At 71.8% G+C, this 57,239-nt stretch carries 53 protein-coding genes and 2 pseudogenes (1 of these 55 running past the window's edge); 26 read left to right on the top strand and 29 right to left on the bottom strand.

Features of this window, described 5'->3' with window-relative positions; genetic code table 11:
* Positions 1–394 carry the end of a DEAD/DEAH box helicase gene (locus ABD191_RS17930; protein ID WP_344083201.1) on the top strand. Its footprint begins 1,886 nt before the window's first position, so only the last 394 of its 2,280 coding nucleotides appear in the window; the start codon falls outside the window, past its left edge; the stop codon is at positions 392–394.
* A gap of 140 nt (positions 395–534) precedes the next feature.
* On the opposite strand, the pseudogene ABD191_RS29285 reads toward ABD191_RS17930, so the two are convergent.
* The 8 genes and pseudogenes from ABD191_RS29285 to ABD191_RS17895 form a co-directional block, all read right to left on the bottom strand.
* A pseudogene (locus ABD191_RS29285) lies at positions 535–900 on the bottom strand (Rv3654c family TadE-like protein); the annotation flags it as partial.
* Positions 897–1,388 carry a TadE family type IV pilus minor pilin gene (locus ABD191_RS17925; protein WP_344083064.1) on the bottom strand — a complete coding sequence of 164 codons (492 nt, stop codon included), beginning with the start codon at positions 1,386–1,388 and terminating at the stop codon, positions 897–899. The gene ABD191_RS17925 and the pseudogene ABD191_RS29285, both read right to left, overlap by 4 nt.
* The gene (locus tag ABD191_RS17920) at positions 1,388–1,579 is read right to left on the bottom strand and encodes a DUF4244 domain-containing protein (RefSeq protein WP_344083062.1); all 192 of its coding nucleotides are present in this window, start codon (positions 1,577–1,579) and stop codon (positions 1,388–1,390) included. Before ABD191_RS17920 ends, ABD191_RS17925 begins: the two co-directional genes overlap by 1 nt.
* A gap of 17 nt (positions 1,580–1,596) precedes the next feature.
* Positions 1,597–2,199, bottom strand: coding sequence for a type II secretion system F family protein (locus ABD191_RS17915; protein ID WP_344083060.1), 603 nt, complete (start codon positions 2,197–2,199; stop codon positions 1,597–1,599).
* Positions 2,196–3,167: a type II secretion system F family protein gene (locus ABD191_RS17910; protein ID WP_344083058.1), complete on the bottom strand. Its 972-nt coding sequence runs from the start codon at positions 3,165–3,167 to the stop codon at positions 2,196–2,198. The genes ABD191_RS17915 and ABD191_RS17910 overlap by 4 nt, the downstream gene beginning before the upstream one ends.
* Positions 3,164–4,393, bottom strand: a complete 1,230-nt coding sequence (locus tag ABD191_RS17905; protein WP_344083056.1) for a TadA family conjugal transfer-associated ATPase — start codon at positions 4,391–4,393, stop codon at positions 3,164–3,166. The genes ABD191_RS17910 and ABD191_RS17905 overlap by 4 nt, the downstream gene beginning before the upstream one ends.
* A complete protein-coding gene (gene ssd / locus ABD191_RS17900; protein ID WP_344083054.1) occupies positions 4,390–5,484 on the bottom strand; it encodes a septum site-determining protein Ssd in 1,095 nt (364 codons plus the stop codon). Before ssd ends, ABD191_RS17905 begins: the two co-directional genes overlap by 4 nt.
* Positions 5,485–5,837: 353 nt before the next feature.
* Positions 5,838–7,721: a glycoside hydrolase family 6 protein gene (locus ABD191_RS17895; RefSeq protein ID WP_344083052.1), complete on the bottom strand. Its 1,884-nt coding sequence runs from the start codon at positions 7,719–7,721 to the stop codon at positions 5,838–5,840.
* Between the two features lie 434 nt (positions 7,722–8,155).
* Between ABD191_RS17895 and ABD191_RS17890 the strand changes: the two genes are divergently transcribed.
* From ABD191_RS17890 to ABD191_RS17875, 4 genes are read left to right on the top strand one after another with little or no spacing between them, the layout of a single operon-like run.
* On the top strand, positions 8,156–9,436 hold the full coding sequence (locus ABD191_RS17890; protein WP_425560749.1) for a sensor histidine kinase: 1,281 nt from the start codon (positions 8,156–8,158) through the stop codon (positions 9,434–9,436).
* Positions 9,433–10,134, top strand: coding sequence for a response regulator (locus ABD191_RS17885; protein WP_344083050.1), 702 nt, complete (start codon positions 9,433–9,435; stop codon positions 10,132–10,134). The genes ABD191_RS17890 and ABD191_RS17885 overlap by 4 nt, the downstream gene beginning before the upstream one ends.
* Positions 10,135–10,191: 57 nt before the next feature.
* Positions 10,192–11,073, top strand: a complete 882-nt coding sequence (locus tag ABD191_RS17880; RefSeq protein WP_344083048.1) for an ABC transporter ATP-binding protein — start codon at positions 10,192–10,194, stop codon at positions 11,071–11,073.
* The gene (locus ABD191_RS17875) at positions 11,073–12,161 is read left to right on the top strand and encodes an ABC transporter permease (RefSeq protein ID WP_344083046.1); all 1,089 of its coding nucleotides are present in this window, start codon (positions 11,073–11,075) and stop codon (positions 12,159–12,161) included. Before ABD191_RS17880 ends, ABD191_RS17875 begins: the two co-directional genes overlap by 1 nt.
* A gap of 67 nt (positions 12,162–12,228) precedes the next feature.
* Here ABD191_RS17875 and ABD191_RS17870 read toward each other — a convergent pair whose 3' ends face one another.
* On the bottom strand, positions 12,229–12,693 hold the full coding sequence (locus tag ABD191_RS17870) for an Hsp20/alpha crystallin family protein (protein WP_344083044.1): 465 nt from the start codon (positions 12,691–12,693) through the stop codon (positions 12,229–12,231).
* A gap of 148 nt (positions 12,694–12,841) precedes the next feature.
* Between ABD191_RS17870 and ABD191_RS17865 the strand changes: the two genes are divergently transcribed.
* Both ABD191_RS17865 and ABD191_RS17860 read left to right on the top strand, forming a co-directional pair.
* A complete protein-coding gene (locus ABD191_RS17865) occupies positions 12,842–14,968 on the top strand; it encodes a heavy metal translocating P-type ATPase (protein ID WP_344083042.1) in 2,127 nt (708 codons plus the stop codon).
* 173 nt (positions 14,969–15,141) lie between these two features.
* Positions 15,142–16,167 carry an ROK family protein gene (locus ABD191_RS17860; protein ID WP_425560748.1) on the top strand — a complete coding sequence of 342 codons (1,026 nt, stop codon included), beginning with the start codon at positions 15,142–15,144 and terminating at the stop codon, positions 16,165–16,167.
* 298 nt (positions 16,168–16,465) lie between these two features.
* Here ABD191_RS17860 and ABD191_RS17855 read toward each other — a convergent pair whose 3' ends face one another.
* Entirely contained in the window at positions 16,466–16,936 is a 471-nt protein-coding gene (locus ABD191_RS17855; RefSeq protein ID WP_344083038.1) for a hypothetical protein, read from the bottom strand.
* 72 nt (positions 16,937–17,008) lie between these two features.
* Here ABD191_RS17855 and ABD191_RS17850 point away from each other — a divergent pair, with 72 nt between their 5' ends.
* From ABD191_RS17850 to ABD191_RS17840, 3 genes are all read left to right on the top strand, one after another.
* A complete protein-coding gene (locus ABD191_RS17850) occupies positions 17,009–19,228 on the top strand; it encodes a bifunctional polysaccharide deacetylase/glycosyltransferase family 2 protein (RefSeq protein ID WP_344083036.1) in 2,220 nt (739 codons plus the stop codon).
* 30 nt (positions 19,229–19,258) lie between these two features.
* The gene (locus tag ABD191_RS17845; protein WP_344083034.1) at positions 19,259–20,065 is read left to right on the top strand and encodes a hypothetical protein; all 807 of its coding nucleotides are present in this window, start codon (positions 19,259–19,261) and stop codon (positions 20,063–20,065) included.
* 307 nt (positions 20,066–20,372) lie between these two features.
* Entirely contained in the window at positions 20,373–21,227 is an 855-nt protein-coding gene (locus ABD191_RS17840) for a DUF6807 domain-containing protein (protein WP_344083032.1), read from the top strand.
* On the opposite strand, the gene ABD191_RS17835 is transcribed toward ABD191_RS17840, so the two are convergent.
* From ABD191_RS17835 to pseB, 5 genes are all read right to left on the bottom strand, one after another.
* Positions 21,224–22,573 carry an ABC transporter ATP-binding protein gene (locus ABD191_RS17835; RefSeq protein WP_344083030.1) on the bottom strand — a complete coding sequence of 450 codons (1,350 nt, stop codon included), beginning with the start codon at positions 22,571–22,573 and terminating at the stop codon, positions 21,224–21,226. The genes ABD191_RS17840 and ABD191_RS17835 overlap by 4 nt on opposite strands.
* A 137-nt stretch (positions 22,574–22,710) precedes the next feature.
* Entirely contained in the window at positions 22,711–23,790 is a 1,080-nt protein-coding gene (locus ABD191_RS17830) for a PseG/SpsG family protein (RefSeq protein WP_344083198.1), read from the bottom strand.
* A 2-nt stretch (positions 23,791–23,792) separates the two neighbouring features.
* Positions 23,793–24,524 carry a cytidylyltransferase domain-containing protein gene (locus ABD191_RS17825; protein ID WP_344083028.1) on the bottom strand — a complete coding sequence of 244 codons (732 nt, stop codon included), beginning with the start codon at positions 24,522–24,524 and terminating at the stop codon, positions 23,793–23,795.
* A gap of 64 nt (positions 24,525–24,588) precedes the next feature.
* Positions 24,589–25,713 carry a DegT/DnrJ/EryC1/StrS family aminotransferase gene (locus ABD191_RS17820; RefSeq protein WP_344083026.1) on the bottom strand — a complete coding sequence of 375 codons (1,125 nt, stop codon included), beginning with the start codon at positions 25,711–25,713 and terminating at the stop codon, positions 24,589–24,591.
* On the bottom strand, positions 25,713–26,699 hold the full coding sequence (gene pseB / locus ABD191_RS17815; RefSeq protein WP_344083024.1) for a UDP-N-acetylglucosamine 4,6-dehydratase (inverting): 987 nt from the start codon (positions 26,697–26,699) through the stop codon (positions 25,713–25,715). Before pseB ends, ABD191_RS17820 begins: the two co-directional genes overlap by 1 nt.
* Before the next feature lie 218 nt (positions 26,700–26,917).
* Between pseB and ABD191_RS17810 the strand changes: the two genes are divergently transcribed.
* From ABD191_RS17810 to ABD191_RS17780, 7 genes are all read left to right on the top strand, one after another.
* Positions 26,918–27,160 carry an acyl carrier protein gene (locus ABD191_RS17810; RefSeq protein WP_344083196.1) on the top strand — a complete coding sequence of 81 codons (243 nt, stop codon included), beginning with the start codon at positions 26,918–26,920 and terminating at the stop codon, positions 27,158–27,160.
* Positions 27,141–27,890 (top strand): SDR family NAD(P)-dependent oxidoreductase, encoded by a 750-nt coding sequence (locus tag ABD191_RS17805; RefSeq protein ID WP_344083022.1) that lies wholly within the window; start codon positions 27,141–27,143, stop codon positions 27,888–27,890. Before ABD191_RS17810 ends, ABD191_RS17805 begins: the two co-directional genes overlap by 20 nt.
* The gene (locus ABD191_RS17800; RefSeq protein ID WP_344083020.1) at positions 27,887–29,263 is read left to right on the top strand and encodes an AMP-binding protein; all 1,377 of its coding nucleotides are present in this window, start codon (positions 27,887–27,889) and stop codon (positions 29,261–29,263) included. The genes ABD191_RS17805 and ABD191_RS17800 overlap by 4 nt, the downstream gene beginning before the upstream one ends.
* Positions 29,260–30,306 (top strand): LuxE/PaaK family acyltransferase, encoded by a 1,047-nt coding sequence (locus tag ABD191_RS17795; protein WP_344083018.1) that lies wholly within the window; start codon positions 29,260–29,262, stop codon positions 30,304–30,306. The genes ABD191_RS17800 and ABD191_RS17795 overlap by 4 nt, the downstream gene beginning before the upstream one ends.
* Complete coding sequence (locus tag ABD191_RS17790) at positions 30,303–31,535, top strand: acyl-CoA reductase (protein WP_344083016.1); 1,233 nt, start codon at positions 30,303–30,305, stop codon at positions 31,533–31,535. Before ABD191_RS17795 ends, ABD191_RS17790 begins: the two co-directional genes overlap by 4 nt.
* 381 nt (positions 31,536–31,916) lie before the next feature.
* Entirely contained in the window at positions 31,917–32,900 is a 984-nt protein-coding gene (locus ABD191_RS17785; RefSeq protein ID WP_344083014.1) for a glycosyltransferase family 2 protein, read from the top strand.
* Positions 32,897–34,036: a damage-control phosphatase ARMT1 family protein gene (locus tag ABD191_RS17780; RefSeq protein WP_344083012.1), complete on the top strand. Its 1,140-nt coding sequence runs from the start codon at positions 32,897–32,899 to the stop codon at positions 34,034–34,036. Before ABD191_RS17785 ends, ABD191_RS17780 begins: the two co-directional genes overlap by 4 nt.
* Here ABD191_RS17780 and ABD191_RS17775 read toward each other — a convergent pair.
* From ABD191_RS17775 to ABD191_RS17745, 7 genes are all read right to left on the bottom strand, one after another.
* Complete coding sequence (locus tag ABD191_RS17775; protein ID WP_344083010.1) at positions 34,023–34,439, bottom strand: VOC family protein; 417 nt, start codon at positions 34,437–34,439, stop codon at positions 34,023–34,025. The two genes, ABD191_RS17780 and ABD191_RS17775, sit on opposite strands and share 14 nt — an antisense overlap.
* A gap of 9 nt (positions 34,440–34,448) precedes the next feature.
* Positions 34,449–34,910 carry a helix-turn-helix domain-containing protein gene (locus ABD191_RS17770; protein ID WP_344083008.1) on the bottom strand — a complete coding sequence of 154 codons (462 nt, stop codon included), beginning with the start codon at positions 34,908–34,910 and terminating at the stop codon, positions 34,449–34,451.
* Positions 34,911–34,942: 32 nt separating this feature from the next.
* Positions 34,943–35,509, bottom strand: coding sequence for a hypothetical protein (locus ABD191_RS17765; RefSeq protein ID WP_344083006.1), 567 nt, complete (start codon positions 35,507–35,509; stop codon positions 34,943–34,945).
* A 52-nt stretch (positions 35,510–35,561) separates the two neighbouring features.
* Positions 35,562–36,611 (bottom strand): pseudaminic acid synthase, encoded by a 1,050-nt coding sequence (gene pseI / locus ABD191_RS17760; protein WP_344083004.1) that lies wholly within the window; start codon positions 36,609–36,611, stop codon positions 35,562–35,564.
* Entirely contained in the window at positions 36,608–37,108 is a 501-nt protein-coding gene (locus tag ABD191_RS17755) for a GNAT family N-acetyltransferase (protein WP_344083002.1), read from the bottom strand. The genes pseI and ABD191_RS17755 overlap by 4 nt, the downstream gene beginning before the upstream one ends.
* Positions 37,109–37,234: 126 nt before the next feature.
* A complete protein-coding gene (locus ABD191_RS17750; RefSeq protein WP_344083000.1) occupies positions 37,235–37,981 on the bottom strand; it encodes an ABC transporter ATP-binding protein in 747 nt (248 codons plus the stop codon).
* Between the two features lie 5 nt (positions 37,982–37,986).
* The gene (locus tag ABD191_RS17745; RefSeq protein WP_344082998.1) at positions 37,987–38,802 is read right to left on the bottom strand and encodes an ABC transporter permease; all 816 of its coding nucleotides are present in this window, start codon (positions 38,800–38,802) and stop codon (positions 37,987–37,989) included.
* Between the two features lie 361 nt (positions 38,803–39,163).
* Between ABD191_RS17745 and ABD191_RS17740 the strand changes: the two genes are divergently transcribed.
* From ABD191_RS17740 to ABD191_RS17720, 5 genes are all read left to right on the top strand, one after another.
* Positions 39,164–39,853, top strand: coding sequence for an IspD/TarI family cytidylyltransferase (locus tag ABD191_RS17740; RefSeq protein ID WP_344082996.1), 690 nt, complete (start codon positions 39,164–39,166; stop codon positions 39,851–39,853).
* On the top strand, positions 39,846–40,553 hold the full coding sequence (locus tag ABD191_RS17735) for an SDR family NAD(P)-dependent oxidoreductase (RefSeq protein WP_344082994.1): 708 nt from the start codon (positions 39,846–39,848) through the stop codon (positions 40,551–40,553). Before ABD191_RS17740 ends, ABD191_RS17735 begins: the two co-directional genes overlap by 8 nt.
* A gap of 48 nt (positions 40,554–40,601) precedes the next feature.
* Positions 40,602–42,419: a CDP-glycerol glycerophosphotransferase family protein gene (locus tag ABD191_RS17730; protein ID WP_344082992.1), complete on the top strand. Its 1,818-nt coding sequence runs from the start codon at positions 40,602–40,604 to the stop codon at positions 42,417–42,419.
* 190 nt (positions 42,420–42,609) lie between these two features.
* The gene (locus ABD191_RS17725) at positions 42,610–44,451 is read left to right on the top strand and encodes a CDP-glycerol glycerophosphotransferase family protein (RefSeq protein ID WP_344082990.1); all 1,842 of its coding nucleotides are present in this window, start codon (positions 42,610–42,612) and stop codon (positions 44,449–44,451) included.
* A gap of 88 nt (positions 44,452–44,539) precedes the next feature.
* Positions 44,540–46,615, top strand: coding sequence for a hypothetical protein (locus ABD191_RS17720; protein WP_344082988.1), 2,076 nt, complete (start codon positions 44,540–44,542; stop codon positions 46,613–46,615).
* On the opposite strand, the gene ABD191_RS17715 is transcribed toward ABD191_RS17720, so the two are convergent.
* Entirely contained in the window at positions 46,579–47,325 is a 747-nt protein-coding gene (locus tag ABD191_RS17715; protein ID WP_344082986.1) for a DUF4230 domain-containing protein, read from the bottom strand. The two genes, ABD191_RS17720 and ABD191_RS17715, sit on opposite strands and share 37 nt — an antisense overlap.
* A 232-nt stretch (positions 47,326–47,557) precedes the next feature.
* On the opposite strand from ABD191_RS17715, the gene ABD191_RS17710 reads away from it, so the two are divergent.
* A complete protein-coding gene (locus ABD191_RS17710) occupies positions 47,558–48,322 on the top strand; it encodes a CDP-alcohol phosphatidyltransferase family protein (protein WP_344082984.1) in 765 nt (254 codons plus the stop codon).
* Positions 48,323–48,330: 8 nt separating this feature from the next.
* Here the strand turns inward: ABD191_RS17710 and ABD191_RS17705 are convergent, their stop codons facing one another.
* From ABD191_RS17705 to pdxH, 5 genes are all read right to left on the bottom strand, one after another.
* Positions 48,331–49,503, bottom strand: a complete 1,173-nt coding sequence (locus tag ABD191_RS17705) for an acyl-CoA dehydrogenase family protein (protein WP_344082982.1) — start codon at positions 49,501–49,503, stop codon at positions 48,331–48,333.
* A 10-nt stretch (positions 49,504–49,513) separates the two neighbouring features.
* Complete coding sequence (locus tag ABD191_RS17700) at positions 49,514–49,804, bottom strand: type II toxin-antitoxin system VapB family antitoxin (RefSeq protein ID WP_344082980.1); 291 nt, start codon at positions 49,802–49,804, stop codon at positions 49,514–49,516.
* A 76-nt stretch (positions 49,805–49,880) separates the two neighbouring features.
* Entirely contained in the window at positions 49,881–50,480 is a 600-nt protein-coding gene (locus ABD191_RS17695; protein ID WP_344082978.1) for a nitroreductase family protein, read from the bottom strand.
* 18 nt (positions 50,481–50,498) lie between these two features.
* Positions 50,499–51,422, bottom strand: a complete 924-nt coding sequence (locus tag ABD191_RS17690; protein WP_344082976.1) for an aldose 1-epimerase family protein — start codon at positions 51,420–51,422, stop codon at positions 50,499–50,501.
* An 89-nt stretch (positions 51,423–51,511) separates the two neighbouring features.
* Positions 51,512–52,150 carry a pyridoxamine 5'-phosphate oxidase gene (pdxH, locus tag ABD191_RS17685; RefSeq protein ID WP_344082974.1) on the bottom strand — a complete coding sequence of 213 codons (639 nt, stop codon included), beginning with the start codon at positions 52,148–52,150 and terminating at the stop codon, positions 51,512–51,514.
* A 213-nt stretch (positions 52,151–52,363) separates the two neighbouring features.
* Here pdxH and ABD191_RS17680 point away from each other — a divergent pair, with 213 nt between their 5' ends.
* From ABD191_RS17680 to sepH, 3 genes are all read left to right on the top strand, one after another.
* Entirely contained in the window at positions 52,364–53,467 is a 1,104-nt protein-coding gene (locus ABD191_RS17680) for a citrate synthase 2 (RefSeq protein WP_344082972.1), read from the top strand.
* A 96-nt stretch (positions 53,468–53,563) separates the two neighbouring features.
* Positions 53,564–54,697 (top strand): phosphoserine transaminase, encoded by a 1,134-nt coding sequence (gene serC / locus ABD191_RS17675; protein ID WP_344082970.1) that lies wholly within the window; start codon positions 53,564–53,566, stop codon positions 54,695–54,697.
* A gap of 126 nt (positions 54,698–54,823) precedes the next feature.
* Positions 54,824–55,846: a septation protein SepH gene (sepH, locus tag ABD191_RS17670; RefSeq protein WP_344082968.1), complete on the top strand. Its 1,023-nt coding sequence runs from the start codon at positions 54,824–54,826 to the stop codon at positions 55,844–55,846.
* A 391-nt stretch (positions 55,847–56,237) separates the two neighbouring features.
* On the opposite strand, the pseudogene ABD191_RS17665 reads toward sepH, so the two are convergent.
* Positions 56,238–57,164, bottom strand: a pseudogene (locus ABD191_RS17665) (IS3 family transposase); the annotation flags it as partial.
* Positions 57,165–57,239: the final 75 nt, after the last annotated feature.

The raw sequence follows: 57,239 nt of genomic DNA, 5'->3' as shown, positions 1-57,239 counted from the left end.
CTCCGCGCTGCCGGACGACGTGGAGTGCGACGTGCCCGGCGCCCTGCACGCGGCCGAGCACGCGGCGATCGGCCTGCTGCCGCTCGTGGCGACGTGCGACCGCTGGGACATCGGCGGCCTGTCGACGGCGGCGCACCCGGACACGGGCGTACCGACGGTGTTCGTCTACGACGGCCATCAGGGCGGCGCGGGGTTCGCGGAGCGCGCGTACCTGGCGGCGTCCGACTGGCTGACCGCGACCCGGACGGCGATCGCGGAGTGCCTCTGCGAGAAGGGCTGCCCGTCGTGCGTGCACTCGCCGAAGTGCGGCAACGGCAACGACCCCCTCGACAAGGCCGGCGCGGTCGCCGTCCTCGACGTGGTTCTCGGTGCCCTGCGCGACGCCCGCCGCTGACGCGGGCGAGGCGCCGCTGACGTAAGCGCGACGGCCACCGCTGACACAGGCGCGACGCCCGCCGCTGACACGGGCGCGACGGGTCCCGCTCGCGCGGAGGCGCGGGCCGCGCCGCCCGCCGCACCCGGCACCCGCAGGCGGATTTCGGCGGTGACGGTCACGTCGAGGCCGTCCACGGCGCACGCCGCGAGCGAGGCGCCGTTGGCGGCCACGATGGCGGCGGCTCGGACGCACGCGGCGGCCTGACCGGCGGGCGCGTGGGCGGCCCCGGCGAGCGCCCCGAGGTCGGCGGCCGCCTGAGCGCGGTGCCGGGCCACCACTGCCGCGCCGACCAGCGCGAACGCCCCGCCGAGCAGCACGACGACGAGTCCGAACGCGAGCACCAGCACGGACGCCGCCCCACGGTCGGCACCGTCCCGGCCGGTCCTTGCCGGCCAGACTCGGCTTCGCTCTCCGGAACGCGCCCGGCGGCCCGCTGCCGGCCGCGTTTGGTGGGTGGCCGTCATGGCGGGCCGTCCCCGACGCCCGGCTCGACGGCGGCCGTGGCCTCGCCGGTCACCGTGAACTGCCCGAGACCGCCGAACGGTCGCACCACGGCGCGGACCCGCGCCCGCACGAGGTCACCGTCCACGCTGACGACGACGCTGGCGCCGTCCGGGGCGAGCCGCCGGCCGGCCGCCTCGCCAGCGTCGCCCCGCGCGGCGGCCAACGCCGCGTCCCGGGCCGCGTCGACGCACCGCACCCTGGTGAGCACGGCGTTGACCGCGCCGACGGCCACCAACGTCAACGACACGAGTACGGGCAGCGCGACGGCGATCTCCACCGTCGCCGCGCCCCGGTCCGTCGCCTCCCGGCGCCCGCCCAGCCACGCCCACGGCGACCAGGGCCGCGCCGGCCCGGGCGGCCGCCTTGGCCACGGCCCGGTACCGGCCGGCGAGCGGCGGTGAGGCGGCGCGGTGGGCCGGACGACCCACCGCGCCTTGCGCTCGACCATCAGTTCAGGGCCCGCGTGATGATGCCGTTCAGCGCTTTCTGCACCGAGTCGGACGTCACCACCTTGAGCAGCAGCCCCGCGAAGGCCACCGCCGCGAGCGTGCCGACGGCGTACTCGGCCGTTGACATGCCCCGGTCGCCGCCGAGGTGGGCCAGAAGCCTCGTACGGAGGCGGTTCGCGCGTACGCGCATGGAAAAGCTCCTTCCGATCAGTGGGGAAGCACATCGCCGAGGACGGCGACGACCACCGGGACCAGCCCGGCGAGCACGAAGGCGGGCAGGAAACACAGCCCGAGCGGCAGGACGATGAGGACGGCGGCGCGCTGCCCGGCGGCCTCGGCGGCGGCCACGTCGGCGGCACGCAGGTCGTCGGCGACGCGGGTGAGCGCCTCGGCGAACGCGGCGCCCCGGTGCTGCGCGCGGGTCGCGGCCCGCACGACCCGGGCCACGGCGGGGTCGTCGCCGAGGTAGGCCCACGCCTCCTCCGCCGTGGCCCCGAGGCGCAGCGCGCGGGCGACCCGGCCGAGCCGCCGTCCCACCGGCCCGCCGAGGGCGTCCGCGACCTCGGCGGCGGCCCGGTCGGGCGGCGCCCCGGCGCGCAGCGCGGCGGCGAGCAGGGCGTCCGCGTACGCCAGCTCGGCGCGCACCGCCTCGCGCTCCGCCCGTACGGCCGCCGGCTCCTGCCGGGCCAGCCACGCCACCCCTACCGCGGCCGCCACGACGCCGGCCGCGAGGCCGACCCAGCCGGCCAGCCCGTATCCCAGCGCGGCGCCGGCCGCCACGACAGCGATCGGTCTCAGCAGGCGTGTCACAGCGGGACCCCGCGCGGGCGGGCGAGCCGGGCCGCCCACGCCAACCCGCCGAGCTGCAGGGCCACCGCGGCGCACAGGCAACCGGCGCCGATCGGCGTGCCCAGCAGCACCGTGCCCGGCGACACGCCCATGACCGGCCCGAGGCCGACCCCGGCGAGCGGCAGGACGGCGAGCAGCAGCGCGCTGGCCCGTGCCCCGGCGGCCTGTGCGGCGACGGTCGCCCGGAGCCGGACGGCCGCCCGAAGCTGCTGGTCGAGCCGGTCGAGCACGGCGGCCAGGGGCGCGCCCGTACGCTCGGCGAGCGTCACGGCCGCCGCGACCCGTCGGGTCACGTCGCGGGTGAGTTCGGCGGCGCAGTCGCGCACGGCGATCTCGGCCGGCACCCCGGCCCGCAGTTCGGCGGCGAGCGTGGCGACCCCGTCGACCGCGCGGTCGAACCGTCGCGCGGCGGCCCGCGCCCGGACGGAACGACCGGCCGCTACCGTCCCGGCCGCGACGTAGCTGGCGGTGACGACGCCGGCGACCGGCCCGACGACCACCGCGACGAGCCCACCCGCGGCGAACCCGGCAGCCGCCGCGACCCGGCGCGCCGCACGAGGCGGGAGGTTGGCCAGCCGATCCCGCCTGCGCGCGGCCCGGCCGCCACGGCCCACCGCGCCGCCGCTCACCGGCAGCCGGCCACCCGCCGCAGGGCCGCCGACCGGCGGCAGCCCACCCGCAGCGCCGCCGACCGGCGGCCACCCACCCGCTGAGCCGCCGTCCAGCGGCAGCTCACTCGCCGCCGCGCCGCCGCTCATCGGCAGTCCGCCGTCGTCCGCCTGCCCGCCGCCCACCGTCGGACAGCCCGTGCGCCGCAGGGTCCGCAGCAGTGACCGCCACCGCGCCCGCCGGAGCCGGCCGGGCAGGATGGCGACGCACAGCCACGCGGTGACAGCGAGGACGGCGGCCACCAGCGCCACCGTGGTCACGACGTCCGCCGATCCGCCGCCGCGCCGACGGGCGCGCTCGGGGAGATCACGGCCGTGGGCGCGTCCCACCCGCCGCCGATGCCCCGCTCCCGCAGCAGCTGGGCGAGCGCGCCGGCCGCCGGTCCGGGCCCGTCGGCGCGCCGCCACGCGGGCACCACCCGCACGGGCAGGCCGGGCGCGAGTACGCCGATCTCGGTCACCATCCGCCGGCCGCCGGCGCGCCCGAGCTGGACGACCACCTGCAACCCGGCGGCGATCTGCGCGTGCAGCGCCTCGCGCGGTACGCCGCCGAGCAGGCCGAGCGCCTCCAGCCGGGCGGGTACGTCGGCGGCCGTGTTGGCGTGCAGGGTCGCCGCGCCGCCCTCGTGGCCGGTGTTCAGGGCGGCGAGCATGTCGACGACCTCGGCGCCCCGGCACTCACCGACGACGAGCCGGTCGGGCCGCATCCGCAGCGCCTGCCGCACGAGGTCGCGCAGCGCGACGCCGCCGGCGTCCTCCACATTGGCGTCGCGGGCCTGCAGGGCGACGACGTGGGGGTGCGCCGGCCGCAGCTCGGCGGCGTCCTCGACCACGACGATCCGCTCGTGCGCGGGCACCAGGCCGAGCAGGGTACTCAGCACGGTGGTCTTGCCGGTGCCCGTCCCGCCGGAGACGACGTACGCGAGGCGGGCCGCGACGATGGCGCGCAGCAGGTCGGCCGCCGCCGGTGCGACGGCGCCGGTCGCGACCAGTTCGGCGAGCCCGAACGCGCGCTGCCGGAACGTACGCAGGGAAAGGTAGGGCCCGCGGACCGCGACCGGCGGGAGCACCGCGTGCAGTCGGCTGCCGTCCGGCAGGTGCGCGTCGACGAACGGGGAGGCGTCGTCGAGGCGCCGGCCGCACGCGGCGGCCAGGCGCTGGGCGAGGCGGCGCAGTTCTCCCTGGTCCGGGAAGGAGACGTCCGTGCGGACCATGCCGGCGCCCCGGTCGACCCAGACCTCGGCCGGGCCGTTGACCACGACATCGGTGACGGCGGGCTCGGCGAGCAGGTCGGCGAGCGGCCCGGCGCCCGCCATCTCGGCGAACACGTCGTCGGTGACGCGGCGCAGCGTGTTGCTGCCCAGCGGTGCTTGGCCCGGTTCGGACAGCACGGCGCCGAGCACCGCCGACCGTGTCACGCCGGTCTCCGCGACCGTGAGCCGTCGACGCACGCGATCCACCAGGTCGGGCCGCGGTCGGGTGCTCATGACGCGAAGGTCTCTGCGAGCAGCCGGCGGCACAGTTGCGCGAGCGGTCCACGTCCGGTGCCGGCTGGCGCCTCGCCGCGCTCCAACGCTCGGGTCAGCTGCGGTTCGGTGCGGGCGACCCCGGCGAGCGGGAGGCCGAGCACCTCGGCGACCTCGGCCGCGCCGATCCGGCCGGGAATCGGCCCGCGCACGACGGCCGAAAGCTGCGGGCAGTAGGGCCGGGCCCGGGCCGCCACCTGCGCCGCCGCCGCGCAGCCGCGCAGGTCGCCGGGCACGAGCAGGTACGCCCGGTCGGCCGCCGTCAGGGCGAAGCGCGCCGCCTCGTCGAGGTAGCGCGGCACGTCGACCACGACCAGGTCGCGCCCGCGCCGGCCGGCGTCGAGCGCGGCAGCCATGGCGGCGGCCGGCACCTCACCGTCGCTGTCGCGGTCGAAGGAGAGCACCGCGAGGCTTCCCTGGCTCGGCAGCGCCGCGACCAGGGCTGGCGGGTGCACGCGACCGTTCGCCTCCGCGAGCTGCGGCCAGCGCAGCCCGTCGCGTTCCTCCCAGCCGAGCACGAGGTCGACGCCGCCGCCGAGCGGGTCCGCGTCCACGAGCAGGGTGGCGCGCCGCTGCTTGAGCCCGGTGACGGCCAGGCCGGTGGCCAGGACGCTCGCGCCGCAGCCACCCCGGCCGCCGAGGACCACCACGACCCGGCCGCGCGCCCCGGTGTCGGTGGCCGGGTCGGCCAGCCGGTCGGCGAGCCACGGCTCGGCGTCGGGGAGCAGGACGACATGTTCGGCCCGTACGGACTCCGCCCGCCGCCACGCGGCCTCGGCCACGGGCCCACCGGCACAGTCGCGGGCGACGACGACCACCCGGGCGCGGTGCGGCAACGCCGCCCGGGCGCACGCGTCGAGGGCGTCGACGCCGACCACGACGAGCGGCGCGCCCGCCCACCGGACCCGCGCGGCGGCCGGGTCGGCCGCGACCTCCACGGCGGCGCCGCTGGAGCCGGCCAGCCGCAGGAGGTCGTCGAGGAGTTCCTGATCGGCGGTGACGACGAGCGGAAGGGGCGGTTCGGCGATGGCGGGCGGCGCGAGGACCGGCACGGCGGGCTCCGATTCGTGCGTGGGCGGTAACGTCGCCGCCCACCCTGCCGAGCCGGACCTCCTCCTACGGCCGCCGAATCAAGATCTGTGGAAAACCAGGTCCCTTGTGGAAAACCCCCACCCGGGAATACCCACCCTCACGCCCTCCACGCCCTCACACCCTCCCCACCCCGCCCCGCCCCGCAAGATCCTGCTGTTTGGACAGTTCCGCGGGAAACAAGGCCTGCCGGTAACACGCGGAACTGTCCAAACGTCGAAGTGGGGGGCGCGGGGCGCGGGACGGGGCGCGGGACGGGGCCGGAGAGCACGAAACGGGCGGGGCGCCGAGGCGCCCCACCCGTTTACCAGGGGACTTACAGCGCGGGGTACGCGTTGGTGACGAGCTGCTCGAACTGGGCCGGGAACCACTTGCCGGCCAGGGGGGCGTTCGGGAGCGCGTTGGTGAGGTTGTTGCCGTTGAGGCTGTTGCCGGTGTACGTCGGGTCGCACATCGGGTCGGCGCCCTTGCCCTCGTCGTTCGGGATGACCTCGCTGGCACCGTCCGACTCGCCCGGAGGCTTGATCCACACGTACGCGTCGAGACCGGCGGCCGGGTTGGCCTGGGGACGGAAGCCGATGCCGGCGCCGTTCTGGTTGCACCAGTTGCCCCGGTGGATACGACGGTCGATCTTCGTGGCGTTCACGAAGGTGTTGAGGTCGGTCGAGGTCGACGCGCCCGACGGACGGGCCGAGCCGCCCCAACCGTTACGCGACGTGTCGATCATCATGCCGATGGAGGACGGGAAGCCCTTGGCGATGAGCGCGGTGCGCAGGGCCTGGACGAACGACTGCTCGTCGATGTACTGGTTCCACTGGTAGAAGTTCGCCGAGCGGACCGGGTTGCCGCTGATCATCTGGCCGGCGGTCATGTACGGCTCGATGGTCGGCGTCGTGTTCGCGGTGTTCGAGACGAAACCGTCGTACGCGTTGAAGCCGCCCGTCGTCTTGCTCGCCAGGGTGGCCATGAGGTTCACGAACGGGGTCAGGTTCGAGTCCCAGCCGAGCCAGCCGGAGTGGGCCACGTCCACGTACGTGTACACGTTCGAGATGGAGCGCAGCTTGCCGGCCGCGTACGCGACGCCGTCGATGTAGGCGCCGGTCGAGTTCGCCTCGGCGCACTTGGCGAAGCTCAGGTTCGTGATGAGGTTCGGCAGCGAGTCCGGCTCGATGATCGTCGAGATGCGCAGCGAGGCGTACTTCGACTGGTTCATGATCGCGTAGATCGGGTCGATGTACTCGGTCTTGTACCGGGCCAGCCCGTTGTTCGCGATGAGCAGCTCGCCGTTGGAGGCCAGCGCCGAGCAGTCACGGTTGGGCAGGTCGTAGATGACGATGGTGATGACGACCTGCTTGCCGCTGCTGGCCTGCTGCGCGAGAGCGGCGTCGAGGTGCGCGGCGAGGCCCTTGCTGCCGTTCGCGCCGTTGATCGCGGCGATGCGGTCGAGCCAGACGGCCGTGGGCTGCTCGGCGACCTTGGCCATGGCGGCGCCGAGCGTGCCGCCCTTGGCGGTGGCGGCGGCGGTGACCTGAGCGGCGTAGTCCGGGTTGATGTACCCGTTCGCGCCCGCGTACGGGTTGTCGACGCGCGAGGTGCTCGGCGTGCTGGGGGCGGCGGAGGTGACCACGGCCGAGGTCGGCGGGCGGGTGGTGACGGCCGCGCTGCTCACCGGCGCGGACGTGATCGAGCGCGTCGTCACGGGAGCGGACGTCGCCGCGCGCGTGGTGACCGGGGCCGAGGTCGCGGCCCGGGTCGTGGTCACCGGCGCCGACGTGACCGGGGTCCCGCCGCAGGTCACGCCGTTGACGGCGAACGACACGGGCGCCGCGTTGGTGGCGCCGGTCAGGTTCCCGATGAAGCCGAGGTCGACGACGCCGTTGGAGCCCACGGAGCCGTTCCACGACTCGTTGGCCACGCTGACGTTCGCGCCGGACTGGGTCCACTTGCCGGACCAGCCCTGGGCCACGGTCTGGCCGTTGGCGAACGAGAACGTGAGGTTCCACGAGGTCCAGGCGTCGCCGGTGTTCTTGAGGGTCACGCCGCCCTGGAAGCCGTTGCCCCACTGGCTGACGATGTTGTACGTGACGTTGCACGCGGTCGCTGCGTTCGCCGGCAGCGCCGGAACGATCGCCACGCCGCCGATCACGACGGCCCCGGCGGCCAGTGCGGCCACCCGGCGTCGTGTCATGCGAATGCTCATGCCTGCTTCTTCCTACGGGACGGGCAATAGGCGGTGGTCCGATTGACCTGCGTCTTCTCGGCGAGCGCAGAGTCAAGCACCGGTCTGCGGGCATCACAAGCGATCCATATGGCGCTCAGCATCCGCCCAGGTCAGATTGCGTGACCATGATCGATGTTAAGAAACTTACGGAGAAAAACCCGTCCGTTCGGGTACGCCGGACGGGCAGCGTCGCTGGTGGTGCTCGATGTCTCAGTGAACAACACGCGACCGGGACTTAACCGATTCAGTCCCATTGATAGATGGAAGCGCATTCCACCGAAAGTCATCGATATTTTGATCAGCGATGACGAATGATGGCCCGGATACCGCAAAAGCGTAAGAATCTGGCGAATCGGATTCTCGGTCAACATGGACGGCTCACCCCGGGAATCCCGTGAGCTAGGTTGGCCCGCGTGGAGGACTGGGAGCAGTGGCGTCGCCCGGGGCCGGGCGGCCTGTGTGACCGCCAGGACGTCACGATGACCCTGGCGGTGATGGCCGGCGCCGTCACCATCACCGTGCTCGTCAACAGCATGGGCGCGTTCATTCAGGGCACGGCTCCGTCGCTGGGCGAGCAGTTGGCGTGGGCCGTCGTGCTCGCGGCGCCCCTGCTGTTCCGGCGACGGTTCCCCGCGACCGTGTTCGTGATCATCTCGGTTGTTTTCATCGCGGGACAGGTACGGCAGATCGGCGACAACCTGGCGCCATCGATCGCGCTGTTTCTGGCTATGTACAGCCTGGGCGCCTGGGGCCCCAACCGGGCGGTGGCCCGCTGGGTGCGCATCGCCGTGATCGTCGCCATGTTCGGCTACATCGGGCTCAACATGTACCGCGCGCTGGGTGCCCCGGACCCGGACGCCTTCGACGACGCCGCCGGTCCGCTCGATCCGGTGCTGGCCACCGCCCTCTACGGCATCGGCGTCAACGTGCTGTTCTTCGGGGCCGCGTACGTGTTCGGCAACCAGTCGTGGGAGTCGGCCCGCCGCCGGTACGAGCTGGTCGTCCAGGGCGAGCAGTTGCGGAGGTCACAGGCCGACAACGCGCGCCAGGCGGTGGTGGCCGAGCGCGTCCGGATCGCCCGGGACCTGCACGACGTCGTCGCGCACCACGTGTCCGTGATGGGTGTGCAGGCGGCCGCGGCGCGGCGTGTGCTCGATTCCGACCCGGCTGTGGCGAGCGAGGCGCTGTCGGCGGTCGAGACAACGGCCCGGACGGCGATCGACGAGCTGCGCGGGCTGCTCGGCGTCCTGCGCGCGGACGACGAGCGGTCCGGGTCGGCGGACGGATCCCACGCGTCCACGCCAGGGCTCGATCAGATCAGCCGGCTGGCCGAGGAGGCGCGGGTCACGGGCCTGCGGGTCACGTACGCGGAGTTCGGCGAGCCCCGACCGGTGCCCGACGCGGTCGCCCTGTCCGCGTACCGGGTGGTGCAGGAGGCGTTGACCAACACCGTCAAGCACGCGGGAGCGGGAATGGCCGAGATCCGCATCCGGCACCTGCGACAGGGCCTGGAGGTCGAGATCAACGATGACGGACACGGCGGCGCCGGCACGCCGCACGGGACCGGTCTGGGCCTGGTCGGGATGCGCGAGCGGGTGGCCGTTCACGGTGGCGACCTGATCGTCGGGCCCCGGCGCGACGGCGGGTTCCAGGTGCGGGCCCGGTTCCCGCTCGCGGAACCGGTGGCGGCGTGAGCGGCGGGCCGATCAGGGTCGTCCTGGTGGACGACCAGGACCTGGTGCGCGCCGGCTTCCGGGTCATCCTCGGGACGGAGGACGGCATCGAGGTGGTCGGTGAGGCGCGCAACGGCGCCGAGGCGGTCGACCGGGTGAACGCGCTGCGGCCGGACGTGGTGCTGATGGACGTGCAGATGCCGGACATGGACGGCCTGGCGGCGACCCGCCGGATCCTGGCCCTCCCCCAGGACGCGGGGCAGCCGGTCCGGGTGGTGATCCTGACCACCTTCGACCGCGAGGACTACCTCTTCGAGGCGCTGCGGGCCGGGGCCAGCGGATTCCTGCTCAAGAACGCCCGCCCGGAGGACCTCATCGACGCGGTACGCGTGGCCGCGCGCGGCGACGCGCTGCTGTCGCCCCAGGTCACGCGGCGGGTTATCGAACAGTTCAGCGCCCCCGCGCCGCTGCCGGGCAAGCACCGGCCCGCGGAGCTGACCGAACGCGAGTATGAGGTGCTCGTCGCCCTGGCCCGGGGCGCGACCAACGCCGAGATCGCCGAACTGCTCTACGTCAGCGAGACCACGGTCAAGACGCACGTGTCGCGGGTGCTGGCGAAGCTCGGGCTTCGCGACCGTACCCAGGCTGTCGTCTACGCGTACGAGAACGGCGTCGTAGCGCCGGGCGCCGACAGCGACTCTCCCTCTCGCGGAGGATGATCAGAATCCTTCTCGCGTCCGACGCGGGCGGCGGGGCCGACTCCCTAGCCTTTGGGCATGCTGCACGTACGGGAGATCAGCCGTGGCTTCCACGGCACGAAGGTGCTCGACGGCCTGTCGTTCGACGCGGCGCCGGGACGCATCACCGGGTTCGTCGGAGCGAACGGCTCCGGCAAGACCACCACCATGCGGATCATCCTGGGGCTGCTCGCCGCCGACCGGGGCACGGTCACCTGGCAGGGCGAGCCGATCACCCAGCAGGTGCGGCAGCGGTTCGGGTACATGCCGGAGGAACGTGGCCTGTACCCGAAAATGAAGGTCGCCGACCAGATCATCTACTTCGGCCAGTTGCACGGCCTGGACCTGGCGACCGCCAAGCGCAACACGGCGGCGTTGCTGGAGCGCCTGGAGCTGACCGGCCGGGCCGATGACCTGGTGGAACGCCTGTCGTTGGGCAACCAGCAGCGGGTGCAGGTCTGCGTGGCGCTCGTCCACGAGCCCGAGCTGCTGATCCTCGACGAACCCTTCTCCGGCCTGGACCCCCTGGCGATCGAGACCGTGCTCGGCGTCCTGCGTGACCGGGCCGCCCGCGGTGTCCCCGTGCTGTTCTCCAGTCACCAGCTGGAGCTGGTCGAGCGGCTCTGCGACGACCTGGTGATCATCTCGGGCGGCAGGACGGCGGCCAGCGGCGACCGGGAGTCGCTGCGGTCGCGCTTCACCACGCCCCGCTTCGAGCTCGTGGTCGACGGCGACGCCGGGTGGGTCCGCGACATGTCCGGCGTGACGGTGATCGACCTCGACGGCGCGCGGGTCGTCTTCGACGCGACAGACAACGAGCTGGCGCAGCGCGTGCTCACGCAGGCTGTCGAGCGCGGCCCGGTCCGGGCCTTCGGCGCCGTCGTACCGTCCCTGGCCGAGATCTTCCGAGAGGTCATCTGATGTCGTTCTGGAACGCCACCCGTCTTGTCGCCCAGCGGGAACTCCGTATGCAGATGCAGGGTAAGGGCTTCTGGATCACCTTCGGCGTCTTCATCGTGGGGCTCTTCCTCGCCGCGATCCTGCCCGGAGTGCTCGGCGGCGACTCGACGTCGACGGTGGCCACCTTCGGTTCGCGGGCCACCGAGGTGGTGGCAGCGGCCGACAACCTTGAGGCTCGGGTGGTCACCGACCTTGAGCAGGCGCAGGCGCTGGTCCGCGACGGCGAGGTGGACGCGGCGGTCGTCGACGACCCGACGGCCACGACCGGCGTACGCGTGATCGCCATGACGCAGGAGCCGTACCGGATCCTGGCCAGCCTCGCGGCGCCGCCGCCCGTGCAACTGCTGGCCCCCGACGCGGTCAGCGACCAGGTGGTCTTCATGGCCGCGTTCGCGTTCGCGCTGGTGTTCTTCATCTTCTCGGTTTCCGCGGCCGGCATCGCGCAGAGCGTGGTGGTCGAGAAGCAGACCCGGATCGTGGAGATCGTGGTGGCCGCCGTGCCCGTGCGCGCGCTGCTGACCGGCAAGATCCTGGCCTACTCCCTGGTGGTCTTCGCGCAGGTCGCCGTGCTGGCCCTGCTCACGCCGATCGCGCTGCGCCTCGGCGACATGCAGGCGCTGCTGACCCTGATCGGCCCGTCGCTCGGCTGGTTCGTGCCGTTCTTCATCCTCGGGTACATCCTGCTCGGCTCGATGTGGGCCGTGGCCGGGGCGCTCGTCAGCCGCATGGAGGACCTCGGCTCGACATCCTCGCTCCTCATGATGCTCGTCATGATCCCGTACTTCGGCGTGACGTTCTTCCAGGACAACGACCGGGCGATGGCGATCATGTCGTACATTCCGTTCTCGTCCGCGGTCGCGATGCCGGTGCGGATGTTCGCCGGCGAGTCGCAGCTGTGGGAACCGTTCGTGTCCCTGGCGATCCTGGCCGCCACCCTTGTCCTGACGGTGTTGGTGGCCAGCCGGCTCTACACCGGGGCGCTGTTGCAGACCGGCGCCCGGGTCCGGCTGCGGGCCGCCTGGGCCGGAGCGGAGAACCCGCTGGGCTGAGTGCCCGGTCGACACGGCAAAGGGCCGGCACCGCGAACCGCGGCGCCGGCCCTTCGTCATAGGGGGATTACTCCTCGGCGGCCGTGCTCTCGATCGCCGGGGCCTGGGTGCGGATCGCCACCTTCTGGGGCTCACGCGCCGGCGGGGTCACGTCGCGGACCCGCAGGCGCAGTAGGCCGTTGTCGGCCTCGGCCTCGACCTGCTCGGCCTCGACCGCGCGGGGCAACTGGAACGTGCGGCGGAAGCTGCCGTAGCGCAGCTCGCGCACGAGCACCTTGCCCTGCGTCTCGTCGGTGCGCTCGCGCCGCTCCCCGCTGACCGTCAGCGTGCGCCCGTTGATCTCGACGTCGATGTTCTCGACGTCCACGCCGGGTACCTCAAGGGTGATCAGGACGTCGCGGCCCTCGGTGGCCAGCTCAACCGCCGGCACGAACTGCTCCCGAGGGGCGCCGAAGGAGCGCCGGACCAGGTTGTCGAACTCGTCGTCCACGCGGGCGAGCGCCGTGAACGGATCCCAGCGAAGCAGTGCCATCGCAGACCTCACTCTGTCTTCGTTAGCACTCGCCCCATGCGAGTGCCAGCCACACCCGGATAGACGCTCGCGGGGCCCCCGGCATTTCCGCCCGGTTTGTGATCCCAGCCACAGGACGGAGGATACCCCCAGGGGGTACTGTGAGGGCATGGGCACGGCATTGCACACTGACCTGACGATCGGCGGGATGACCTGCGCGTCCTGCGCCACCCGCGTCGAGAAGCGACTCAACAAGATCGACGGGGTCTCCGCCACGGTCAACTTCGCCACGGCGGTCGCCACGATCGACCACCCCACCAAGGTCAGCACCGAGGAGTTGGTCGCGGCCGTCGAGGCGGCCGGCTACCAGGCCACCCCGCCGGAAGAGACCGACGAGGACACGACCGGCCCGCTGCGCACCCGCCTCATCGTGTCCGCCCTGCTCACCGTGCCCGTCTTCGTCGCCGCGATGGTCCCCGGCGTCGACCCGCCCGGCGAAGGATGGCTCTCCCTCGCGCTGACCGCGATCGTGGTCGGCTACGGCGGCTGGCCCTTCCACAAGGCCACGATCGCGAACCTGCGGCACGGCGCGGCGACCATGGACACCCTCGTCACGGTCGGCACGCTCGCCGCGTTCGCCTGGTCGCTGGTGACGACGGTCCGCGGCGGGCACGACACCTACCTGGAGACGGCCGCCGTCATCACGACCTTCATCCTCGCCGGCCGCTACGCCGAGCAGCGCGCCACCCGCCGGGCCGGCGGCGCCCTGCGGGCCCTGTTCGACCTCGGCGCCAAGGACGCCACCGTGATCGACGAGGCCGGCGTCGCGACCAAGGTCCCCATCTCAGCGCTGCGCCCCGGCACGCAGTTCCTCGTCCGCCCCGGCGAGAAGGTCGCCACCGACGGCGTGGTCGTCGAGGGCACCTCCGCGATCGACGCCAGCCTGCTCACCGGCGAGTCCGTGCCCGTTGAGGTGGGCCCCGGCGATCCGGTCACCGGAGCGACCGTCAACACCCAGGGACTTCTCCGGGTACGCGCGACGCGCGTCGGCGCCGACACCCAGCTGGCTCAGATCGCGCGCCTCGTCACGGCCGCCCAGCAGGGCAAGGCCCCCGTCCAGCGGCTCGCCGACCGGATCTCGGCCGTGTTCGTGCCCGCCGTCATCGCGCTCGCCGTCCTCACGCTGGTCGGCTGGCTGATCGCCACGGGCGACACCAGCGACGCCGTGCGCGCCGCGGTGGCCGTACTCATCATCGCCTGCCCGTGCGCCCTCGGCCTGGCGACGCCGACGGCGCTGATGGTCGGCACCAGCCGGGGCGCCCAGCTCGGCATCCTCATCCGCGGGCCGCAGGTGCTGGAGTCCACCCGGGCGGTCGACACCATCGTGCTCGACAAGACCGGCACCGTGACCACGGGCCGCATGTCCCTGTACGGGACCGTCGCCGACGACCCGGCCGAGGTGCTGCGCATCGCGGGCGCCCTGGAGTCCGGCTCGGAACACCCCGTCGGCGCCGCGATCACGGCCGCCGCCGGGGACGGGCTGCCGCCGGTGACGGACTTCGCCAACGTGCCGGGCCTGGGCGTGTCCGGGCGCGTCGAGGGCCGGCCGGCGCTGGCCGGGCGGGCCGCGCTGTTCACGGACCGCGGCTGGCGGGTGCCCGACCACCTGGCGACCGCGGTCGCCGACGCCGGCGCGGCCGGCCGCACGGCCGTCCTCGCGGGGTGGGACGGCGAGGCGCGCGGCGTCCTGGTCGTCGCGGACGCGGTCCGCCCCACCAGCCGCGACGCCATCTCCCGGCTGCGCGGCCTCGGGCTCAGGCCCGTCCTGCTCACCGGCGACAACGCCACCGTCGCCAGGGAGGTAGGCGCCGAGGTCGGCATCGACGAGGTGATCGCCGAGGTGCTGCCCGCCGACAAGGTCACGGCCGTGCGTGACCTGCAGGACCGGGGCCGCACGGTCGCGATGGTCGGGGACGGCGTCAACGACGCGGCCGCGCTGGCCCAGGCGGACCTCGGCCTGGCCATGGGTACGGGCACGGACGCGGCGATCGAGGCGGCCGACCTGACCCTGGTCCGCGGGGACCTGCACGCGGCGGCGGACGCCATCGCGCTGTCGCGCCGCACGTTGGGCACGATCCGGGCGAACCTGTTCTGGGCGTTCGCGTACAACGTGGCGGCGCTGCCGCTCGCCGCCGCCGGCCTGCTCAACCCGATGATCGCCGGCGCCGCGATGGGCTTCTCGTCCGTGTTCGTGGTGGCCAACAGCCTGCGGCTGCGCCGGTTCACGCCGCGCTGACCCGCGAGTCGGCGGGGTGACTGCCCGGCGGATCGGGCGGGGCGAGGATGGCTGCTGCGCGTCGGCTCTATGAGGCCCGACTCTGGCCTACGGGATGATCTCCTGTGGGACTTTGGGGAGGTACAACCGACGTATTGCCGATCCGACGCGGAGCGAGCGGAGCGTGAACGATCATGAACGTGGCGCAGCAGCCGGTCGTGGTGGGGCTGGACGTGGGTGGCACGGCGATCAACGCCACCGTCCTGGACGCGGACGGCAAGTTCCTCGTCGACCGTCTTGTCGAGGTGCCGAGCCGGGTGCTGGACGGGCCGTCGGTGGCGGTGGAAGCCCTCGCCGAGGCGATGGCGAACGTCCTGGTGATCACGGGCACGCCGGTCGAGACCGTGGCCGCCGTCGGCCTGGACACGCCGGGGCCGGCCAGCGCGGACGGCGTGATCTCGTCGAAGGGCTCGACGAACTTCTCCAGCCCCGAGTGGTGGGGCTTCGACTTCCGGGGCGCCCTGGAGGACCGGCTCGGACTCCCCGTGATCTACAACAACGACGGCAACGCGGCCGCCCTCTACGCCCACGCCCAGCACTTCGGGGCACTCGCGCCGGCCCGGTCGTCCGTCGCCGCGATCGTCGGCACCGGGCTGGGCGGCGGCGTGATCGAGTCCGGCTGGGCGGTCAAGGGCGCCGCCGGCATGGCCGGCGAACTGGGCCACGTCTACCTGCCGATGCACGGCCTGCTCGAACCCGACCAGCCCATGCCCCTGTGCAACTGCGGCCTGTCCGGTGACGCCGAGAGCATCGCCTCCCTCAAGGGCATCGAGAACAACCTCCTGCCGTACTGGCTGAAGCGCTACCCCGACCACGAGCTGAACGAGGTCGGCTCCCGGGCGAAGGCGGCCCGGCTGGTGCGCTCCTACGGCGAGCGCGGCGACGAACTCGCCCTGAGGATCTTCGAACAGCAGGCGATGGCGCTGGGCCGGCTGTTCACGATCGCGGCCAACTTCACCGACCCGGCCGCGTACTTCATCGGCGGCGGGGTCGTCGAGACCGGGCTGGAGTTCCGCACCTGGTTCCTCGACACCGTCCGCCGGCACACCCAGCTGCGGGCGGAGCAGGAGAAGGCGGCCACGATCGCGCTGGTGCCGGACCGGGACATGGCCGGCGCGCGGGGCGCGGCCATCGCGGCCCGGCAGACCGTACCGGGCTGAGCGCTCCGGCACGATCGAGCCGACGTGCGGTTATGGCCCGAACAGGCGCAACCGCACGACATTCCGTTAACACCACACGGGTGAATTAACGGCACAGGCACGGCGGATGCGGCGTTCGCATCCATACCACCGCGCCGGTCGTCGATGCTCGTCGGGTGATTGTCGAAGTACCCCATGACGTGACCGATCCCGCGTGGTCCAATGCGCCCACCGCGGACCTCGCCGTGCACGACCATCCGGGCGCACCCGTCTTTGTGGACAGTTCGGGCCGCCGGCGCCGGCGGGTGCGCGCCGTCAGTTACAGCCTCGGCGGCGCCGGGCTGGTCTTCACCACCCTGGTGCTGGTGAGCCTGGCGGTCGGCCCGGTGGCGCCGACGCAGCGGCCGTTCCCGGTGCTGGCTGACGACGCGACGGCGCCGGCGACGAGCGGCGGGGCCAATCCGCAGCCGCCGAGTTCGCCGCCGGCCGGCCCGATCATGGGCGGGCCGCCCGGCAACCCGCTGATACCGGTGCCCCGCCCCGCGCCGACGCTCCTCGCGTCGCCCCGGCCGGCCGCCACGCCAACCCGCACCCCGGCCAAGCGCACGACCGCGCCGGCGAGCACGCCGCCCACATCGCCCGCGGTCAGCCCCAGCGCCCCGCCCACGACCGCGCCGCCGACCACGACCGCGCCGGCCACGCCGCGCCCGTCGCCGTCGGTACCGGCCCGCCCGGCCACGGCCGCGAGCGCGAAATCCTCACCATCGGCACCGGCCCGGACGGCCCCCACCGGCGCGGACGGGGCGCGGTACGCAACGGCGCGGTTGGTGACACCCGCCGGCGCGGCGACGGGGGTCCACGCGTGAGCGCGGTGATGCCACGCCAGACGCCGGCCGGGCCGCGGCCCCGGCATGGCGCCGCTACCGGCGGGCCCGACGTACCGGTGCCCACCCGGCCCGCCTGGGCCCGGCGCGTCACCCCCCGCCCGCGGTGGGTGCTCACCACGGTCGTCCTCGGCGTCTTCGTGATGTTCCTGCTGCTCGAGGCGTACGTGAACGCGGAGTTCAAGCCCGACGGCGCGGTGCACGAGTCCACCGTGTCCGCGACCGTGCCGGACAACATCACGGGCGGCGGACCGCTCATCGACACGACGAACGGCCGGATCGTGTCGTACCAGATGCCGCCGAAGACAATCGCGCTCACCTTCGACGACGGTCCCGACCCGGTGTGGACCCCGCAGGTGCGCAAGGTCCTGCGCGCCCACGGCGTACCGGCGACGTTCTTCGTGGTCGGCTCACAGGTGGCCCGCTATCCCCAACTGGCCCGCGACCTCGTGGCCGATGGCAACGAGCTGGGCGTACACACGTTCACGCACCCGGACATGACAAAGCTGCCCGCCTGGCAGCGCACCATGGAGTACTCGCAGACCCAGATGGCGATCGCCGCGGCCGTGGGGGTGAAGACGTCGCTGCTGCGCTTCCCGTACTCGTCGAGTTCCAACTCGCTCGACGACCGCACCTGGCCGCTGGTCCTGGAGGCCGGCGAGCAGGGGTACCTCACGATCGAGACGGACACGGACAGCCTCGACTGGATGCGGCAGGGCGTCGACACGATCGTGCGCAACTCGACGCCTCGCGACGGGGCCGGCTCGGTGGTGCTCCTGCACGACGCGGGCGGTGACCGCGCCGAGACGGTCGCCGCCCTCGACCAACTGATCCCGAAGCTCAAGGCGCAGGGGTACGAGTTCGTGACCGTCTCCGAGGGGTTCCGCCGCGCGACGGCGGCCGACTCGACGGGCGGCACGCCGGCGACGGCCCTGGACCAGTGGCGCGGCCGGGCGCTCGTCTGGGCGGTACAGCTCGCCGACCGGCTGCTCGACGTGCTCAGCTTCATGATCATCGCGGTGGGCATCCTGACGACCCTGCGTACCCTCATGATGTTCTTCTTCGCGGGCCGCCACGCGCGGCGCCGCCGCCGGCCGGACTGGCGCTGGGGCCGGCCGGTCGACGAGCCCGTCTCGGTGATCGTGCCGGCGTTCAACGAGAAGGAGAACATCGCCAACACGGTGCGGTCGCTGGCCACGGGCGACTACCCGGCCATCGAGGTCATCGTCGTGGACGACGGTTCGACGGACGGGACGGGCGACATCGTCACGGGCCTCAACCTGCCCAACGTGCGCCTGGTCCGGGTACCCAACGGCGGCAAGCCGTTCGCGCTCAACGTGGGTGTCGCATGGGCGCGGCACGAACTGATCATCATGGTGGACGGCGACACGGTGTTCGAGCCGGACTCGATCCGGGCGCTGGTGCAGCCGTTCGGCGATCCGACGGTCGGCGCGGTCGCCGGCAACGTGAAGGTCAGCAACCGCGGCACGGTCGTGGGCCGCTGGCAGCACATCGAGTACGTGATCGGCTTCAACCTCGACCGGCGCCTGTATGAGCTGTTCGGCTGCATCCCGACGGTGCCCGGCGCGATCGGGGCGTTCCGCCGCCGGGCGCTGCGCGACGTGGGCGGGGTCAGTGACCGCACCCTCGCCGAGGACACCGACCTCACGATGGCGATCACGCGGGCCGGCTGGCGGGTCGTGTACGAGGGCCAGGCCCGCGCGTGGACGGAGGCACCGGCGACGCTGGGCCAGCTGTGGCGGCAGCGGTACCGGTGGAGTTACGGCACCATGCAGGCGATGTGGCGGCACCGGGGGGCGCTGACCGAGCCGGGCGCGTCGGGCCGGTTCGGGCGCCGGGGGCTGCCGTTCCTGGCGTTCTTCGGCATCGCGTTGCCGCTGCTGGCGCCGCTGGTCGACATCCTCACCCTGTACGGGTTCGTCTTCTTCAACCGGACGGAGGCGGGCGTCGCGTGGTTGGCGATGCTGGCCCTGCAGACGATCACCGCGGTGGTGGCGTTCCGCCTGGACGGCGAGCGGCTGGGTCCGCTGTGGGCGCTGCCGTTGCAGCAGTTCGTCTACCGCCAGGTGATCTACGTGGTGATGGCCCAGTCGGCCCTGACGGCCCTGACCGGGGCCCGCCTGCGCTGGCACAAGCTGCGGCGCACGGGCGAGGCCGCCGTGGGGCCGGTGGGTTAGCTGACGGACGGGACGGGGAACAGCGTGTTCATGGCTACGATGCGAGGTCACAGCCCTGGGGCGCGCTGCGCCGCGCGCCTGCACGGCAAGTCGTACGGTCTGGTCCTGGTCGTTCTGGTGGCCCTGATCGCGCTGGCGGCCGGCTGCGACGCCAACCGCCCCGCCGACGGCCGGCTGTTCGGCCCGCACGCGAACCCCGGCTCGCCGACCGCCGCGCCGCATGCCGTCGCCGTGGCCCGCGACGACCGCGACGCCGCCGTCCTCGACGTGGTCAGCGGCGCGACGACCGTGACGGTCCGCGCCGCCGACCTTGGCGACACGCTGGCGCGGGCGAGCACCCCGGACGACTCCGCGCTGGCCCCCTCCATCGTGGAGACGGACGCGGACCTGCAGGTCCATCTCGCCGACACCGGCCTGACCGGTCCGGAGGCCCTGGTCGTCGAGCTCAATAAGGACGTGGCGTGGCGGCTACGCTTCTCGGGCGGCGCCACCGAGGTGACGGTCGACGGCGCCATGGCGGCCCGCGTCGACGGCGTCGACCTGGCCTCGGGCGTGACCCGTGCGGAGCTGGGCCTGCCCGCCCCGCACGGCACCACCCAGGTCCGCGTGGCCGGTGGCGCGAGCGACGTGGCGGTGCACCTGCCGTCCGGCCCGCCGGCGAAGGTGAGCATCGGCGGCGGCGCGGCCACGGTGAAGGTCGACGGCGCGACGCACTCGGGCGTCTCGGCCGGCACGGTCTTCGCCCCTTCCGGCTGGGACGCGGCCGACGACCGCTTCGACATCGCCGCCACCTCGGGCGTCAGCACCCTCACGGTCGACCGCCTTAACGGAAAGTGACGCTAACGGAGGGTGCGCGGTGCGGCGAGCCGACCACCCCCCACCGCGATCCTTTGCTCTGCTTACTTCGAGTAAGCACCCCCTGTGTCCGCAAATATCGGGAGTAAAGGTGTCGGCGTCGCGAGAAGCATCGTTGCGTAGCGTTACTGATGCCTATAGGTAAGCAGAGCAAAGGGCGGGGGAAGGGGGGTCGGCTCGGCGCGGGATGTGGACGCTGCGTAGTCAAGCGAACCGCTACGGGCGGAGGCGGTAGGCTGCTCGGTCGAAAGGCAGTAAGAAACCGCTTTCCCCCCAACGCGAGGTGCGCATGGTTCCGTCGTACTCCGGGAGCGAGCCGATCCCGCTGCGCGTGGCCGGTGGCGGGCCCGTCGTGGCCGAGTACGTGACCGAGCCGGTGGTCGATCCGCAGCGCGGGCCGCGGCCGTTCCTGCACCCCGTGCGGACACTCAGCGGGGTCGTCGTGACCGACGTGGTGCCCGAGGATCACACGCACCATCTCGGGGTCAGCGTCGCCATGCAGGACGTCAACGGCGTCAACCTGTGGGGTGGCCGCACCTACGTGCGCGATCAGGGGTACCAGTGGCTCGACGATCACGCGCGCATCGTGCAGGAGACGCTCACCGCGGGCGGGCACAGCGTGGCGGGCAGCCTGCGGTGGCTCGACACCGTGGGCGCGACGCTGCTCGACGAGACGCGCGTCATGAACGCCGAACCGGTGAACGAGCGGGCCTGGCGGCTGGACTTCGCCTACGCGCTGCGCAATCCCGGGCCCGCGGACGTGTCGCTGGGCAGTCCGGGCACGAACGGGCGGCCCGGCAACGCCGGGTACGGGGGCTTCTTCTGGCGGCTGCCGTTCGGAGCGAACGCGCCCACCGTGTTCAGCCCCGACGCCGACACCGAACAGGACGTGAACGGCAGCGCCGCCGACTGGATCGCGGTCACCTCGGACAACAGCGGCAGCGCGTACTCGCTGATTTTCGAAGGGCTCGGCGAGGGTGACCGGTGGTTCGTGCGGGCGGCCGAATACCCGGGCGTGTGCGTGGCGCTCGCGTTCGAGGAGCGACGGCGCATCGCAGCAGGCGACGCACTGCGGCGCCGGCACCGGATCACCGTGGTGGACGGGGCGGTCACCCTTGACGAAGTGACCGCTCTGATCCGTTAGCGCCAGCCGACGTCGATGCGCTGGCCGCGCGCGTCGAAGAAGTGCAGCTGGTCGATGCGGATGGCGACGCTCATCGGGTCGCCGACGCGCAGGCTCGGGTACGGCGCGAGACGCACCGCCACCTCGGCGCGGGCCCGGTGGTGGCGACCCGACTGCTCCAGCACGCTGACCGGCTGGTTGCGGGCGCCCGTGCCGCCGCCACCGAACTGGGCCGACGAGCCGTGGTGGCCATTGCCGTCGAACTCCTCGTCGCGGTGGGAGTTGTTGCGGCCGCGGAACATCGCCGCGACCTTGCTCAGCCGCGAGCCCGTCCCGTTGGTCGGCACCGGGGCGGCGCCCGCGATGTCGTCGACCGGCACGGCGAACGCGCCGATGTCGAGGAAGGCCAGCGACTCGTGACCGTGGTGCTCCAGGTAGCGGACGCGACCGTGCAGGACGTCGCCCGGCGTGTCGGGCACGACCGGGGTGAGCGCCTCGGCGCGCACGCCGACGACGATGCGCTCGCCGTGGAAGTGGGCCACCTGGCGGGCCCGCATGTCGTGCCAGGGCAGGTAGAGCGCCTGGTCGCCGAGGTGCAGGGCGATGTAGCGGTCGAGGTGGACGTAGACGCTCGCCTCGAGCAGGTTCATCCGCGGGCTGCCGAGGAAGGCGGCCACGTAGAGGGTGCCGGGGCGGCTGTAGACCTGGGTGGGCGTGCCGACGTCCTGCAGGACGCCCTTACGCATGATGGCGACCCGGTCGGCCATCGTCAGCGCCTCGGCCTGGTCGTGCGTCACGTAGATGGTCGTGACGCCCAGCTCCCGGACCAGCGCGGAGATCTCCGCGCGCAGCTCGGCACGCAGGCCGCTGTCCAGGTTCGACAGCGGCTCGTCCATCAGGAACAGCGACGGCCGGCGCACTATCGCGCGGCCCATGGCCACCCGCTGGCGCTGACCGCCGGAGAGCTGACCGGGCTTGCGGGCGAGCACGTCGCCGATGCCGAGCGCGGACGCGATGTCGGCCACCCGTTCGCTGCGCGACTCGGGCTCGATCCCGGCGATACGCAGCGGGAACCCGATGTTGTCACGGACCGACATGTGCGGATAAAGACCGAAATCCTGGAAAACCATGGCGACCTTGCGCTCACGGGGCGCGAGGTCGTTCGCCACGTCACCGTCCAGCAGCACGGCGCCCGAGGTGGGGTCCTCCAGGCCAGCGACGATCCGGAGCACGGTCGACTTGCCGCAGCCCGAGGGGCCCAGCAGGACCATGAACTCGCCGTCCTGGACGTCAAGGCTCACGTTGTCGACGGCGAGGGTTCCGTCACCGAAAACCTTGCTTACGTCCCTTAGCGCGACGGTTGCCACCGTCTCCTCCCCGCACTGCTTTGACACGGTCTGAGGCAGTAACAATGGTCGCCGGTTTGACCGATCGCCATCGGGTGAACGTGCCATGTTCCAGTCGTGACACCCGTGTTACACGCCATCCTGTACAGGGTGCAGCCTCACCTGGGGAAATAGCAAAGGTCCCGGCTAGATCTCATGGTGACTATTACGTTGAGCAGCGCCTCAGTGACGCGACGCTTGCCGTGTCCATCAATAAACTTCCATCCTTGTCCCGCAAGAATGTCCCGGCGGGCGGGATCACGGAGCAAATGCCGCAGTTCACCCACAGCTTTCGCGCGCGCGGCACCCTCGGCGCGCAGCTCGTCGAGGCGGCCCAGGCCCGCCGCGAGGCCGTGGGCGAGCACCCGGTCGTACCCGAGCCGTTGGTTGTCCACCACCCACAGCACCGCCGCGGGCGCGCCCAGGCAGAGCAGCTCCCACAGCGACGTGCCGGCCGCGCTGACCACCACGTCGGCGGCGCGCACGAGCGCCGGCAGGTCGTCCGTCGGCGCGATCACCTCGAACGCCTGACCCGTCGCGGGCGTCAGGGCGGCCAGCGCCTCCCGCGACTCCGGCCGGCCGGCCACGATCGTCGCGGCCAGCGGTACCCCGGTGCCGATCAGCAGCGGGGCCACCACGGGCGCCGCGTCGAACGCGTCCGTCCCGCCGAAGAAACACAGCACCCGGGGCGGCCCGTCCGGGCGCGCCCGGGGGGCCGACGCAGGCCGGGCCCGGCGCACGCTGTCGCGCAGCAGGGCATACCGGACGCCGGCCAGCCGCGTGGCGCCCTCGGGCAGGTCCAGCGGATACAGCTCGGCGTCCAGGTTCTGGTCCAGGTAGAGGTCCGCCTCCTGGCCGCGGTGGTCACCGTCCACCACAGCGAGTACGGGCACGTCCGCGCGACGCAGCGCGGCCCCGCACGCCGCGTCGAGCACGTACGAGTCGAGGACGACCGCGTCGAGTCCGAGGTCGCGCGCCGCCGCCACCAGGCCGTCCGGCGTCGTGGGCCCGTCGACGACCGGCAGCCGGCGCGCGTCGAGCTGCCGGCGCGCCCAGTCCACGCCGCCCAGGTCGGACAGGAACACGGCCTCGATGCCCTCGGCCAGCAGCTGCTCGGCCAGTGCCACGCACCGCACGAGATGGCCCACGCCGGCCCGCTGCCCGGCGTCACACCGGAACCCGACCCGCAGGGGTCTCACGGTCACGCTTCCTCCAGGGCCTTCTGGGCGACCTCGGCGTTGAGCGCGCACACCTCGGGACGCGCGTCGAGCCACTCGGCGAGCTTGGGCAGATTGACCGTACCGTCGCCCACGTGGGCCACGACGGCCCGGACGAGGTGCCAGTCCGCCTCGGTGTCCAGCGTCAACCGCAGGTGGGAACGGTCCGGCGGGATGGTCAGCCCGAGCACGCGGAACATCTCCGGGTGGGTGTAGGCGAAGGACGTCACGTGCACCCGATGGTGCCCCGTGGCGAGAGCGTCCAGGGCCCGCAGCGCCGGGCCACTGATGATCTCGACATCCAGGCCGCGCGGCAGGGTGCGCCCGATCGACGTCGACAGGTAGTCCAGTCCGGGTACGGCGCGGAAGACCCGGGCGGCCGTCGCGATGATGTCCGGGTCCTGCAACGGGTTGTCAGCGGTGAACCGCATGACGGCCCCGGCCGGGTACGCGTCGAGCGCCCCGAGGAACCGGCTCAACACGTCGTCCGTGGGCCCACGGTGGCAGGCCACCGTCAACCGGGCGCACTCGGCGACGACCGCGTCGTCCTCCGGCTCCTCCGTCGTGGCGACGACGAGTTCGTCGAGGGCGCCGCTCTCCCGGGCGGCGGCCACCGCGCGGCCCAGCACGGTCCGCGAGCCCAGCGGCAGGAGGACCTTGCCCGGCAGCCGGCTCGCGCCCATGCGCGCCTGGATGATGCCCACGAGGCCGGTCATCGCGACGCGCCGACGTCGAGGAAGGCCGGCGACCCGTGGCCGTAGAAGTGGTTGGCGCGGTGCATCAGCGCAGGATCCCCGCCAGGGTCTCGACGACCCAGTCCTGTTCGGCGTCCGTGAGGTCCGGGTAGAGCGGCAGCGACAGCTCCTCGGCGTAGAACGCCTCCGCGACCGGGCACATGCCGCGCCGGTACCCGAGGTCGGCGAACGCGGGGTGCCAGTACGCGGGGATGAAGTTGACCTGCACCCCGATGCCGGCCGCGCGCAGGCGCTCGTACACCTCGCGGCGGCGGCCGTCGCGCACGCGCACCGGGTAGAGGTGCCACATCGGGTCGGCGTGGTCGCGGCGCGCCGGCAGGCCGAGCCCGGCCACGCCCGCGAGCAGTTCGTCGTACCGCGCGACCAGGTGGGCGCGGCGGGCCTTGAACGCGGCGAGGCGCCGCAGCTGGCTGCGGCCCAGCGCGGCGAGGACGTCCGGCAACCGGTAGTTCAGCCCGAACGCGTGCACCTCCTGGTGCCAGCCGCCCTCGTGGGGGTCGCGCAGCAGCGCGGGCTCGCGTACGAGCCCGTGGGTGCGGAAGCGGCGGGCCGCCGTGAGGACGCCGGCGTCGCGGACGGCGACCGCCCCGCCCTCGCCGGTCGTCAGGTTCTTCGTCGGGAAGAAGGAGAAGGTGGTGACGTCGGCGAGGCTGCCGACCGGGCGGTCGCGGTAGCGCGATCCGATCGAGTGCGCGGCGTCGGCCACCAGGGACACGCCCGCGCTTTCGGCGATCTTCGTCAGGTCGTCGTACTCGGCGGGATGGCCGGCGTAGTCCACCGCGGCGATGACCTTCGTCCGCCCGGTGAGCGCGGACGCGGCCGCCTCCGGGTCCAGGTTGGCCGTCTGCGGGTCGACGTCGGCGAAGGTGACCGTGGCGCCCAGGGCGACGGCCGCCGACGCGGTCGCGACGAAGGTGACCGGGGACGTCACGACCTGGTCGCCGCGGCCGACGCCGAGCGCGGCGTAGGCGGTGTGCAGGGCGGCCGTTCCGTTGCTGACGGCCACGCACGGGGTGCCGCCGGTCCACGCCGCGAGGTCGTCCTCGAAGCCGGCGACCTCCGGGCCGGTGGTCAGCCAGTCCGAGCGCAGCACCCGGGTGACGGCCTCGATGTCGCTCTCGTCGATCGACTGGCGTCCGTAGGGCAGCATCACAGGGCGCCCGCCGCCATGAGGTCGCGCAGCTCGTCGACCGCCAGCCACCGGTCGTTGAGGTCCGACCGGTAGGTGAACCCGTCGGGCACGTCCTGGCCGCCGGCCGGCCGCTCGTATCCCCAGGTGGCGATCGTGGGCGTCACCACGTACCGGTCGGGGAAGCGGATCGTGCGGCGGGCGTCGTCCGGCGCGATCATCTCCTCGTGCAGCTTCTCGCCGGGGCGGATGCCGATCTCGTGCGTGGCGCTGGCCGGCGCGACAGCCTCGACCAGGTCCATGATGCGCATGCTCGGGATCCGGGGCACGTACAGCTCGCCGCCCTGCATCTGGTCGAACGAGTCGACGACGAAGCGGACCGCCTGGTCCAGGGTGATCCAGAAGCGGGTCATCCGCTTGTCGGTGATTGGCAGGCTGGCGCCTTCGGCGTTGAGCTTGCGGAACAGCGGGACGACCGAGCCGCGCGAGCCCATCACGTTGCCGTAGCGGACGACTGCGAACCGGGTGGGGTGGCCGGCCGCGTAGTGGTTCGCGGAGACGAACAGCTTGTCCGCGACGAGCTTGGTCGCCCCGTACAGGTTGATGGGGCTGGACGCCTTGTCGGTGGAGAGCGCGACGACCCGGCGCACCCCGCACTCGATGGCGGCGTCGACGACGTTCTGCGAGCCGGCGACGTTCGTCTGCACGTACTCGAAGGGGTTGTACTCGGCGGTGTCGACCTGCTTGAGCGCGGCGGCGTGCACGACGTAGTCGACGCCGTGCATGGCGCGCCTGAGCCGGGGCAGGTCGCGCACGTCGCCGATGAACCAGCGCAGCCGCGGGTCGTCGGAGAACAGCTGGCGGGCCTCGTACTGCTTGAGCTCGTCGCGCGAGATGACGACGATGCGCTGCGGGTCGAGGTTGTCGAGCGCGTACCGGATGAAGGCCTTGCCGAACGAACCCGTCCCGCCGGTGACCAGGATTGATGATCCATTCAGGACGCTCACGAGGCTGTTCTCCAGGGGTGTTTCGGGCGGCATCGGACGCCGCGCCGGGTACGGATTCGCAGCGTTATCGCGGTCCGGCAACCGGCGGCGGCGGTTAGGCGAACGGCGGCTGAACTCCGGGAGACCTCTCCGTGGCCACGCCCTTTTCGCGCGTATTGCCGGGTTGACGGCCACTACGCTCACCGCCGGATCACCCGCACACGAAAGGCACAACCGTGGTGGATATCGAGCGGCTGCGCACCGTCTTCCGCACCTGCCTGGAGCTGCCCGCCGACTACCCCGTCGACAACCTGGCCTACCGCGAGATCGAGACGTGGGACTCGCTGGCCCACATGTCGCTGATCGCCGGCATCGAGGACGAGTTCGACGTCCTGCTCGACACCGACGACGTCATCGACCTCAGCTCGTTCGCCAAGGCCCGCGAGATCCTGGAGCGGCAGGATGTCGCTTTCACCCACTGATCGCGTCGCCCTCGTCACCGGAGCCACCCGGGGCATCGGGTACGCCGTGGCCGGGCGGCTGGCCGCGGACGGCTACGCGGTCGCCGTGCACGGTACGGACGCCGGGCGGGCCGCGGAGGTGGCCGGCAGGCTGGCCGCCGCGCACGGGGTGCCGGCCGTCGGCGTGGCCGGCGACGTGGCCGACCCGGCGGCCGTTGCCGCGTTCACCCGCGACGTGTTCACCGCGTTCCGGCGCCTGGACGCGCTCGTCGTCAACGCCGGTACGCACGCCGCCGGTCCGCTCGGCATGCTAGCGCCCGACGACGTGACCCGGCTGTTCGCCGTGAACGCGGCCGGCGCCGCGCACACCCTGCAGCACGCCGGCCGGCTGCTGCGCCGGGGCAGCGCCGCCGCGGCCGTACTGGTCGCCTCCGTCGTCGGCGAGCGCGGCGCGGCCAACCAGGCCGTGTACGCCGCGAGCAAGGCGGCCGTGGCCGGGCTGGCCCGCTCGGCCGCGAAGGAATGGGGCCCGGCCGGGATCCGGGTGAACGCCGTCGCGCCCGGGTTCATCGACACGGACCTGCTGGGCACGCTGGACGCCGCCGGGCGGGACGGGGTCGTCGCCGCCACCCCGCTGCGTCGCCTGGGTTCGGCCGCCGACGTCGCCGGGGCGGTCGCCTTCCTGCTCGGCCCGGACGCAGCCTTCATCACCGGCCAGGTCCTGGGCGTGGACGGCGGGGTGACCCCGTGAGCCAGCTCGTGCATCCCGAGGCGCGGCTCGTCGATGCGGCGACCGGCGGGTTCCTCGTCGGGCCGTCCCTGCGCGCCGCCGTGGACACGGCCGCCGGCGCGTACGCCGGCGCGCCGCCCGGCCTCGTCCTGACGCTGCTGCCGAACCGGCTCGACGCGGTGGTCGGCTACCTGGGCGCGCTGGCCGCCGACCGGCCGGTCGCCCTGCTCGACCCGGCCGCCCCGCACGTGCCCGACCTGGTGCACCGCTTCGCGCCGGCCATCGTCACCGGGGTGAGCACGAGCGCGCCGCCGGGCTACCGCGCCGCGCGGCTCGGGCCGCTCGGCCCCGTGTGGGTACGCGCGGACGCCCGCGTCGACGGCCCGCCGCCCCCGCCTCCGCACCCGGACCTGGCTCTGCTGCTGGCCACCTCCGGCTCGACCGGCAACCCGCGCCTGGTGCGCCTGTCGCGGACGGCCGTGCTGGCCAACGCGCACGCGATCGCGGCCGCGCTGGGCATCCGGGGCGGCGACGTGGCGGCCACGAGCCTGCCGCTGCACTACACGTACGGGCTGTCCGTGCTGCACTCCCACCTCGTCAACGGCGCGACCGTGGTGGTCACGGACGCGACCGTGATGCAGCGCGAGTTCTGGCGCGACGCGGCCCGCTTCGGCGTCACGTCGCTGGCCGCCGTGCCGTACCAGTACGAGATGCTGCGCCGGCTGCACTTCAACCCGGAGGACCACCCGCGCCTGCGCACCCTCACGCAGGCCGGCGGCCGACTGCGGAACGAGCTGGTCGCGGACTTCCACGGGCGCATGGCGGCGGTCGGCGGCCGCCTGTTCGTCATGTACGGGCAGACGGAGGCGACCGCGCGGATGACCGTGCTGCCCAGCGGGGCGCTGCCGGACAAGCTCGGCTCGGTGGGGTTGGCGGTCCCGGGCGGGTCGGTGTCCATCGCCGGCGACGGTGAGATCCTCTTCCACGGGCCGAACGTCATGATGGGGTACGCCGACACCGCCCGTGACCTGGCCCGCGGCGACGACCTGGGCGGTTGGCTCGCGACGGGCGACCTGGGCCACCTCGACGGCGACGGCTTCCTCTACGTCGACGGCCGCAAGCGCCGCATCGCCAAGATCTTCGGAGTGCGGGTGAACCTCGACGACGTCGAACGCATGCTGACCGGGCACGGCGCGCTCGCCGCGGTCGGCGGGGACGACCGGGTACGGCTGTGGATCGAGGGAGCGGACGAACCGGCCCGCGACGCGCTGCGCGCGGAGGCCGCCCGCCGCCTCGGCACCCACTCGTCCGGCATCGAGGTACGCGCGGTCGACCGCCTGCCCCTGCTCGCCAACGGCAAGGTCGACTACCGGGCCCTGGATGGTGTCGCGTGAGCGTGTTCACCCTCAGCCAGGCCGACAAGGAGCGCCGTCTCCTACCCGAGCTGCGCCAACTCACCGAGCGGCATCGCGCGCGCTGCACCCCTTACGCCCGGATTCTCGCGGCGACCGGCCACGACGGCGGGCGAGCCTACGACGGCCTGGCGGACCTGCCGTGGCTGCCGGTACGCCTGTTCAAGAAGCACGAGCTGCGCAGCGTACCCGCCGACGAGGTCGTCAAGGTGCTCACGTCGAGCGGCACGACCGGCGACGTCAGCCGCGTCCATCTCGACCGGGAGGCTGCCGCCGCGCAGACGCGGATGCTGGCCAGGACACTGCAGACGGTCCTCGGCCCCAAGCGCCTGCCGATGCTCGTCGTGGACAGTCGGGGCGTCGTGGCCGACCGCCGCTCCTACAGTGCCCGGGGCGCCGGCATGCTCGGCATGGTCAACTTCGGTCGGGACCACGTGTTCGCGCTCGACGAGCACGGCGCGCTGGACGTCGCGGCCGTCAAGGGGTTCCTGGGCCGGTTCGGCGGGCAGCCGTTCCTCATCTTCGGCTTCACCTTCATGGTGTGGCTGTATCTCTACGAGACCGGCGGGCTGGACCTGTCCAACGGCATCCTGATCCACAGTGGGGGCTGGAAGAAGCTCGCCGACCGGGCCGTGGGCAACGCGGAGTTCCGGCGTCGGCTCGCCACCGACACGGGCCTGACGCGGGTGCACAACTTCTACGGCATGGTGGAGCAGATCGGCACGGTGTTCCTGGAGGGCCCGGACGGTGGGGCGCTCTACTGCCCCGACTTCGCCGATGTGATCGTCCGCGACCCGCAGACCTGGGCGGAACTGCCGCCCGGCTCTCCCGGCCTGCTGCAGGTAGTGAGCACCCTGCCGACCTCCTACCCCGGGCACCTGCTGCTCACGGAGGACCTCGGCGTCGTGCACGGGGTCGACGACGGCGAGTGGCCCGGCAAGCGGTTCTCGGTGCTGGGGCGCCTGCCCCGGGCGGAGGCGCGCGGGTGCAGCGACACGTTCACGGCGGCGGAGGTGGCGGCGTGAAGCTCACCGCCCGCTTCCCCGCCGGCCCGGACGTCGCCGTCGAGGACGTGCTCGCCTCGGTCCTTGCCCCGCCGCTGGACGGGCCGCTGCGCGTCGGCGACCCACGCGTGGTGGACTTCCTGACGAGCTTCGCCCGCCGCCTGCTCGCGCCGGCGGTCGCCCGCCGCTATCCGGAGCTGGCGTCACTGGGCTTCTTCCTGCGCCGCGGCGAACTGACCCGCGCCCTGGCGGGCGTCGCCTCCACCGGCGACGTCCTGGTCTTCCCCCGTGGCCTGGTCTTTCACGTGCCGCCGGCCAATGTGGACACCATCTTTGTGTACTCGTGGGCGCTGTCGGCGCTCGCGGGCAACCCGAACGTCGTCCGGGTCTCGGCCCGCGCGGCGGGCGCGGCGTCGGCCGTGCTCGACGCGCTCAACGACGCCCTGGCCGACGCGCATCCGGCGGTGGCGCAGACGCAGCGCATGGTGACCTACGGCCGCGACGACGAGATCACCGCGGCGCTCTCGGCCGCGTGCGACCTGCGGGTCATCTGGGGTGGAGACGCCTCCGTACGGGCGGTCCGCCGCGCCCCGCTGGCCCCCTGGTCCCGGGATGTGACCTTCCCCGACCGCTCGTCGTTCGCGGCGGTGTCGGTGCCCGGCTGGGCGGCGCTCTCCCCGCACGCGCGCCGCACGGGAGTGGCCGGCTTCGCCAACGACTCCTACTGGTTCGACCAGGCGGCATGCGCCTCCCCGCGCACCCTGTTCCTGATCGGCGGCAGCCTCACGGAGGCGGCCGAGGTGCGCGCGGATTTCGTGTCGCTCCTGGTCGAGGAGGTGGCTTCCCGCGGCTGGCCGGTGGACCCGGCTATGGCGGTCGAAAAGCGGGTGGCCACCTATGGCTTGGCGGCGGCCGGACTGGCCACCCGACTGGAGTTTTCAACGAACGCCGTCGCGATGGCGACCCTGGACCCCGCGGCCGCGCTGCCCCGCACATGGCTCGGCGCGGGCACGTTCCCGGTCGCGACGCTGGACTCGCTGGCGTCCCTGGCGCCGCTGCTGGGCCGCCGCGACCAGACCCTCTCCCACCTGGGCTTCCTACCGGAGGACCTGCACGAATTCGCACGCTCTCTAGGCGGCCGGGCCATCGACCGGATCGTCCCCTTCGGCCGCGCCCTCACCTTCGGCGCGGTCTGGGACGGCTACGACCTGCTCCACGAGTTCACCCGCCGCACCACCCTCACCCAGTAACGGAAAGTAATCGATTCCGCTGTAACCGAGGGTAGCGGACGGCCACCCGACCGCCAGACCCTCCCCCCGCGCTTTGCTCTGCTTACTCATACGCATCACATGGATTCACCAGGTGACATCACTAAAGGCATCTGACCGATTACACAGCGATGCTCACCTACCGTAAGCGTTGCGTATAGGTAAGCAGAGCAAAGGGGGCGGGTGGGGGTCTGGTCGCCCCAGCTGGCCATTACGCAACGGAGTCAGGCCGTCCAGCCGTATCAACAGCCCAACCGACCGGGAGCCGGCGACATCGACCGGCGGCTGCGATAGTTTGAGACCACACGCGCGTCGATAGTCGCACCACTTCGTCCCAGGTCAGGCACCTCGGAGAGGACACCAGTGCCCACACCTACCGAACTCTCGGTCGTCATTCCCATGTACAACGAGGAGGAGGCGCTGCCGGCCCTGGCGGAGCGGCTGCGCCCAGTGCTCGACGACCTGGGCGTGTCGTACGAGGTGGTGGCGGTCGACGACGGAAGCCACGACGAGACGCCGCAGCACCTGATCGCCATGCGGCGCGTGTGGCCGCAGTTGCGCGTCATCCGGCTGCGCCGCAACGCCGGCCACCAGGCCGCACTCACCGCCGGCCTGCACCGCTCCCTCGGCACGTACGTCGTCAGCATCGACGCCGACCTGCAGGACCCGCCCGAGAAGATCGCCGACATGTTGCGGCTGGCCAAGGACGACAATCTGGACATCGTCTACGGCGTGCGGTCCGACCGGACCACGGACTCGTTCTTCAAGCGCACCACGGCCGGCCTCTACTACGCGATCATGCAGAAGCTCGTGGGCTCCTGGATGCCCCGCCACGCCGGAGACTTCCGGCTGCTGCGCCGGCCGGTGGTGGACGCCCTCAAAGCACTGCCGGAACGGCAACCCGTCTACCGGATGCTCGTGCCGTCGCTCGGCTTCGCCAGCGGCGAGGTCGCCTACGTGCGCGAGGAGCGGGTCGCCGGCAAGACCAAGTATCCCATCGGCAAGATGGTGCGCCTCGCCATCGACAGCATCACCAACTTCTCGGCCGCCCCCCTCCGCCTGGCCACCTATCTGGGCGTCTTCGCCTTCCTCGTCTGCCTGGTGCTGCTCGGGTTCGGCGCGGTGGTCTGGCTCGCCGGCGCGACCGTGCCGGGCTGGATGTCGCTGTTCCTGGCCGTGCTCCTCCTCGGCGGCGTGCAACTCGTCTGCCTGGGCCTGCTCGGCGAGTACGTGGGCCGCATCTACGCCACCGTCCAGCACCGCCCGACGTACTTCGTGGGCTACGACTCGGCCGCGCCCGCGCCCACGGCGGACACCCTCGACGACGTGGAGCTCGACACCCGGTGACCGCTCTCGCCGACGTCCCGGAGATCCTCAGCAATGTTCCCGGCACGTACCCCTACGGGGTCTGGCGGCGGCGCCACCCGAGGCTGCTCGCGCGGATCCGCGACGCGCACCTGTACCCGCCGCACCTCCGCGACGCCCTCGACGCCTTGTGCGAGGAGACCGTCCAGGGGGTGATCACGGCGTTGCCGCGCACCGCGCACGACCACGGGACGTGGGACGCGTGGTGCCGCGAGCACCTCGGCAAGCCGTGGCCCGACGCCCCGTTCCTGTGGGCCGAGGGGTACTTCTACCGCCGCCTGCTCGAGGCGGTCGACTATTTCCGCCCCGGCCCGTGGTTCGGCCACGACCCGTTCGGGTTCCTCAAGACCGAAGATCTTCAGGGGTACGCGCCGGAGCCGCTCGACGACGACCTCCCCGAGCCGGAACGTGCCCAGCAGCTCCTGCTGGGGTCGCTGTGGGGCAACCTCAACGACCTCGGCTTCAAGGTCGGCGGCGAGCACGCCGGGGCGGACGCGGTCGGGCTGGTGGCCGATGAGAGCGCCGCCGTGTGGGGCGTGCTGCGCCGCGACGCCGGCCTGGCGCTCGTGGTGGTCGCCGACAACGCCGGCCAGGAGATCATCGCCGACCTGATCCTGATCGACTTCCTGCTCGCCACCGGCCGGGCCGGCACCGTGGCGCTGCACGTCAAGCCCCAACCGACGTTCGTCTCCGACGCGACCACGTCGGACGTGCACACCGCCCTGCGCCTGCTCCCCGCGCCGGTCGCGGACCGGCTGCGGGCGGCCGCGGGCGCCGGCCGGCTGACACTGGACACGCATGCGTTCTACTGCGCGCCGTACCCGTACGACCGGGCCCCCGCGGACCTGCTGGCCACGTTCGCCGCCGCGGACCTGACGATCCTCAAGGGCGACCTGAACTACCGCCGCCTCGTCGGCGACCGTCACTGGCCCGCGACGACGCCGATCGTCACCGCGGCCGGCTACTTCCCCGGCCGGTTCGTCACCCTGCGCACCCTGAAGTCCGACGCCCTCGTCGGCGTCGCGCCCGACACCCTCGCGGCCCTGGACGCGACCGGCGAACCATGGCGCACGACCGCCACCCACGCCCTCGTCCAGACCAACCTCACGCCGGGGTGAACTCGCGCGGCTCGACCATGACCATCCAGTTGCCGGAGTTGTCGCGGGCCACCGCTTCCACCCCGTACGGGCGCTCCTCGGGCTTCTGGAGGAACTCGACACCCTTGGCCGACAGTTCGTCGTAGGTCCGGTGGCAGTCGTCGACGTTCACGCCGATGCCGAACATGCCGCCCTCGTCCTGCGCCCGGGTGATCGCGGCGACCATCTCCGGCGAGATCGGCGGACCGGGAATGGTCAGGTGGATCTGCAGTTCCGGCTGGGTCGGGTGCTTGACCGTGCACCAGCGGTAGTCACCGAGCTGGACGTCGGTGTGCTCCGCGAAGCCGAGAACATCGATGTAGAAGGCCTTGGCCGCGTCAACATCCTTGACGAACACGCTGACGATCGAAACGTTAGTGATCATATGGGCAGCCTAGGCGCAGCCGGCCGGCGGCGACTTCTCCTCGCTTGCGACAGGGCCACGCCGTTCGGCCAGTCCCCACATGAACACGAAGCACCCCGGGATCCGCGGCGCCCCGGTAGCCGCCCAGCGCCGCTGGAACTCGCTCGGCGACTCCCCGACGATCTCCCGGAACCGGCTGCTGAACGACCCGAGGCTGGAGAACCCGACCGCGTGGCACACCTCGGTGACCGTGAGGTTGGTGGCGCGCAGCAGGTCCTGTGCGCGCTCCACGCGCCGCGCCGACACGTACGCCGCGGGCGACAGCCCGTAGGTGGTGGTGAACAACCGCTGGAAGTGGTACTTGCTGATGCCCGCGACCCCGGCGAGAGTGCTCAGGTCGACGGGGTCGGCGTAGTGACGGTCGGCGTAGTCGCGCGCCCGGCGCAGGTGCACCAGCAGATCGTCGGCGGCCCGCCGCGGCGCAGCGCTCACCCGCCCCACTCTAGGAACACCGGCTGACAGTCCTACGAGCGGTACGCGGTGAAGGTGGCGGTGTAGGCGCCGCGTTTGGCGTTGCCCATGGCGACGCCCGTCAGGTCGATCGTGCCCGTGAGGGTGTCGCCGTCGGCGCGGAAGCGGACCGCGCCGCCGTCGGGCTGGTTGGCCTCGGCCATGGGGACGCTGGTGGCGTAGAAGCTGTTCAGGCTCTCCCGCACGGACGGCGGCGGGTTGAGCGGGACGAGGACGTGCTCGGCGCCGGACCGTCGCCACGTGATGACCGGGCTGACGCGGCCGGCGCCGAAGCAGGCGCCGTGGGAGCCGAACCAGATGGCGCCCGGCTTCGGGTCACCGGCCGGCAGGCCGACCTTGAGGCACCACTTGTACGGCAGCTCCTGGCCCGGCGCGCTCACCACCAGCTCGCCGCGCGCCTCGAACGGGGCGCCGTCGACATTGGTGCCCCGCACCGTGGCCGTGTACGTGCCGGTCCGCAGTTCGCCACCGGGTTCGGCGCGCGACCACGTCCACGCGCCGAGTCCGGCGGCGACGAGGACGACGGCGCCGCCGATCACCAGCCAGGCACGACGCGACATGATCGCAGCGTGTCACGGCCGCCCGCAATCCGCGAGAGGGTCGCGCGCCACGCTAGATGAGTTCCCAGGTCAACGGGGTGCCGCGCGGCACGTCGGTCCGGAAGATCCGACCCTCGACCGTGGCGAAGGTGTCCGGCGCGAGCCCCCCGGCGGGCCGGATCGAGCGCACGTTGTCGGGGCTGACCGCCTCGCCGGCGCGCACGTCGCGCACGACGAACAGCGATCGGCGGAACCGTAGCCCCTCCCGCTCGGCCTCGGTGGGGCCGATGCGTACGCCGCCGAGCGCGGCCCACGCGCGCTCCGACTCGACGACGAGGGCACCCAGCTCGGTGGGGTTGAGCGAGAACGACGAGTCGACGCCGCCGTCCGCCCGGTCCAGGGTCACGTGCTTCTCGATGACCCGGGCGCCCAGGGCGACCGAGGCGAGGGCCGCGCCCAGGCCGGGCGTGTGGTCGGACAGGCCCACGACGACGTCGAACAGGTCCGCGAGGACCGGGATGCGGCGCAGGTTGCTGTCGGCGGCCGGCGCCGGGTAGGAGGCCGTGCACGCGAGTACCACCAGGTCGACGCAGCCGGCCTCCCGGGCGGCGCAGACGGCCGCGGCGATCTCGGCGACCGTGCCCATGCCGGTGGAGATGATGAGCGGCTTGCCCGTACCCGCGGCGAGCCGGATGAGCGGCAGGTCGACCAGCTCCGAGGAAGCGATCTTGTAGATGGGGGCGTCCAGGGACTCCAGCAGGTCGATCGCGGTCGGGTCGAACGGCGAGCTGAACGGCACCAGCCCGTGCGACCGGGCCCGTTCGAAGATCGGCCCGTGCCACTCCCACGGGGTGTGCGCCCGCTCGTAGAGCTGCCACAGCCGCTCGCCGCCCCACAGGTCGTGACCGTCGGAGATGCGGAACCGCGGGCCGTCGGCGTCGATCGTGATCGTGTCGGGGCGGTACGTCTGTAGCTTGATCGCCTGGGCGCCCGACGCGGCGATCGCGTCCACGATCGCGAGCGCCCGGTCCAGCGAACCGTTGTGGTTGCCCGACATCTCCGCGATCACGAACGGCCGCTCGCCGGGGCCCACCGGATACCCACCCAGTTTCACTGCTCTCATGACCTGCCCTTCCGCATCCACACGACCTCTTCGGGCATGCCGTCCACGTCCACGGCACAGGTGCTCGTGACCTCGAACCCGAAGCGCCGGTGCAGCGCGATGACCGGGGTGTTCCAGGCCAGCGTCTCGCCGCCGAGCGCGCCCACGCCCAGCTCGTCGAACGCGAAGTCGACGGCCGCCCGCTCCAGCTCCAGCCAGGCGGGCAGCAGGTCGCCGGCGGCCTCCAGGGACGCGACGTCGAGGTAGAAGCCCCACACCGCCACGTCGGCGTCGAGGTCGGCGAACGTCACCACGCCGGCCGGCGTACCCCTGCGCTCGTAGATCATGAGACGGCGGGTGGGATCGGCGCGGACAGCGGCCCACCACGCGGCGTGCTCGGCGGGGCCGATCTCGTGCCAGGTCAGGCTCGCGCGGCGCACCTGCGGGTGATTGCGCCAGTCGAGCACGGCGTCGCGGTCGGCGTCGGTAGCCGGCCGCAGTACGCGATCAGGCGACACGACCGACCGCCACCGTCAGCAGAGGTGCGGACACCATGAGGACTCCCAACGGGGGTGAACATGACCGCAGCCATGCACTCACGCTGGGTTTACCGCGCCCCCATCACCGGGTGGCGGGCGGGTGAATCACGTGCGAACGAGCCCGTTGTACGCGTCGAGCGCGTCCATGATCGGGCCGTCGACCTCCATGTGGCCGGCGTTGATGTAGAGGCCGCGCTTGCAGAACCGCTTGAGGTCGCCCTCACTGTGCGACACGAGGAACAGGGTGCGCCCCTCGGAGAGCATCTTCTCGATGGTCTTGTAGCACTTGTTGCGGAACTCCTTGTCGCCGACGGCGAGCACCTCGTCGACCAGCAGGATGGGGTGCGGCAGCTGGGCGATCACGGCGAAGCCGAGGCGCACCCGCATGCCGGAGGAGTAGTGCCGCACGGGCGTGTCGATCGCGGCGGCCACCTGGTCGCCGGCGAACTCGATGATCTTCGGCAGCTTCTCCTTGAGCTCCTCGCGGCTCATGCCGTGCAGCGCGCCGACCAGCTGCACGTTCTCCCGGCCGGTCAGGTCGTTGGAGAAGCCCGCGGACAGCTCCAGCAACGGGGCGACCCGCCCGTACGTGTGGACGCGGCCCTCGTCCGGGATGAGCACCCCGGCGACGATCTTGAGCAGAGTGCTCTTGCCGGTGCCGTTGCGGCCGATGACGCCGACCGCCTCGCCGGCGTGGATCGTGAAGGAGAGGTTGCGCAGCGCCCAGAACTCGTCGACCTTCAGCCGGCGCTTGCCGCCCTGGACGAAGAAGTCGCGCAGCTTCGTGTTGCGCCGGCGGCTGCGAACGAACTTCACCCCGACGTTGTCCGCGATGATGATCGGGTGGCCCACGCGGCTCACAGCTCCTTCAGCACGGCCGGTTCGACCCGGCGGAAGAAGAACCATCCCACAAGGAAGATGATGACGCACTCGGTCAACGTCGTGGCCAGCAGCGTGGCGTTCGGGAACTCCTGTGGCAGGAACGCGGAGTGGTGCAACTGGGTGATGCCGACCAGTGGGTTGGCCTGGTAGATCGCCATCACCCAGCCGGGCATGCCGGCCTTCTCGACCATCGCCAGGGGATAGATGATCGGCGCGGAGTAGAACAGGATCCGGTTGAGCAGCCGGATGAACCGTTCGACGTCGCGCAGGAGCACGTTCGCGGAGGACAGCAGCAGGGCGATGCCGATGAGGAAGACGCCCTGCACCGCGATGGCGAACGGCAGGATCAGGATGTGCCAGGTGAAGTGGTAGTCACCCAGGATGGCGTAGATGCCGGCGACCAGGAACACGACCGGCAGCGCCGCGAGGTACTCGAAGAACTTGCCGAAGACCCGGCCGATCGGGAAGACCTGGCGCGGCACCTTGATCGTGGTGATCAGGCGGGACTGGGCGGTCAGCGCCGTGGTGGCCTCGCCCAGCACCGCGGACGTCCATTGCCACGCGAACAGGCCGGAGGCCAGGAACACCAGGTACGGCGCGCCGTCCAGGGCCCCCCTGGTGTTGTAGAGGTAGCCGAAGACGAACCAGTAGGTGGCCGCGACCGCGAGCGGTTCGAGCAGCGACCAGAGGTAGCCCAGCACGGACTGCTGGTATTTGACTGTCAGGTCACGCCGGACGAGCAGCCCGAGCACCGACCGACTCTGCCAAACGGCGACGATGTTGGAGGTCAACGTGGCCTCCGCACGTGCCAGATGTTCTTCACCGCGGGGACTCCCTGACAGCTGCGCGACCACGGGGGGTGGCCCTCAGACGGCGCCGGCGGCGACCGGCGCCCCACCGTAGCAGGGCCAAATCGGTGCCCGCCAACGGCCGGTCGGTGGATCCGCAGCCGGCCGGGAGGTGACGTTAAGCAATGCTGTCATATCCTGAAGTTACGCTGCGTATAGCGTGCGGCACAGTTCCGCTACCGCGCCGGTCGCGGCACAATGGCATGACCGGCCCTCCCACCAGGCCTTTCTGCCTGGACTTCACCCGCCGTCCCCCGCACGTTAGGGTCGTACGGCGCGACGCGGCGCAGCACGGGAAAGGATCATGGTTTTGTACAGTCTCGCCCTGCTGAACGGCGGTATCGGCACGCGTGTCGCGGCCGGCCGTCCCAAGCAGTTCATCCACGTCAACGGGATCCCCATCCTGGTGTACTCGTTGATCGCCGCGGACGCCGTGGCGGAGATCACGCAGATCGTGCTCAACTTTCCCGACGGCTGGCGTGACGACGTCGAGAAGATCGCGACCGACTACGCGATCAAGACGCCGATCACGTACGTGGCCGCCGGCAAGTCGCGCCACGATTCCGTGGCCGCGATGCTCCCCCACTGCCGCAACGAGCACGTCATCCTGCACGAGTCGGCGCGCCCGCTGATCACCGCGGACGACTTCCGCGCCCTGATCGCGCACCCCCACGACGACGTCAGCTTCATGCTGGAGATCCCGTTCACGGTCGCCCCGGTCGACCCGGAGACCCACCAGGTCACCGGTTCGCTGGAGCGCTCGCGGCTGCGCAACGTGCAGCTGCCTCAGAAGTTCCGCGCCTCGACGCTCGCCAAGGCTCATGAGTACGCCGACCGCGAGGGTGTCACCTTCACCGAGGACGCCACCCTCTGCGCGGTGGCCGGGTTCGACGTCCGGTTCCTCGACGGAGCGGACCGCAACTTCAAGGTCACCACGCCGACCGATGTGCGCCTGGCCGGCTACCTGCTCAGCACCGAGGTGAGCGATGTCTAAGTCCGTCATGATCACCGGCGCCTCGCGCGGCATCGGCATGCGTACGGCCGAGAAGTTCCTGCGCTCCGACAACGGCGTCACCGACCTGGTCCTCGTCGCCCGCGAGTCCAAGGACTTCGCCAACACGGTCGAGAGCCTGCGCGCCGACAACCCGTACGACAAGAAGATCCACTCCTTCGACGTCGACCTCGCCGACCGCGCCCTGGCCGTCGGCCTCGTCAAGGACGTCATGCACCACGTCGGCCAGGTCGACATTCTGATCAACAACGCGGGCTACACCGCCCCGACGGCGATCCAGCAGATCCAGTTCAGCGACTTCGAGACGACGATCGCCGTCAACCTGTACGCGCCGTTCACGATCGTGCAGGAGCTGCTGCGCAGCGGCAACACGTTCCAGACGGTCATCAATGTCGCGTCGACGGCCGGCATCAACGGTCGCTCCGGCTGGCTGACCTACTCGGCGTCCAAGGCCGCGCTCATCGCGATGAGCGAGGTCATGCGGGAGGAGCTGGCGATCTTCGGTACGCGGGTCGTGTGCATCTCTCCCGGCCGCTGCGCCACCGATCTGCGCAAGACCCTCGCCCCGGACGAGGACCCCACCACGATCATGCAGCCTGAGCACGTCGCCGACGTCATGCACATGCTCGCCTCTGACGTGGGTCGCTACATCGACAGCCAAAACATCGTCGTTCGGCTTTAGCGCTGCCCTGCAAAACCATTCCATCTCTTGACCCCTCGCAGGAGAGAAATGATCAAGCAAGCTTTCCAGCGCTTTCTTGGCCCGGTAACGGCGAACCTGCTTGCCGTCCTGGCGTTCGTCATCGCGGTCGGCACCTCGTGGCGGTGGGTGACCCTGGCGCTGGTGACCGCGACACTCGCCGTCACCGTCCTGTACCGCGACGGCAACGGGCTCGGTCGCTACCTCGTCAGTCGGGCGCTGGTCGCTGGTGGCGTGCTCGCGGCGTTCATCCGCTTCCTGCCGGCCGAGGTGGACTGGGCGTTCAACATCTCCGCAGCCCTCACCCTGGGCTACATCAGCATGGAGACAGTGCTCAACCGGGTGTCCCTCCTGCCCATGGACTCCCGCCACCTGCGGGTGTCCGGGCGGCCGCTCAGCTGGCTCGTCAACGCGACGGTCGTCTTCTACGCGGACTGTGCGCTCGTCGCGCTGTTCGCCCTGGCGCCGATCATCGAGTTGCAGTCCTGGCTCGCGCTTGTGGCCGTCATCGCGGTCGGCCTGCTCCACAGCGCGCTGGCCCTGGAGTCCATCTACACGAAGACCTACCGCAGCGCCGGCCGCGACGACATCATCGCGGCGCTCACCCGCTACCAGCCGGAGTTCCTGATCCACTGGGACGCTCCGGCGGCCTCCGTGCGGCAGGTCGAAATGTGGCTGCCGTACCTGGAGCGGGTGGGCGCGCGGTTCGCGATCGTCGTGCGCCGCCGCCGCAACGTTGATGTGATGGCCGGGATCACCAACCGGCCGGTGGTGCTGGCCTCCAGCATCTCCGACGTCGACGCCGTCATGGCGCCGAGCCTCAAGGCCGTCTTCTACGTCAACAACGGCGCGAAGAACACGCACACGGTGCGCTTCGCCGAGCTCACGCACGTCCAGCTGCTGCACGGCGACAGCGAGAAGCAGCCGAGCTACAACCCGATCACCGCCATGTTCGACGAGATCTGGGTGGCCGGGCAGGCTGGCCAGGACCGGTACGCACAGAACGGCGTGGACATTCCCGCCGGGAAGTTCCGGATCGTGGGGCGCCCCCAGGTCGAGAACGTCAAGGTCGTACGAACGCCGATCAGTGAGATCAAGCACAAGGTCGTGCTCTACGCGCCGACGTGGATCGGCTACTTCGGCGACACGAACCACTGCTCGCTCGCGGTCGGTCACAAGATCCTCAAAGCGCTCCTCGCCCGGCCGGACGTCACCGTCATCATGCGGCACCACCAGCTGACGACGAAGAACGCCAAGTCCGCCGCCCAGCTCGCGGAACTCGAGAGGATCCTCGCGAAGGACCGGGCCGCCACCAAGCGCAAGCACCTGTGGGGCGACGCCACGTCGGCAGGCGAATTCGTGGACTGGGCCAACAAGGCCGACGCCATGATCGCCGACGTCTCCAGCGTCGTGTCCGACTTCCTCTACTCGGAGAAGCCGTTCGCGGTCACCGACATGCTCAACGAAGGCGACCAGATGGAGGCCTCGGCACGGATCTTCGGCGCCGCCTACCAGCTGCGCCACGACATGTCGAACGTCGCGGAGGTCGTCGGGCACCTGCTCGGCGACGACCCGAAGGCCGAGATCCGGCAGCAGCTCAAGGCGTACTACCTCGGCGACTTCCCCACCGAGCGGTACGCCGACGGCTTCGTGGAGCAGGCTCGCCGCACCCTGACCCGGCCCACCATGGGCGAGGTGCTCAATGGCGTCGCACCCATCCCCACCAAGGTCGTCATGGAGGTCAAGGAGAACGACGATGACGACGACGCCGAGTCGTACGGGCGGCACGCGTACGTGATCTCGCAACGCTCCTCCGTCGAGGACGAGGAGTTCTCCACCGCCAGCTGACCACCTACCGCGTTCACATCCTCACCGGGCAGGTCCCCCTGCCCGGTGAGGTTTTTTCGTTCCCGCTCGTGCTCGGTGACCGCGCCGCTACCGTCTGGCGACGGGTACGACGGGGTTTACGACACCGCTCCCCGGGGTATGCGGTCACATTCATTCGTCTCCCGCCGTCCCTCCCCCAGGCAGGAGGAACATGCTCCGACAGACACTGCTGCGTGCCCTCGGTCCGGTCACGGCCAATGCGCTCGCTGTCATCAGCTTCGTCATCGTTGTCGGCACTCCATGGCACTGGGTGGGCCTCGCGGTCGTCGCCGTGGCCCTCACGGTCAACTTCGTCCGGCATGGGACGCGAGGGCTCGGCAGGTTCATCGTCAGTCACACGGTCCTCGCCGCCGGCACGCTCGCCACGTACGCCGCGAGCGTGCCGGAGATCGACTGGGCGTTCTGCCTGGCCGCGACACTCACCATGGGATACATCAGCATGGAGAACGGGTTGGTCAAACTGGTCAATCCGGCCTTCCAGGTTCGGCACCTGCGGATGCGCGGCCGCCCACACACCCGGGTGCTGAACAGGAACACCGTCTACCTAGCTGACTGCGGCCTCATCCTGCTGCCGGCGGCGGCCACGATCCTCCAGTGGCCCTCGTGGGTACTGCTCGTCAGCGCGCTCGCGGTGGGCGTGCTCTACGGCGGACTGATCCTCGAAGCGCTGTACACGAGGTCGTACCGCAACGGCGGTCGCGGCGACCTGACCCGGGCGCTTGACCACTTCAAGCCCGACTTCTACCTGCACTGGGACTCGCCGCCCGACAGCGCGTACCAGGTGTTCATGTGGTTGCCGTACCTGAAACGGCTCGACCGCAGGTTCGCGGTCATCGTGCGCGACAGGCGGTCCTTCGACGTCGTGGCGGACGCCACGAGCGTGCCCGTGGTGCACTGCCCCACCATCGCCGCCCTGGACGCGTCCATGGTGCCCAGCCTCAGGGCGATCTTCTACGTCAACAACGGCATGAAGAACGGCCAGGCCGTACGGTTCCACGAACTCACCCACGTGCAGCTGCTGCACGGCGACAGCGAGAAGACCGCCAGCTACAACCCGGTGAACGCGATGTTCGACGAGCTCTTCGTGGCCGGCCAGGCGGCGATCGACCGGTACGCGCGCAACGGCATCCACATGCCGGCCGAGAAGTTCCGCATCGTCGGCCGCCCACAGGTCGAATCGGTCCGCGTAGTCGCCACGCCGATCTCCGAGATCGCGAACAAGACCGTGCTGTACGCGCCCACGTGGACCGGGTTCTTCACCGACACCAACCACTGCTCGCTGGAGATCGGCGAACAGATCGTTCGCGAGCTGTTCCGGCGCGATGTCACGGTGATCCTGCGCGCCCACCCGATGACGGCGAAGAACGCACAGGCCGCCGCGAACCTCGCGGAGCTGGAACGCGTCCTGGCGGAGGACCGCGCGGTCAGCAAACGTAGGCACGTCTGGGGCGCGGCGGCCGCAGCCGGCCAGTTCGCCGACTGGGCCAACCGCGCCGACGCCATGATCGCCGATATCTCCAGCGTCATCTCGGACTACCTGTACTCAGAGAAACCGTTCGCGGTGACCGACATGAACGACGAGGGCGACGAGCTGCTGGGCGCCGCCCCCATCGTCAAGGGCACGTACGTGATCAAGCGCGATGCCTCGAACCTCGCCGAGGTGCTCGACAACCTGCTCGTCTCCGACCCGCTGGCCGCGGTACGGCGGGCCGTCAAGACGTACTACCTGGGCGACTTTCCCGCCGAGGGATACGCCGACGTGTTCGTCAGGGAGGCCAACCGGGTGCTCGACTGCCCCCGGCGCGCCGCCACGGCGACAACCCCGGCGGCCGCCGCCATCTCGGCGATGGCCGAGGAGGCCGCCGCCGCCACCGAGGAGGCGGTCAACGCGGCCGACGGCGACGGCCTCGCGGTACCGGTGTCGCCCGGCCCGGCTCTCGTCGGGTACCTGGATCCCACTGAGGACGTGAGCCCGCACGCACCGGCGGGCTGAGGCCTCTCCGCGCGAACCGGCTCCGGCCCGGGCCGTCCGCTGCTAGCGTCGAGGCAGCGTGATGGCCCAGGCCGGAGGTGCTTTAGCCATGGCTGCCCCTGCTCAACAACGGCCAGCCGAGCGGTCCATCCCACGATGGACACTCGCGTTGGCCGCGGCCGGTCCGGTGCTCTACCTGGCGGCTCTCCTGCCGGCCCCGGTCCTGTTCGCGGTCGCCATGGCCGCCGCGTTCGCCGGTGAGGTGCTCCTGCCCCGGCACGCGCCGCGCCTGTCCGCGCGGCTGAACCGGGCCGGCCTCGGCACGACCACCCGGGGACTCCTGCGCGACGGTGCCCTGCCGCTGCTGCTGCTGCGCGAGGGCGGCTACTCGGCCACCACCGTGGTGGTCGTGAGCGTGCTCCTGCTGGTTGTGTCCGGCCTACGCGGGGCGGCCTGCGCCGCGCTGCGGGCCCTGGCCACCCTGCGCCGGCTGCCCATGCCGACCCGCAACCTCGACCTGTCGGCGCTGCGCCTGCCCGGCGCGCCGCCGCGCTGGCTGCCGCCGGGCGACAGCCACGCGTTGAAGCTGCTCAGCGCCCCCGCCGTGGCGGGTGTCCTCATCGACCTCTTCACGGGCGGCCGCGCCGCGACCGTGGCCGGCTTCGCGGTGAGCCTCGCCGCCGGGGCCGTTCTCCTCACCGCCGCCGGCATCCAGCTGCTGCGCCACCGCGTCCTCGCCGATACGCGTCGGCTGCGGGCCGAGGTGCTGCGCCAGGTCCGCGCGTACCGGCCGGAGGTGATCCTCTACTTCAGCATGGGGCCCGGGGCGAACACCACGTACCAGGTGGACACGTGGCTCGACACGCTCGCCGGCCTCGACCGGCGCACGATGATCCTGGTCCGCGAACGGCCGAACGTCATGCGCATCGGAGCGACCGCGCTGCCGATCGTGTGCGTGCCGGGTGGCCCGGACGTCATGGACCTGGACCTGCCCGACCTGCGCGTCGTGCTCTACCCCGGCAACGCCGGCAAGAACATCCACATGCTGCGCCGCAACGGCGTGCGGCACGTGTTCATCGCCCACGGGGACAGCGACAAGAGCGCCAGCACGAACCCGTTCACCCGGGCGTACGACGAGGTGTGGGTGGCCGGGCCGGCCGGCCGCGACCGGTACCGCGACGCGGGTGGGGCGGTGCGCGACGAGTCCATCGTGGAGGTGGGCCGCCCCCAGGTCGACGCCGTCCACACCGGACAGCCGGCGGGACCGTTCACCGTCCTGTACGCCCCGACGTGGGAGGGGTGGGCCGACGACCTCGCGGTCAGTTCGCTGGTGGCGATGGGTCCCGATATCGTGCGCGCGCTGCTCGCGCTCGACCCGGAGGTCCGGGTCATCTACAAGCCGCACCCGCTCACCGGCTACCTGGACCCGGCCGCCCGCCGGGCCCACCAGGCGATCGTCGGGTTGCTCGCCAACGACACGGACGCGCGTGCCGCCGACCCGGCCCGGGTGGCCGTCATCGCCGCCGAGGAGCCCGCGCGCGCGGCCGCGCGGCAGCGCCTGGACTCCCTGGGCCGGCTGCTCGCCGAGGGCCCGGTCCGGGGCCCGTGGTCCGACAACACCGCGCACGCGCTCGCCCACGGCCGGCCCGACCCGAAGCGTCTCGCGGCGCTGGTCGCCGCCCAACGGGCCCGGTGCGCCGCGTTCTGGGCCAGCGAGGGCTCATGGGCCCATCGAGTGGTCACCGGGCCCTGGCCCGACCTGTACTCGTGCTTCAACGAGGCCCACCTGATGATCGCGGACGTCTCGGCGGTCGTGTCGGACTTCCTCGCCGCCGACCGGCCGTACGTGGTGTGCGACCCCGGCGGCGGCGACGAGGCGGCGTTCCGCCAGCGGCACACGGCCGCGCGCGGCGGGCACGTGCTGACCCCGGCCGGCATCGGTGGGCTCGCCGACCTGGTCAACGCCGCCCGTACGCCCGGCGGCGACGTACTCGCCGCGCAGCGCGCGGCCACCCGCGCGTACCTGCTGGGCCCGGACTCACCCTCGGCCATGACGCGCTGGCGATCAGCGCTGGAGGCGCTGATCGCGCGCCCCTACGGCAGGACCGGGCTCAACGGGAGCCGCACCTCGTGGGCGGAGAAGGACCGTCAGGGCGACGCGAAGGTGACCTTCACGTTCTCGTAGCCGAGGGACTTGAGCATGGACGTGAGCATCTGCTCGGTGTTGCGCTGGGCGCGCGCCTGCAGCTCGCTCTCCCGGGCCGCCTGCGCGATCTTGTCCTCGGCGAGCTGGTAGACCTGCTGCTGGCGGTTGGGATCGCCGCCGAACAGGTCGCCCACCCGGTTGATCAGGCCGCGGTCCTCGTCGTAGACGTAGCTGCGGTCGTGGTCGAGGTTGGGTTTTTCGAGCTGGGGCGCCGGCAGGGTGATCTCGATGGACTTGCCGTCGGCCGACTCCTTGATCGCGCCCTCGCCCAGCGTCGAGAAGTCGACATAGGCGTTCACCGTGCCGGCCCCGACGAACAGCGTGCGGTCGTTGAAGATGAAGTCCGGCACGTACTTGTTGTTCTCCTGCAGGTCGATGAGGACCTGGAAGCTGCCCTCCGCGGCCACGTAACGGCTGAGGTCCTGGATCGACTTGAGCAGCACGGGGCCACTGCGGTCGGTCTTCTCCGTGGCGAAGGGGTTCTTGAAGTCGGGCCACAGATCCACCATCTTCAGGCCCAGCACCGCGGCGATCACGAGGCCCACCGTGCCGATGAGGGCGAGGAACCGCCGGAACCACCGGCCGGAGCGACGGTCGTCGGCCGGCGGCGCCGTGTCGAGCGGAACGGTCGGGTTCTCCCTGGTCGGCGTCGGTTCGACGTTATCGCGATCTGGCTGGTCGGTAGCCATCGCGCACCTTCCCCTCACACTGTGTGCGACCCACGGTACGGAATATGCCCGACATTAAGCGACGCCAACCACGGCCGCGTTCATACGGCCGGCCTCAGGTAGGGTGACCCCACAGCGGCGGGCATGTGAACACCGGGAGCTAACGCTGAACGCGATCACTCTGGAGCAGGTCCGGGCGTCCTCGAAGGCCCGCGACGCCTGGTTCACCGTGCTACTCGTCGACCCTATCGCGATGCGGCTGGTCAAGTGGGCGGCCCGCCATCCGTGGATCACCCCGAACCGGCTCACCGCCATGGCGTTCACGCTCGGCTGCCTCGCGGCGGCGTGCTTCGCCCAGGGCTCGCACGGCTGGCTGCTCGCCGGTGCCGGCCTCTACTACCTGAGCTTCGTGATCGACTGCATGGACGGCAAGCTCGCCCGCCTCATGGGCACCGGCTCGATCTTCGGCATGTGGCTGGACTTCATCTTCGACCGGCTGCTGGTCGTGATCTGCACGGTCGCGCTCATGGGCGGGCAGTACGCCCGCACGGACAACGTCGCCTTCGTCGTGCTGGGCGGGGTCGTCATCTTCCTCAACCTGTTCCGGTACGTGAACGGGCAGACCATGGTCCAGGCCCGCGAGCAGATGCGCCGCCAACTGGAGGATCTGCAGGCCAACGACCAGTCCGCCGCGCCGGCCGCCGGCCCGGTCGATTCGTTCAGCCAGCTGTCCACCGGCACCCGGGACAGGCTGGGCCGCTTCCTGGCCGTGCGGGACTTCCTCACCCGGCACCGGATGCGCGCCCAGCTGGTGAGCGCCATCGAGTTCCAGATGGCGATCTTCATCCTCGGCCCGGCCCTCGACGCCGTCATGCCGGTCACGATCATCTTCGGCTCGTTCCTGCTGCTCTTCGAGCTCGCGATGATCTTCCAGTTCTGGCTGTCGACCCGCACGTTCAACCGCCAGGTCGCCAAGCTCCGCAAGCGCACCACCGAGCACGCCCCGGTCATCGTCTAGCGCCCGCGTCAGGTGAAGGCCGGGATGCCCGTCAGGTGCTGGCCGATCACCAGTTGGTGGATCTCCGAGGTGCCCTCGTAGGTCAGCACGCTCTCCAGGTTGGCCGAGTGCCGCAGGACGGGGTACTCGAGGCTGATGCCGTTCGCGCCCAGGATCGTGCGGCACCCACGGGCGATCTCCAGCGCCTCCCGGACGTTGTTGAGCTTGCCGACGCTGACCTGCGCGGGCCGTAGCGCGCCGCGGTCGGCGAGCCGGCCGAGGTGCAGGGCCAGCAGGTAGCCCTTCTGCAGCTCCAGCGCCATGTCGGCCAGCTTGGCCTGGGTGAGCTGGAACCCGGCGATCGGCCGCCCGAACTGCTCGCGCGAGCAGGCGTACGAGATCGCGGTCTCCAGGCAGTCACGCGCGGCGCCGAGCGCGCCCCACACGATCCCGTAGCGGGCCTCGGTGAGGCACGACAGCGGCGCCTTCAACCCGTCCGCGGCCGGCAGCTCAGCCGACAAGGGCAGGCGCACCTCATCGAGCACGATCTCGCCCGTCGAGGACGCGCGCAGCGACAGTTTGTGCCTGATCTCGTTGGCGGTCACGCCGGGCGTCGACATCGGTACGACGAAACCACGCACGACATCGTCGACGCGTGCCCAGATGACCCCGACGTCCGCCACCGGCGCGTTCGTGATCCACATCTTCGTGCCGTGCAGCACCCACTCATCGCCGTCGCGGCGCGCCCGCGTGTCCATGGAACCCGGGTCGGAGCCGTGGTCGGGCTCGGTCAGCCCGAAGCACCCGATCGCCTCACCCGTGGCCATCGAGGGCAGCCACGTGGATTTCTGCTCCTCGGAGCCGTACCGCCAGATGGCGTACATGGCGAGCGACCCCTGGACGCTCACGAGGCTGCGCACGCCGGAGTCGGCGGCCTCCAGCTCGTGGCAGGCCAGGCCGTACGCGACCGCGGAGGCGCCCGCGCAGCCGTACCCGGTCAGGTGCATGCCGAGCAGCCCCAGCGCGCCGAAGTCGCGGGCCAGCTCGCGCGTCGGGGCGCGGCCCTCCTCGAACCAACCGGCCACATGGGGGCGCACGCGCGCGTCCACGAGGCGGCGCACGACGGCGCGGATGTCGCGCTCGTCCTCGCTCAACAGTGAGTCGAGTTCGAGCAGTTCAAGCGGTGAAACGCGGGACGGCATGCCGCCCAACCTAAAGCACGAGCACCCGCGCGTGAATGCTGGTGCGCTGCTGCAGCGCGGCGCGCAGCGCCCGGTGCACGCCGTCCTCGAGGTAGAGACCGCCGTCCCACTGCACCACGTGCGGGAACAGGTCGCCGTAGAAGGTCGAGTCGTCCGCGAGCAGCCGGTCGAGTCCCAGCTCACGCTTTGTGGTGATGAGCTGGTCGAGCCGCACCGGACGGGGCGGGATCTCGGCCCACTGCTTCATCGTCATGCCGTGCTCCGGGTATGGCTGCCCTTCCTGCACAGCTTTGAAGATCACGACCCACCCTCCCCTCCGGTCACACCACCACCGCCGGCGCTAGCCTACCGACTCCGCGCCACCGCGGGTGCCGGCGTCACCACCGGCCGCGGTGAACCACCTCTTCGACCGGCTTGCGGCCCCGCTTCAACGATTTCGACCGGTGGTCGTCGGCGCGGTAGCCCACGCTGACGGCCCCGATCGGCGTGAACTCCTTCGGCACGCCGAACGCCTCCCGGTACTCGGTGACCTGCTCCGGTGGTACCCCGAAAAAGCACGCCCCAAGCCCTTCGTCGACGGCCGTGAGCAACATGAGCAGGCTCGCCATGCCGGCGTCGATGTCCCAGTACGGCACGGGCCAGTGCGACTCGTCGCGGTCGGTCCAGCCCTTGTCCGGCTCGGCGTACCGGTCGAGGTAGGCGCTCTTGTTGCTGTGCGCCACGACGATCAGCGGGGCGGTGCGCATGTTGACGAGCCACTGCTGCCACTGGTCGGTCTTCGGGGTCGCCGCCGCCCAGAACCGCTCCCGGTCCTCCCGCGACTCCAGGACGAGAAAACCCCAGCCCTGGGAGAATCCGGCCGACGGGGCCCGGGTGGCATGCTCCAGCAACCGGTCGACGATCTCCGGGGGCACCGGGCGGTCGGGGTCGTAGTTACGGACCATCCGCCGCCGGCGCACCACGTCACGAAATTCCATACGCCCTATCCTGGCCGTTCAGCCGGGCAGCCGGGCGTCGATGCCCCAAGCGCCCTGCCAGCTCCCGCCCGGCTCCAGGACGATGACGTCGCGGCCCGAGCGGAACGCGTCCGGCGGGCAGGTCATCGGCTCGATCGCGGCCGCCCGGCGGTAGCGCTCCCCGCTCAGCGTGTCGCTCGTGAACACCTGCCACCAGCCGAACTTCTCGTCGGCCCAGACGCGCACCCGGGCGCCCGCCGCCGAGGACAGCTCGACGGCAGAGCCCCCGTCGGGCCCGCGCGCCACGTCGCCGAACGCGGTGTCCAGCACCAGCTTGCCGAGCTGGCGCGGCTCGGTGAAGTCGAACTCGGTGCCGGCGACGCGGGCCGCGCCGATCGGCAGCAGCCGCGCGTCCGTGAGCAGCCGGCTGCGCCCCGGGACGCGCAGCAGCGCCTCGTCGACTCCCGAAAGTCCGGGGACCTTGAGGTACGGGTGGACGGAGAAGCCGAACGGGGCCGGCTCGTCGCCCAGGTTCGTCACCTCGTGGGCGGCGCGCAGCCCGTCCGCGCTGACGGACCACTCGGAGCGCAGGCGCAACGGCCACGGGTACCCGGGCTGCGCCGGCAGGTCGTAGCCGAGCACGACCCGGTCCGGGCCGGCCTCCAGCTCACTCCAGCGCACCCAGTTGACCAGGCCGTGGATGGCGGTATGCCGGACCGGCTCCGAGAGCCCGAGCTGGTGGGAGACGCCGCCGAAGGTGTAGCGGCCGTCGCGGATGCGGTTGGGCCAGGGCGCCAGGACCTGCCCGGAGGAGCCGGGCGGCAGCTCGTTCGCGGCGTACTCGTCAATGATCTCGACGCCATCCAACCGGAGGGCCCGCACGCCGCCGCCCACCTCGACCACAACGGCCTCATATCCATCGGCCTTGATGGTCCACTGCTCACCGCCGGGGATGAACCCCATGTCGTCCCGCCTTTGCTCGCCTAGGACTGTATGTGTCAGGCGACCCTACCGATTGCCGCGGGCAAGCGCGTACCGCGCCCGGGTGACCGTCACGGTCCCAGCCGCTCCACGAGCCACCCGGCCCCGTCGCGGCGGTATCGCAGCCGGTCGTGCAGGCGGCCCGTGCGGCCCTGCCAGAACTCCACGCTGTCGGGCACGACCCGCAGGCCACCCCAGTGCGGCGGTGCGGGCACCTCGTCCGGGAACCGCCGCGTCACCTCGGCGAGCAGGGCGTCCAGCTCGGCCCGGTCGGCCACCGGCCGCGACTGCGGGCTCGCCCACGCCCCGAGTTGGGCGTCGCGCGGGCGGCTCGCGAAGTACGCCGCCGACTCCGCCTCGCTCACCCGCTCGGCCCGGCCGCCGACCACGACCTGTCGCCCCGCCGGGAACCAGGGGAAAACCAGGCTGCAGTACGGGTTGACCGCCAGCTCGCCGCCCTTGCGGGAGCCGTAGTTCGTGAAGAACGTGAAACCGCGCGCGTCGAGGCCCTTGAGCAGGACCGTCCGGGCGCTCGGCCGGCCCTCGGCGTCCGCCGTCGCCAGGATCATCGCGTTCGGCTCGACGAGCCCGACCTCCACCACGTCGGCCAGCCAGTGTTCGAACTGCGTGAGCCAGTCCGGGGCCAGTTCGTCCTCGGCCAAACCGTGCCGGGCGTACTCCTGCCGCATGGCGGCGATCTGCGTGGTCACGGCTCCATCTAACTCCTCGCGGCATACCCGCGTTCGCCCGCGCCGGCCCTCGACGGCGGGGGAAGATGTCGCAAGCGGCACACTGCCGACGGCTCGCGGCCGGACTACACGCGGTGCAAGATGGCCCAATAACCATCTGCCGTCGCGGTGCGACCCACTGCGACGAGTCTGCTGGGCGTCACCGTCGACGCCCACACCGTCCAGGGAGATGAGATGTCCGATTTCAAGCCGGGCCTGGAGGGCGTGGTCGCCTTCGAGACGGAGATCGCGGAACCCGACAAGGCCGGCGGCGCGCTGCGCTACCGCGGCGTCGACATCGAGGACCTGATCGGCACGGTGTCATTCGGCAACGTGTGGGGATTGCTCGTCGACGGCAAGTTCGGGCCCGGACTGCCCCCGGCGGAGCCGTTCCCGGTGCCGGTGCACTCCGGCGACATCCGGGTCGACGTGCAGTCCGCCGTGGCCATGCTCGCCCCGTACTGGGGACTTGGCCAGTTGCTCGACATCTCCGACGCGCAGGCCCGTGAGGACCTGGCCCGCGTGTCGGTCACCGCGCTCTCGTTCGTCGCGCAGTCCGCCCGCGGGCTGGGCCTGCCGGCCGTCCCGCAGAAGGAGATCGACACCGCGTCGACGATCGTCGAGCGGTTCATGAAGCGGTGGCGGGGCGAGCCGGACCCGCGGCACGTCAAGGCCGTCGACGCGTACTTCATGTCCGCCGCCGAGCACGGCATGAACGCGTCCACCTTCACCGCCCGGGTCGTCGCCTCCACGGGCGCCGACGTGGCGGCCTGCATCTCGTCGGGCATCGGCGCCCTGTCGGGCCCACTGCACGGCGGCGCGCCCTCCCGGGTGCTCTACATGATCGAAGAGGTCGAGCGTACGGGCGACGCGCTCGGGTACGTGCGCAGCGTGCTCGACAAGGGGGAGCGCCTCATGGGCTTCGGGCACCGGGTCTACCGGGCCGAGGACCCGCGCGCCCGGGTCCTGCGCCGCACCGCCCGTGAACTGGGCGCGCCGCGCTACGAGGTGGCCGAGGCGCTGGAGAAGGCCGCGCTGGAGGAGCTGCACGCCCGCCGGCCCGACCGGGTGCTGGCCACGAACGTGGAGTTCTGGTCGGCCGTGGTGCTGGACTTCGCCGAGGTCCCCGCGCACATGTTCACCTCGATGTTCACCTGCGCCCGGGTCGCCGGGTGGAGCGCCCACGTCCTGGAGCAGAAGAAGCTGGGCCGTCTGGTCCGGCCGTCGGCGACGTACGTCGGCCCGGCCACCCGCAAGCCACAGGACGTCGAGGGCTGGGCGACCATCCACACGGACTGATACTGGCTGCTTTTGTCGCGGACGGTCATGGGAGGATGCCTGGTGGCAGCGCCGCCGGCACCCATGACCGTCCCGCGCCCAGGAGAAGGAACCGACGTGGCCGACCTGAGCAACATCCGAATCCCTGACGAGATCAAGCCCGCCGACGGTCGCTTCGGCGCCGGCCCCAGCAAGGTGCGGCCGGAGGCCGTCTCCGCCCTCGCGTCGGTGGCCGAGAGCTTCCTCGGCACGTCGCACCGGCAGAAGACCGTGAAGTCCCAGGTCGAGCGCCTGCGCACGGGCCTGGCGGAGTTCTTCTCCCTGCCCGAGGGCTACGAGGTCATCATCAGCAACGGCGGCGCGACGGCGTTCTGGGACGCGGCGACCTTCGGCCTGATCCGCGACCGGGGCCAGTTCGCCTCGTTCGGCGAGTTCGGCGCCAAGTTCGCCAAGGCCGCCAAGGAGGCGCCGTTCCTGGGCGACCCGACGGTCGTCAAGGCCGACCCGGGCACCGCGCCCACGCTGGTCGCCGAGGCGGGCGTGGACGTCTACGCCACCCCGCACAACGAGACGTCGACCGGCGTGGCCGTCCCGGTCGTCCGCGTGGCCGGCGCCGACGAGGGCGCGCTCATGCTGCACGACGGCACCTCGGCCGCCGGCGGCCTGGACGTCGACCTCACCCAGACGGACGTGTACTACTTCGCCCCGCAGAAGTGCTTCGCCTCCGACGGGGGCCTGTGGATCGCGCTCATGTCGCCCGCCGCCCTCGCCCGGGTCGATGAGATCAAGGCGACGGGCCGCTACATCCCGGCGTTCCTCGACCTGGCCACGGCCGTGGAGCAGTCCCGCCTGCAGCAGACGTACAACACCCCGGCGCTGGCCACCATCTTCCTGGCCGCCGAGCAGACCGACTGGATGAACGTCCAGGGCGGCCTCGGCTGGGCCGCCAAGCGTACGGCGGAGAGCGCCGCGGCCATCTACGGCTGGGCCGACCGCTCGGAGCTCGCCACGCCGTTCGTGACCGATCCGGCGCTGCGCTCCAATGTGGTGGCCACGATCGACTTCGCGGACAGTGTGGACGCCGCGGCGCTCGCCAAGGCGCTGCGCGCGAACGGCATCGTGGACACGGAGCCGTACCGCAAGCTCGGCCGCAACCAGCTCCGCGTGGCCCTCTACCCGGCCGTCGACCCGGCCGACGTGGAGGCGCTGACCGCCTGCATCGACTACCTTCTCCCCCACGCGACCGCCTGACACGGTGTCCGGGTGATGGCCATCTCGGCCATCACCCGGAAGGTCTCCCGGCGTGGCCTGCTGCGTGACGTTGACGTCCGGCGTACCGTGGTCGCAGGCGCACGACAACGGTAGGGAGGAACGCCGATGCGACAGGTACGCTTCGTCGCCCTCTCCGAAGACGGTCACGCCCTCGTCCTGGCCGACGAGATCGGCCACCTGCTCGCCCTGCCGCTCGACGAGCGGGTCAACGCCGCCCTGGCACCCGAGCGCGGCACGCAGCTGACGCTGGCAACGCCGGAGACGACGCCGTTGCTCGCGCCCCGCGACATCCAGGCCCGCATCCGCGCCGGCGAGACCGCCGACGAGGTGGCGCGCGTGGCCGGCGTCCCGGTCGACCGCGTCCTGCGGTACGCGGGCCCGGTCCTGCAGGAGCGCGCGATGCTGGCCCAGCACGCCCGGCGCACCCGCATGAAGGTCGGCGACACCGTCGGCAAGATCACACTGGCTGAGGTCGTCGATGTGCGCCTCGGCCAGCACGGCGTCGACCTGGAGAAGATCTCCTGGGACGCCTACCGGCGCGACGACGGCACGTGGCGCATCGTGGCGACCTGGCCGTCCGGCAAGGCCACGGCCACGGCCGTCTGGGAGCTCGACAAGGCCCGCCAGGTCGTCACACCGCACGACGAGATGGCGCAGTATCTGTGCACCGACCGGTCCGCGCCGGCCCACGAGATGGTCCGCGGCCGCGAGCCCGCGCGCCCGGAGCCGGGCCGGGGCGGTCACGAGCCGATGCGCGCCCCCGCCAGCGAGCCGCGCCGCGAGCCGGCCCGTCCGGGCCGCGACCCGATCCGCGCGGGCCGCGACGCCCTGCTCGCGTCCCTGGACCGCCCGCTGCAGCCGACCGGCGGCACGCGCAGCCTCGAGCCCTTGTCCACGGAGCCGCGCCGCCCGGCGGCCGTGCAGCCGTCGGCCTTCGAAGACGACCGCGACGTGCCCCAGCAGGTGCCCGCGGTCCCTTCGCTCGCCGTCCTGCGCCCCCGCCGCGGCCCGGCCGCCGGCGAGCAGCCGAGCGACGACGCCCCCGCGGCGGCCGAGAAGCCCCGCAAGCGGGCCCCGAGCTGGGACGACGTCCTCTTCGGCGGCGCCCCCACGGCCCGCGACGCCTAGAGCGCGCCGACGATCACGTTCGTCGGCCGTCCTAGGTGAGCCGGAAAGGCCAACGGATCACACGAACCGTGGCGGTACGCACTGGTACCGCCACGGTTCATCGCTCCGTTCATGATCATGCCGCGGACCGCTGACCCAGCCCGCCACGCCCTAACCCGCACGCGTTCTCACGCGCTCGCCGGCCAAGGTGCGCAGTGAGGATGGTGGGGTGACTGGGCGGGTCGGCTGACTCGCAAAAGCGCTGGCCGATGGTTGTGCCTTGAAAGTGATCCGTCGCCGGTTCGGCCTGGTCACGAAAATGCGTGTGACCGGACGGGCGGCGTGACCTGATAGGAGCTTGGCTGGGCCCCGTCACTGTGTTGTCTGAACCGCCCCGGGTCTGGTGGAGTCCTCAGGCTGTGACCAGGTGTTTCTGGTCGGGGGCGGTGTGAGCGTAGAACATCGATTCGTACTCTGCGGGTGGGCGGTGCCCGAGGGCGGAGTGCAGCCGGTGGTTGTTGTACCAGTCGACCCATTCCGCGGTGGCCAGTTCGACCTGGGCCAGGCTGCGCCACGGCCGCCGCGGTTTGATCAGTTCGGTCTTGTAGAGGCCGATCGTGGATTCCATCAGCGCGTTATCCAGCGCGTCGCCGACGGTGCCGATCGAGGCGTCGATCCCCGAGGCGAGGAGGTGGGTGGTGAACCGGAACGACGTGTATTGGGAGCCGGCATCCGAATGGTGGATCAGGCCGGGGCCGGCGGGGCGTCCGTCACGGTCGCGGCGCCACAGACCCATGTCCAACGCGTCGAGGACCAGGGGTGTGCGCTTGTTCGTCGCGGCGGACCAGCCCATGATCGCCCTGGAGTAGACGTCGACGACGAAGGAGACGTAGACGACGCCGGCGAACGTGCTCACGTGGGTGAAGTCCGCGACCCAGCACCGGTTGGGGGCTGCGGCCGTGAAGCGGCGGCGCACGAGGTCACCGGCCCGTTGATGGTCGGGGTTGGCGATGGTGGTGCGGATTCGGCGGCCCCGCACGACGCCGCGTAGGCCGGCCTGGCGCATCAGCCGCTCGACCGTGCACCGGGCCACCGCCACGCCCTCACGGCGTAGTTGGGCCCAGACCTTGCGGGCGCCGTAGACGCCGTAGTTGGCCGCGTGGACCCGCCGGATCAGCTCCAGCAGCTGGGCGTCGGTGACGGCACGTGCTGAGGGCGGCAGCGCCTTGGCCTTGTAGTAGGTGGAGGGGGCGATCTTGTGTCCGTGTTCGGTCAGGACACGGCAGATCGGCTCGACTCCGCCGAAGCGGGCCCGGTACTCGTCGATGAATCTCACGAGCGTGTGTGTGGCCGGTCGAGCTCGGCCGCGAAGAAAGCCGACGCCGCCTTCAAGATCTCATTAGCGCGGCGTAGT

The organism is Luedemannella helvata (genome assembly GCF_039528415.1).
Taxonomy (GTDB): Bacteria; Actinomycetota; Actinomycetes; order Mycobacteriales; family Micromonosporaceae; genus Luedemannella; species Luedemannella helvata.
Note: the sequence above shows the minus strand (reverse complement) of the source record. Positions and strands in the feature narration are given on the sequence as shown.

Coding starts and splice junctions, on each gene's coding strand:
- ABD191_RS17690 (WP_344082976.1), bottom strand. CDS start 51,422: ATGGGGTTCATCCCCGGCGGTGAGCAGTGGACCATCAAGGCCGATGGA.
- ABD191_RS17775 (WP_344083010.1), bottom strand. CDS start 34,439: ATGATCACTAACGTTTCGATCGTCAGCGTGTTCGTCAAGGATGTTGAC.
- ABD191_RS17710 (WP_344082984.1), top strand. CDS start 47,558: ATGCGGCTGGTCAAGTGGGCGGCCCGCCATCCGTGGATCACCCCGAAC.
- ABD191_RS17765 (WP_344083006.1), bottom strand. CDS start 35,509: ATGTCGCGTCGTGCCTGGCTGGTGATCGGCGGCGCCGTCGTCCTCGTC.
- ABD191_RS17895 (WP_344083052.1), bottom strand. CDS start 7,721: ATGAGCATTCGCATGACACGACGCCGGGTGGCCGCACTGGCCGCCGGG.
- ABD191_RS17705 (WP_344082982.1), bottom strand. CDS start 49,503: ATGCCGTCCCGCGTTTCACCGCTTGAACTGCTCGAACTCGACTCACTG.
- ABD191_RS17825 (WP_344083028.1), bottom strand. CDS start 24,524: ATGACCGGCCTCGTGGGCATCATCCAGGCGCGCATGGGCGCGAGCCGG.
- ABD191_RS17695 (WP_344082978.1), bottom strand. CDS start 50,480: ATGGAATTTCGTGACGTGGTGCGCCGGCGGCGGATGGTCCGTAACTAC.
- ABD191_RS17730 (WP_344082992.1), top strand. CDS start 40,602: ATGATCAAGCAAGCTTTCCAGCGCTTTCTTGGCCCGGTAACGGCGAAC.
- ABD191_RS17820 (WP_344083026.1), bottom strand. CDS start 25,713: ATGCTGCCCTACGGACGCCAGTCGATCGACGAGAGCGACATCGAGGCC.
- ABD191_RS17875 (WP_344083046.1), top strand. CDS start 11,073: ATGTCGTTCTGGAACGCCACCCGTCTTGTCGCCCAGCGGGAACTCCGT.
- ABD191_RS17840 (WP_344083032.1), top strand. CDS start 20,373: ATGGTTCCGTCGTACTCCGGGAGCGAGCCGATCCCGCTGCGCGTGGCC.
- ABD191_RS17870 (WP_344083044.1), bottom strand. CDS start 12,693: ATGGCACTGCTTCGCTGGGATCCGTTCACGGCGCTCGCCCGCGTGGAC.
- ABD191_RS17865 (WP_344083042.1), top strand. CDS start 12,842: ATGGGCACGGCATTGCACACTGACCTGACGATCGGCGGGATGACCTGC.
- ABD191_RS17740 (WP_344082996.1), top strand. CDS start 39,164: ATGGTTTTGTACAGTCTCGCCCTGCTGAACGGCGGTATCGGCACGCGT.
- ABD191_RS17735 (WP_344082994.1), top strand. CDS start 39,846: ATGTCTAAGTCCGTCATGATCACCGGCGCCTCGCGCGGCATCGGCATG.
- ABD191_RS17720 (WP_344082988.1), top strand. CDS start 44,540: ATGGCTGCCCCTGCTCAACAACGGCCAGCCGAGCGGTCCATCCCACGA.
- ABD191_RS17925 (WP_344083064.1), bottom strand. CDS start 1,388: ATGGTCGAGCGCAAGGCGCGGTGGGTCGTCCGGCCCACCGCGCCGCCT.
- ABD191_RS17715 (WP_344082986.1), bottom strand. CDS start 47,325: ATGGCTACCGACCAGCCAGATCGCGATAACGTCGAACCGACGCCGACC.
- pseI (WP_344083004.1), bottom strand. CDS start 36,611: ATGAGAGCAGTGAAACTGGGTGGGTATCCGGTGGGCCCCGGCGAGCGG.
- ABD191_RS17905 (WP_344083056.1), bottom strand. CDS start 4,393: ATGAGCACCCGACCGCGGCCCGACCTGGTGGATCGCGTGCGTCGACGG.
- ABD191_RS17680 (WP_344082972.1), top strand. CDS start 52,364: ATGTCCGATTTCAAGCCGGGCCTGGAGGGCGTGGTCGCCTTCGAGACG.
- ABD191_RS17805 (WP_344083022.1), top strand. CDS start 27,141: ATGTCGCTTTCACCCACTGATCGCGTCGCCCTCGTCACCGGAGCCACC.
- ABD191_RS17845 (WP_344083034.1), top strand. CDS start 19,259: ATGGCTACGATGCGAGGTCACAGCCCTGGGGCGCGCTGCGCCGCGCGC.
- ABD191_RS17725 (WP_344082990.1), top strand. CDS start 42,610: ATGCTCCGACAGACACTGCTGCGTGCCCTCGGTCCGGTCACGGCCAAT.
- ABD191_RS17880 (WP_344083048.1), top strand. CDS start 10,192: ATGCTGCACGTACGGGAGATCAGCCGTGGCTTCCACGGCACGAAGGTG.
- ABD191_RS17860 (WP_425560748.1), top strand. CDS start 15,142: ATGAACGTGGCGCAGCAGCCGGTCGTGGTGGGGCTGGACGTGGGTGGC.
- sepH (WP_344082968.1), top strand. CDS start 54,824: ATGCGACAGGTACGCTTCGTCGCCCTCTCCGAAGACGGTCACGCCCTC.
- ABD191_RS17920 (WP_344083062.1), bottom strand. CDS start 1,579: ATGCGCGTACGCGCGAACCGCCTCCGTACGAGGCTTCTGGCCCACCTC.